Source organism: Verruconatronum alginivorum, assembly GCF_056590205.1.
Genome location: NZ_JBWPVQ010000001.1, coordinates 5,536,175 through 5,593,845 on the forward strand (window position 1 = coordinate 5,536,175; position 57,671 = coordinate 5,593,845).

Below are 57,671 nucleotides of genomic sequence, written 5' to 3' on the forward strand. Positions count from 1 at the left end.
AAAAGGCTTGAAGCAATCGACCGACACCGGGGAATTGGAAGGCTTCTGTGACGAAGCGATCGCCAACAACCCGAAGTCGGTGGAGGATTTCCTCGCCGGAAAGGAAAACGCAGTCAATTTCCTCAAGGGGCAGGTGATGAAGGCCAGCCGCGGGAAAGCGAATCCCCAGGTCGTCGACAAGATTCTCCGGGAAAAACTGGCCCAGAAGTGAAGGCAGACGCTCCACCGAGGGAGGGTATCGGCCAGATGTAAGAGCGTTGGTAACGGCTAGCGTGGCTGACTTTTTGCCTTGCCGCAGTGGGTTGATCATGAGATGAATGCGCGCTTTGCGGCCGAAGCAGGCCGTGAAAGTTTCGAACCGATACGTAATTGATTTATGGCTACATTCAAACCGTTCCGGGGGTATCGTCCGCCCGCCAAGATTGTCAAGGAACTCGCGTCGCGTCCGTATGACGTGCTCAACTCCGAGGAAGCCCGGGAAGAGGCCGGCGAGAATCCCCACAGTTTCCTGCGGGTGGTGAAACCGGAGATCGAGTTGCCCCCTGAAACGGATTTGTATTCGGAAGTCGTTTACGACAAGGCCCGGGCGAACTTTCAGAAATTCATTGAAAAAGGATTCCTGAAGCAGGATGCGAAACGGAACTTTTACGTCTATGCGCAAACCTGGGGCGAGAAGATCCAATATGGGGTCGTTGGGTGCGCCGGGGTCGAGGATTACCTGAAAGAGGTGATCAAGAAACATGAATTGACCCGCAAGGACAAGGAGGAGGACCGGATGAAACACGTCCGGGTATTGAACGCCAACGCCGAACCAGTCTTTTTCACCTACCGTGCGGTCGAGGAAATCGACCGGATCGTCGCCGATGTCACCCGTGCGGCGCCGATTTACGATTTCGTGGCCGACGACGGATTCGGCCATCGCTTCTGGGTGATCGAAGAGGACGAGACCATCGGGAAACTCGAGGCGTTGTTTGAGAAGGTTCCCTGCTTCTACGTGGCCGACGGGCATCACCGGACCGCCGCCGCCGCCTTGGTCGGGGAGGAAAAGAAGAAGAACAATCCCGGTCACACCGGCGACGAGGAATACAATCTCTTCATGGCGGTCCTCTTTCCCGACGACCAGCTTACCATCATCGATTATAATCGGGTGGTGAAGGATTTGAACGGTTTGGAGCCTGCCGCCTTCGTCGACCGGTTGCGGGCGAAATTCGACGTCGAAGAAGTCGGCGCGGAACCGTGCAAGCCGGAGGCGCAGCGAGTGTTCGGAATGTATCTCGAAGGAAAGTGGTTTCGATTGACCGCCCATGCCGAGACTTACGACGAAAACGACCCGATCGGCGCGCTCGACGTGACGATTTTGTCGAAGCACGTGCTCGATGACATTCTCGGCATCCGCGACCTGCGAACCGACAAACGGATCGATTTCGTCGGCGGAATCCGGGGGTTGAAGGAGTTGAGTCGCCGGGTCGACAGCGGAGAGATGAAAGTGGCGTTCGCCCTATTTCCGGTGGCCATGGGGGAATTGATGACAATCGCCGACACCGGCAATATCATGCCGCCGAAGACCACCTGGTTCGAACCGAAGCTGCGGAGCGGGTTGGTCGTCCATACGTTGGATTGAGGCGCGCGGATGGAGGGGAACGGAAAGAAAGATCCGTTCCCGTTTTCCGTTCCCATCGTGGGCGGTTCGAAATACCGGGTTTACCTGGGAGCGATCCTGTGGTTAGATTAGGTCAAACGACTTCCCGATGGAAATAGACGATAACAACGAGAAAGTGGAAAAACCGGCCGTGAAACAGAAACCGGCGATGTCGACGCAGAAAAAGCTTCGCCTCTGGGGTGGCGTGGTGTTGGGGGTGATCATCCTGGTGATCGCGGTTCAGAACCGGCACCCGCTGCCTGTGGAGTTGCTCTTCTGGAGATCGCAGGTCCCGGGGATCATTCTTTTGCCCTTTGTGTTTCTGTTGGGCATGGCGGCCGGTTTTTTCGTGCGAAAGAAGCCGGTCCGTTCACGGGCCTGACCGCGGTTAAAACGACGCACTCCGGTAGCCGATCACATCGAAGATCGGACGAAAAATCCGGAGCGAGGGCCCGAAAGTCTCCCGGAGTGGTCCGATGTGGATCAACCATTGGATGACCGTGGCGAAAATCAGGATACCAAGGCAGGCGCCAAGGACCATCGAACCGTATTTCTCCAATTCGGTGGGAAACGGAACAGTCGGATTGCTGAGGAATTTCAGCGCCAACATTCCCGGGGCCAGAATCGCGATGTAGGCGATCCAATACCCGGTGGAAATCGCCTGCACTTCGGACATGCCGTTATTGGTCAGGAATTCGACGATCGATCCCCATTCCTGCCTGGTGAACTGATAGGCGAAGAAGAGGACGAGGGTGGTCCAGAGCGAACGAAAGAACCCGTCGTTGACCGCTTGTAAAATGGCGATCCAGACCGAGCCGGCCAGGAACGTGCACATGAGAATGAGGCCGATCGTCGGGTTCATGGCGTGGTGGTTCCCGTCGCGCGGATCGCGTCCTGGGCCCAGACAAGGCCGGCAAAGACTTTCTCGCGGGCATCGTCGCGCATGGTTCGCACCCCTTTCTCCTCCAATGCGCGGCGTAGATCGGATTCGTGGCCTTCGCGCTCCAGCCATTCCTTCACCGTATTATCCATGGTCATGTATTCGAAGACCCCGGTCCGACCGACGAAGCCGGACCGAAAGCAAGTGTCGCATCCGGGGCCCGGTTGATACACAGGAATGTGCTGGGCGTCCGCCCCAAGGAATTCCCAGGTTTCTTCGTCGAGTTCCTCGTCCTGGACTTTGCAGTCGGAGCACAAGAGTCGGACCAGACGCTGGGAAATTACCATTTTGAGGGCCGCGGCGAGGCTCGATGTTTCGAGACCGAGGTTACGCAAGTTGGCGAAGACCTGGATGGTATCGCGGGCGTGCATGGTGCTGATGACCAAGTGGCCGCTCAAACTGGCCCGCATGCCGTTGCGGAATGATTCGGGCTCCCGCATTTCCCCAACCAGAATGATGTCGGTGTCCTGGCGCAAAAGGGTGGTGAGGCCGGATTGGAAGGTGATCCCGGTTTTCGGGTTGATTGCGATCTGAGTCGCGTAAGGGAGGGTGTATTCGACCGGATCCTCGATGGTCATGATATTGACCGATGGCCCGGCCAAGCGGGTCAGGATACTGTAGGCGGTGGAAGTTTTGCCGGAACCGGTCGGGCCGGCGATCAGGATGAAGCCTTCGGGGTGTCGCATCGCACGGTTCAGCGCCTTTTGCATGGCCTCGTTCATCCCGAGGGAAGCCATATCCATCGAAGAAGCCGGACGGTTGAGGAAGCGGAGGGCAATTTTCTCGCCGCGGAGGGAAGGGGAGACCGAGACGCGAACATCGAGTTTCAGATTTCCCGCCGGGCTGCGCCATTCGAATCGACCATCCTGGGGTTTAAGTTTGTCGGCCACGTCGAGAGCGGCCCGCACTTTGGCGATCGAGACAAGGCGTTCGCCGGTTTCCCTCGGGTATGAACGGAAGTCGCGGAGGATTCCGTTGACCCGCATCCGGGCCAGGTGGTGGTCCTCGTGAGGTTCGAGGTGAATATCGGTCGCTTCCTGTTCGACCGCCTTTTTGATCAGGGCGTTGAAAAGCCGACTGTCCGTGCGAAGGTCGTTTGGATCTTTGCGGGGCAGCCAGCGAAGGTACCATTTGGCTGAAGCTCCGTTAGGGACGCCCGTTTCCGACGAGGGAGCGGCAAGATCTTCATGCACGCCCGCAGTGCCAGGAATTCCCGCCAACGCGGCCCGTTTTCGAAAACTACGGTAAGAGGCGAAATGGATCGACCATCCGACCGGCCCGGCGACCAGGGAGATGAGGTTCACCCAGGAACGTCGGGAAGGGGGAAGTCTGCTGAAGCGGGAAGCGGTAGCCAACAAGGCGAGCCAGCCGAGGGTTCCGACGAGAATCGGTAAAATGGATTTGGTTTCGAGTGCGGCGGCTATCACGGGAGTAGTCAAACGTAACTCGGAGCATGCACGCGACTTCGGTGAAGTGTCAAGAATTCGAGACTTGGTCGTTAACGACGCATTGCCGAAATCGGTCGGCGTAAAGGCCGACGTCAGACGGCGACTTCTTCAGTCTTGCGTGGGGAAAAGCGGAATTGCAGGCGCAGAGGATCGGTGCCCGGCTTCAATTGCGAGCGGGTTTCCTCCATGACCCGGCGGCAAAACTCTTCGATTTCGCGCTCCTGCTCCGCGATTCGACAGGGAAAGGACTCGACGATGTTCGAGGCGGAATCGGTCGCCACCACCTCGATCTCCCGCTCGAGCCACGCCTTGACCCGTTGAAGGTCGGCTTGGCAATGGGAAGGCAGCTTGCGGTAGAGGCTAAAAAAGCAGATCATACAACTGCCCGGCTTGGTCCGCTGCGGCAGATGGGAGAGGATGTCCAGGACATCGTCGATCGAACTCCTGCAAGCCCCGGCGATCCGTTTCAACGCCGCCTCCGCCTGCACCTGAATGATATCTCCTCGAAGCATCTTATTAAGATTGAGTCTCAATAAGCTGCGAGGTTCCGTTCGAAATGCAAACAAAAACGCCGGAAGAAAGCCTTAACGGCGTTTTCGCGCGAAGCGCTTGGGCTTCAGCCAGTCCCCACCCTTGATCTAAAACCGGTTGAAGCCGGAACTCCAACAGGGAAGACGCTCGACTGCGGGGAGTTAATTGGCCAGATCAAAGAGCCCTGTTTGGGAGTGCCGGGCTATTTCGGCTCGAAGTCACCGCACCAGTCTTCCGCTTTCGTCGCGGGAAAGGTGGAACGGAACTCCGTTTTCTCGTCGACCTGGAAGACGAGGGTTTGCGGCGCGTGGCGACGGCATTCGCCTTCGGAATTGCTTTCGGCGTTCCAGTAAACGCATTTTCCGCAGGCCGCCGTTTTGGTCGATGTTCCAATCATTTTTTCCTCCGTGGTTGAATATGAAAATACCTTCCTGGATCTATGATAACCCCACTCGGGGGCGGATGGCAAATGACGAGGCCGGTCGGCCGTACAAGGAAAAGATCTCCAAGGTTGACGGCATATCGAATAACCGTTTTCGTGAAATGCTTTTCGATCGACCATTCCTGCCATGAAATCGATTCTTCCCCTTTCCCTTGGTGTGAACGCGGCCCTGGTTCTCACCGTCGCCATTTTAATCGTCAAGCCCCTGCCGGAATCGCGCGCGCCCGAGGAGGCGCTGCGGCCAGAGGCGCTCATCGAGAACGGCGAGGGGGTGGCGGAGAAGGCTCCCGCGCCAGCGGATTCGCCCTGGGACGCCGAGTTGATCGAGCCTTTGACCACGGCTTCCCGCAAAAAGCGTGGGGAAGTGTCGGATTTGGGGGAGATGCGGCACGAGGACCAGATCGCCGCTCTGGTGGCCGCCGGATGGCCGCGGGAACAGGCGGAGAGTTTCGCCTTGGGATACGTGATGCGACAACTCCTGCTGCAATCGCAGAATTTCCAAGGGAACGCCGAATATTGGCAACAACCGGCGATGATGGATCTCGATTGGGAGGAACAGCGGAAAATGGTGGAAATCCAGCATCGGATGGGAGAGGTCGTGGAAGAGATCCTTGGATTCGATCCCAATGGATGGTTTGGAGGCGGCGCGGTGCCGATTCCCCGGGACAAGGCGCGGGCGGCGGCCTTGATCCAGCAGGACTACCAGATGATGCAACATAAAATCCAGCAGGGGACCGGCGGGATTTTGTTGCCGGAAGATCGAAAGGCGATGGCGATGCTCGACGAGGAGCGCCGTCGGGATTTGGAGGCCCTGCTTACGGCGGAGGAATTGTTCGAATACGAGGTGCGTCGCTCTCCGGTCGCCATGGGGCTTCGGCATCAATTGCAGCACATGGAGCCGACCGAGGAGGAATTTCGAACCATTTTCGCTGTTCGCCGGGAGGGGCAGCAGCCCGGGTATCAGACGGAGGAGGAGCGCCGGGCCGCCGCGGAAGTTCGAGAGCGGCAGAACGAACAATTGCGGGAACTTTTGGGCGAGGACCGATTCCGGATTTTCGAGCGAACCCAGGATTGGAGTTACGGTCAGTTGGTCAATGTGACCCGGCGTCTCGATCTTCCCCGCGAAACTGTCGACGAAGTGTTTGCCATTAAAGAGCGGTTCGAAGGGGAACGTCAGACGGCGGCCGGACGGGATTTGCCGCGGGAAGAGCGCGACGCCGCCCGCAAAGAGTTGGCCGCGGCGACGGAAGCGGAGGTTCGGGAGTTGCTGGGCGACGACGGATTCGACCTGTATCGGCAGCACGGCGGGCATTGGCTGCACAACCTGCGACACTGAGCGATTGAGTGGGGTCGGCCGCGGAAAGCGGACGAACGGGACGCCATTTCGGACCTTTTTATTCCGTAATAACTGCTTGACGGAGGGAAGGCTTACTCTACGTTATTTCCTTCACCGAAATCAACAGGAGAGATTAACCCTTGAGAGAAGATTACTTACAGTCCGCCCGGGAGGTCATTCCCGATGCCAACATTTTGGTCAACGTGGTTTCGCGTCGTGTCAAACAGCTGAAGACCACGCATCGCCCGCTGGTGGAGTCGCTGGAGAAGCTTTCTCCGGAAGACATCGCTCTCCGCGAGATCATCGAGGGGAAGATCACCTACGATTTGGCGAAGGAGTGACATCCGATGGGGATGTCGGCGGAAGTGTCACGGGCAAGTCGCTCTGATTGAACGGTGGCCGCGAAAAAAGACAGTTCCGCCCGTCTGAAGGAGGTCCGCAATTCCAAGGTCTTCCGCGATTTTTTCGTCGACGACCGATTCGAGGCCGGAATCGTTTTGACCGGCACCGAGGTGAAATCGATCCGGGCCGGCCGGGCTCAAATCAACGAGGCTTTTGGTCGGGTCGACAAGGGCGAGATCTTCCTTTACCACGTGCATATCAGCGAGTATGCCTTCGGTAACATCCACAATCACAATCCCTACCGTCCGCGCAAGCTTCTGCTCCATCGGCGGGAGATCGCCAAAATTACCGCGGAGGTCCAGGCGGGCGGGTTGGCCATCGTTCCTCTCCGGATCTTTTTTAAACAAGGTTTGGTCAAAGTGGAGATAGGCCTCTGCCGGAGCAAAAAGCTCTACGACAAGCGGGAGGATTTGAAAAAGAAGGCCCACGAACAGGAGATGCAGAGGGCCTTGAAAAGCGCGCAGCGGCGCGGATGATCCCGGCTGCTGATTGTCTCCCACCTCAACTCATTTCGAACAACCAATATGGCGATCGCATCTTCCGGTTCCCGGGAATCCTCCCTTCAACACTCTCCTATGTCCCATTCCGTTTTTCGTGCCCGCGTGCCGGCCAGCACCTCCAACTGCGGCCCCGGTTTCGACACCCTCGGCCTGGCATTTGATCTCTACAACGAAGTCACGGTGCGGAAGCAGGAAGGCGAGGGGATTTCCTACGCTGGCAGCAATCATCGGGTTCAGGCCCGTGAAGAGGCTATGATCGCCGAAGTGGCGGCCGCTTTTTTCGACACGACCGGTTTGGCCCGTTTCGGTTTCTCGTTCGACATTCAAGGAGAAGTTCCGCTCGCCCGCGGCCTCGGGTCCAGCGTGACCGTGCGGGCCGGAGTGATCGGCGCCTTGAATGCGGCTTGCGGATCCTCCCCTTTGTCGAAGGGAGAGATTGTGGAGATCGTCAGCGAATTGGAGGGGCATCCCGACAACGCCGTCGCGGCCGTATTGGGCGGGTTTTGCGTTGCCCGAACCGATCCGGCGACCGGTCGCTACGTCGATTCGGTGCGGTTCAAAGTCCCGGCGGATTTGGTCTTCGTGGTGCTTTCCCCCGACCTGGAGATCGCCACCCGCGAATCCCGCCGCTCGCTGCCTGCTTCGCTTCCATTTCCCGATGTGGTGAAGAGCCTCAACAGTCTCGCGTTTTTGGTTTCGGTTTTCGCCACGGGGGATTACGAAAAACTCCGGGGCGCGGTGACCGATTTTGTGCACCAGCCTTACCGCCTTCCACATATTCCGGCGGCCGAATCGTCGATCGCCGCCGGGATCGCCGCAGGCGCTTACACCGGATGGCTCAGCGGAAGCGGATCGAGCATTTTGTGCGTTTGCCGGGAAGACCGATCCGACCAGGTCGCGCGGGCGATGGGAGACGTTTTCTCAACCGATGAGATCCCGTTCCATATTCGTCCTTTACGTTGCGACAATGAAGGCTTGCGGATCGAACAGGAGAGTTGAGCCCATCTTACCCTTGACCACCCGGGTCGTCCAAAAGGACGCTCCCGGTTGTGAATGTGGCAAAAAGCAATATTCTGGATGGTACAGAGGGATTCAATTCCAGGAATGGCATGAAAAAGCAAATGAACGGTTCGACCAGTGAAGATTACGACTTTCTGCGATTGCGAAAGACTTACGGCCTGACTCAATCCGATTTAGGGGACCTGCTGAAAGTTTCGAAGAATTACATTTGTCAAATCGAGACCCGGCGGAAGGTGCCGAGTGAAACCTTGGTTGCCTTGGCCAAGCGGATTGAAGACGAATTGCAGCATGCCTCGACCTCCCGTGAGGGAGGGAATGGAAGGGGGGGCGGTGCGTCGCGAAACGAGGCGTTTCGCTACTTGGAAAAAGTCTGGGCGGCCGCCGCCGATGACCGCGACTTGCAAGGATACATCGTCACGCGGTTGAAATTGGTTTTTCCCTTGGACGCCCCACCGTTTTCCGGTTCGGCGGAGGAAGAATAGTTGCCGGCGGCCGGAGCGGCGGTCAAGCTGTCCGGTTTTCCGATCCCTCTTCCTTCCGTCATGTTGCATATCATTCTCTTCGAACCGGAAATCCCGCAGAACACCGGAAATATCGGGCGGTTGTGCGCGATTACCCGTTGTCGACTCCATTTGATTCATCCGCTCGGTTTCACCATCACCGACCGCCATCTTAAACGAAGCGGGATGGATTACTGGCATTCGCTCGACGTCCATCACCATGCGGATTGGCGGGCCTTTAAGGAAAGCGGCGTGGGGCCGGATCGTATTTGGCTTTTCACTACGAAAGGAGCCCGCGATTTTTGGGATGTGGAATATCGGGACGGAGACGGGTTGTTGTTTGGCAAGGAGACCGCCGGATGCCCGGAGTGGCTCCACCAGGAAATGGGCAATGACGCTCGACTGACGATTCCCCGTTACAATACGGAACTGCGCTCGCTCAACCTCTCGACCAGTGTCGGGATCGCCGCTTACGAAGCCCTTCGCCAACTCCGCGTCGGGCCGAAATAAAGTCGCCCCCGCCCTTCGGAGGCTTTCGAATTTCACGGTCATCGGTTTTGGGCTTCTCATTGTTGGGCGGCTCCTTTTAAATAAAAAATGGGTGATCACTCGCGTCGGGCCAGCCACCTCCGGGAAGGTCCGTTTTCGCTGGGGCACCCTTCGGTTTTCCGTTCGGAAAGGACAGAACAGCATGCACGAGCCATCCAATCTCCAAACGATCAAGCAACACCTGGAAAACAGGAACTGGCGGAAGCTGAGCGAGTACGTCGAAGATTGGCCCGATCCTGAAGTCGCCGATCTTTTGTTGCATTTGGAGAAGCCGGAGCGGGTGTTGTTCTTCCGGTCCCTGCCGAGGCGGCGAGCGGCCAACGTATTCGCCCACTTGGAACACGAAAACCAGGATGGATTCCTGCAGGAACTCAGCGACGAGGACACCCGGCACCTGTTGGCCCACCTGAGTCCCGACGACCGGACCGCCCTGCTGGAGGAATTGCCGGGCGAGGTGACGCAAAAGCTGATGCGTTTGTTGTCGCCCGAGGATTTGGCGGAGGCCCGGCAGTTGCTCGGGTATCCGGAGGAGAGCGTTGGCCGACTGATGACTCCGGACTACATCGTCGTCCGCGCCGAAATGACGATCGAAGAGGCCTTGGCTCATATTCGGAAGACCGGCAAAGACCGGGAGACGTTCAACATCATTTATGTGACCGACGACTCGGGGAGACTCCTCGACGCGCTCCGGTTGCGACGGTTCATCATGGCCGACCCCAAAGAAAAAGTGGCGTCGGTCATGGATAATACGTTCATCAGCCTGTCGGCCTTCGACGACCGGGAAAAGGCGGTGCAAGTGATCCAGCGGTACGATTTGTTCGCGATTCCGGTGGTCGACTCGCAAGGAATTCTGATCGGAATCGTGACGGTGGACGACGTTCTCGACGTGGCTCAGGAAGAGGCGACCGAGGACTTTCACTTGAGTGCGGCGGTGGCTCCGTTGGAAATGCCTTACAGCGCCGCCATGCCCGGGTTCCTCTACCGGAAGCGGGTGGGGTGGTTGACCATCCTGATTTTCGTGAACCTGATTTCGGCGCAGATAATCGCCAACTACGAGGAATATATCCAACAATTCTTCGTGTTGGCTTTTTTCATGCCGTTGTTGATCGCCAGCGGTGGAAACGCCGGAGCTCAATCGGCCACGCTAATGGTCCGGGCGTTGGCGACGGGCGATTTGAACCTGACCCGGTGGCGTCGGGCATTCTCGAAGGAATTGCTGGTCGGATTATTCCTGGGAGCTACCACCGGAATCCTCACTTATGCCTTGGGAACTTTCCGCGGGGGCTTCGAGATAGGGTTGGTGGTTGGTTTGGCGATGGTTTCGATCGTGATTGTGGCCAATCTTATCGGGGTCCTCCTGCCGTTCACCCTGGCCCGGTTCAAGTTCGACCCGGCGGTGGCGAGCAGTCCGCTGATCACTTCGATGATGGATGCGATCGGATTATTCATTTATTTTGGAATCGCGACCATGATCCTGACCTTGTAAGTCCTCCGGCCGGGGGATCGGAGTCACTGAGGAAGAGTCGTTTGGGGAAATGAGGAATCGTCCTTATTGTTGCCGACGGGCAGAAAAGGTAGACTGCGGTCGATGAAATCACTCCCACCTATCGAGTCTCTGGACCTGGCCAAAGAGAGGGCGGTGAACCCCGAATCCATCGCCCGCCTTCGCGAACTCGATCCCGAAGACGATCGATTGTTGGGTGACTTGATCTCAATGTATCTGGACGAGTGCGCCGAACAAATTGCGACGGTGGGAACGGCTCTCACGGCGGGTAATGCCTCCGATCTGGAACGGGCCGCCCATAGTGTGAAAGGCGGGAGCAGCAATTTCGGAGCCCGTCGACTGGTGAATCTCGCGTTTCGCGTCGAGCAAGCCGGCAAACGAAACGACCTCCACGAAGCGCGGGGCCTCCTGCCCGAGCTCATAGAGGCTTTCGAAGAAGTCCGCGAAGAACTCAGCCGCTACCGCTGAACCAGTTGATAGCCGCAAAGAAGCGCGAGATTCTCTTAGGCGCGAGAAGGCACAAAAGGCGCAAACGGCCTCTCATGAGTTATCTCATGCTTTTTGCGTATTTTGTGCTTTTTCGCGGCTATTCGGACCTCAGCGGGCCGCCTGGAGCGCGGGTCGGAAGGCCGGCAAACGGAGTGCGTCGTCGCAAATTTGCAATAATTGGTCGACCCGGTGGGCGCAGGTGTGACGTTCCTCAATAGTCCGCCATCCCGCTTGTGCCAGCGAGGTCGCGAAATCCGGTTCGTTTAGAACGGTCCAGAGATGCTCTTTCATTTGTCGGCCATCCCGGGCGACCAGGAAATCGTCTTTGTTGAACAGATTTTCGCGGTCCTCCCACGGCGCGGAAATCACTGGGATACCGCAAGCCAATCCCTCAAATAGACGGATCGTTGGAATGCCCGGAAGATTCTCGATGTAGGGACGCCGCGGAATATGGACGGTGGCGCAGAAGCGCGCGAATACGTCGGGTGTGCGGAAGTAGGGCAACCATCCTCCATACTCGATTCCGGCACTGTCAAGGGCGCGGCGAGCCCGTTCGGGAAACCGACTCCCGTAAGCCCGGGCGCGGACACCGGTGGCCGCGACCGGTTCGAGGAAAAACTCCCGGAGTTCGGCGGATCGCTCCTTTTCGCTCCAATTGCCAAGCCAGACTAAATCTCCTTCCAGGGATTCGCGGGCGCGGGGATAAAAGATACGCGTATCCGCCGCTTCGTGCCAAGTCCAGGCTTGGCGGGCCCATCCTCGTTCCAGGTAGATTTCCCGGATCGCATCGCCGCCCGCCAAGACTCCGTCGTAGTGCCGCAGATCGCACAACGCCAGGCTTTCGGGATCCGTGTGCGAGCGGTGGTAAGTGTCATGGAACAGAAGGCGGAAGGTGGCATGGTGCGAACGGTAGTCGCCGATGCGGGCGATCAACTCCCGCTCGTTGAGTTCGTGGACGATCGCCAAATCGGCGCCGGCCAACACCCGGCCCAGATCGAGGGTCCCGGGATGGTAGGCGACGTGCATCAGGCCGGAATCGATCTCCTCAAAGGGCGCGATGGCGGCTTCGGGTCCGGCGGCATCGTCACGGGTCGGTTCGTAAACGATCACCTCATGGCCCCTTTCCTGTAATTCGCGGGCATATCCGCGGAGGAAATGGGCGTTGCCGTGGCTCCAGTCAGAGAGGAGGGATTGATAGAAAAGAATGATTCTCATGGATGATTAATGGATGACGGGCAAAATTAGCGCCCATGTCCCGGATCCAGGGAGGATTTGCGGGACCCCCGCACAAAGCCGGTTTGATGCCAGTTTGGGGAATCCTACAGAATTTGTCGGAACTCATTCGATTTTAGCGGCGTTTGCGTCCCTGGCGCTCTCTCCGTATGCGGCCTGGCCGAAGTGGTCCCGCGAAATGCACTGCGGAATTGACCTCCGCCGTGCAATATATAGCGATTCTCGAAAATCCCCTAAATCCCGTCGATGAATCTCGGTTTCCAATATACTTCTCCCGGGGGACTCCCGTTCTGTGAAGACCGCATAAATGCGGGACTCCAACCTGACAAGCCGTTCAAGGTTGGAGTCCTGGCTTCAGCCGGTCTTCGCGCTAGCCCTCCCAGCGCAATTTCAGAAAACTTTTGAGAATCGCTCTAACAGGCGATCGACCTCTTGTCGCGATCGTCTCAATGTCGCGGGGTTGGTGGGAGCACGAAGAACGAACGTCGGTCTCCCAGGTCTGCGGGCCGCGAGACCATGTTCGGTCGGGCGGCGGAGCCAACTCGACTACGGCGGGGTCAGACCAACCGGTTCTCCGTGGCGACGGTGGAATACCAGTCGGCGGAGAGTTTGGGGGTGCGCCGTTGGGTGGTGTAATCGACGTGGACGATGCCGAAGCGGCGGGTGTATCCATCCTGCCATTCGTAGTTGTCCATGAATGACCAGAGGAAATAGCCATTGACCGGAACACCGTCGCCGATCGCGCGGTGGAGTTCGCGGAGATAGTTTCGGACGAAATCGCGGCGGTGGAGATCGTGGACTTCTCCGTCGACCACCGGTTCGTCGTCGTAACCGCAGCCGTTTTCCGTGATGTAAATCTCCCGGGCGCCGTAGACTTCCGCCGCGAGGCGGGGCCCCCAATAGAGCGCTTGGGGAACGATGTTCAGCCAAGTGCAGGTGGTCCGGGGATAATCGGTCGGAAGCTTCAATTGCTCCCAGGCCGACCCTCCTTTCCCGGCGCGCACGAAGGCGCCGGTGTAGATGTTCAACCCGAGAAAGTCGGTCGGTTGGCCGATCGATTCGAGGTCGCCGTCGCGGATTTCCGGCCGGTCGGAGCCGCTTCGGTCCAAGAACTCAGTGGAATAGGCCCCGGTCATGACGGGGGCCAGAATGTGGCCGTTGCGGCAGCCGAACCAGGCGCGGGCTGCGGCGATATCGGATTCGGTTTCAGTGACCGGAATGGCGACGTCGGCGTTGTCGGTTAGGCCGACCCGGGCTCCCGGGCCGCCGAATTCGCGGACGGCGCGGACCGCCGCCCCGTGGCAAAGGAGGGCGTGATGGTTGATTTGGTTGAGGACTTTGGTCGATTCCTGGGCGCCGGGGGCTTTGCGGCTTCGCGGACCGTAGGCGAGTTCCGTGAAGCAGCGGATCTCGTTCAAGGTGATCCAGTTTTTGACCCGGTCTCCCAAGGCCTTGACGACGGTGTCCGCATACGTGGAAAAGGCTTCGACCACCAATCGGTTTCTCCAACCGCCCCGGTCTTCGAGGGCTTGGGGCAAATCCCAGTGGAAGAGAGTCACCCATGGAGTCAATCCGTGGACGAGGGCGGAATCGATCAGCCGGTTGTAAAAATCGAGACCGGCTTGGTTGAGAGGTCCGTCGCCCGCTGGATAAATACGGGGCCAGGCGATGGAAAGGCGGTAATGGCGCAGGCCGAGTTTTTTTAACAGCGCGAAGTCGTCTTCGTAGCGATGGTAATGATCACAAGCGACATCGAGGGTGTCGCCGTTCAGAACCTTGCCCGGGAGACGAGCGAACCGGTCCCAGATCGACTCGCCTTTGCCGTCAGTGAACGCCGCCCCTTCGATCTGGGCGGCGGCAGTGGCGGTACCCCAGACGAAACCATTGGAGAAGGAGAGTGGTTTGGGCTTCATCGGAGGGTAACGGTCACGGGCGTCGATTCGCCGGCGTGAGTGAAGGTTTGGGTGGCAACGACCCGATTGCCCTGTTTCACGACCAACTCATATTCGCCGTGGAATCCGCGGGCCTGCCACCGGCCGGTCCGGTCGCTGGCCCCGGATTCGTTCGTGTGCCAGGTTTCCTGCACCAATTCCCGCAGTACGCGGCCATTGGGTTTTTCGGTCCAATCCTGGCGATACAGGGCGGCATCCGGACGCCAGTGGGCTCCTTCCCAAAAGCCCCAGAACTGAACGCCGACCACGGTGGGATGACTGTAGGCGGCGATCAGAAAATCGCGGGTATAGTCGGCTTGCATTTGCTCATCGGTGGTGGTGATATCGAATTCGGTGATCCGGACCGCCAGCCCGAGTTCCCGTTGGTAGTGGTCGAGGGTTTGGAGGAGATTTTCCGGGGGCGTGGCATTTTCGCCAATGTGCCCCTGGAGGCCGAGGCCGTTGATGTCGGCTCCATTGTCACGGAGGAAACGGGCGGTGTTGACGAAATGGGCGACATGGGGGGCGTCGGCGACGATGTTGTGGTTCCCCCAGTCGTTCAGGAAAAGGGGGACGTCGGGGAGATTGCGTCGGGCCGCCTTGAACCAGTCGACCATGATTTTATCGCCGAACATATCCATCAGCAGATGGTTGTTATAGGGCTCGTTGATCACGTCCCATTCCGAAATGTAATCCCGGGTGGCGGTGGTGATCTCGTCGATGTGTTGGAGGACCAACTGGGGAATCTCCTTTTCACGCGGCGTGCCGCGCAGTCCGGTGATCGCGGTCGGCAGGAAGCGGGGTCCGGGCCAGACCAGGACGTGGCCCCGGATGGTGAGATCGTTTTCTTGCATCCACCGGAGAGCGGCGAAGGTTCGGTCCTGACGGTCGCCTCCACGTTCGCCGGCCCAAAAGGGCCACTTCAAATCGTTCTCCGGGCTGCCGGCGTTGAAAAGTTTCAAGACATGGCGGCGGTACGGTTCGGCGTTGGGGCCGTCGCCGAGGAGGAGGCTCGGGTTGATGGCGGTGCCGATTTCGAAGGCGGAACGGGTTTGGCGAAGCTCGATTTGGGCGTTGGAAACAGGGTTTCCTTGCGCGTCGACGATCCGGACGTCGAGATCACCTTTGCGGTAACGCTCGATCCGTTCGAGTGCGGCCTTCCGCCAAGGTGCGTTCGGCTCTCGGCCGAGGTAACTGGGGCGGGTCGCGGGAAGGTCGGCCAACGAGAGTCGTTTTCCGTAATAAACCGTCTCGATGTCGGCGATTTCGACTGTCTGTTCGGAGAAACCGAAACCGAAGGCGACCTCGGCCCGGCCGGGGCCGTAGTCACCGGGGAAGCGGGCGGGAAGGTAGAACGTTTCCCAGTCGCGGCCGATGGAGAAATTGCGATTGGCCGCTTTGGCGTAGGAACCGCCGCTTTGTTGCACGACCACCCGAAGTTGGGCCGAGCCGGTTTCATGGGTGGTGTGGGTGGCGCGGGCGGTGAAGCGGACCAATGCCAAGTCGTCGCGGGTGACCGCGACCGCAGTCGGCGCGGTCCAGGCGATACCCCAGGACGGGGAGGTGTCTTTGAGGGTCGCGATGGTCCAGGAGCCGCGGTTGTTCGGTCCCCCCCGAGGATTGTGGGAAAGCTTGTAGCGGGAGGAATCCCCACTGGCGACGAAACGACTTCCGGCGTTCTCCCCGACCAGGGGTTGGCCAGGCGGCACTTTCTGACCCGCGTGCACGGAGCCGAAAAAGAGAATGGGAAGGATAAAGGCGAAGAGGGATGAGAGACGGATTGGAATAAGCATGGAAGAATCTTCAAAAACGGCCGGAAGCGGGTCGACAATATCACTGCATGACCCGTTAAGCAAACCGGATGAGTGGTCCGGACCGTTTTGTTGTCCGTAGGGCTTCAGCTGGCCGATTTGTTGGAGTTCCGCCTTCAGGCGGTCCCCCCCTCTCAAGAGGGGATCAGCGTACAGGAAGTTCCCCCCTCGCGCCGGGGGACCGCTCGCCAGAGCGGTGGGGTGTGTAGCGGAGCCGATTCGGCGAACGCCAACCCTTTTCGGACGGGGTCTATCTAATATCTCAACCTTTTTTTCGCATAATCCGCTGAATCATTCAGGTTAGGGCGCGGTCCGCCTGCGGACCGTGGGGCCTTCGCGCCATTGGCCGTCGGTGAGGACGGTTTTGGGCATTTCGGGTATGCCTCGTTCGTTGTTGTAAATTTGTTCGACGAGGAGATCGACGGCGGCGCAGCCGAGACGGGACGTTTTTTGGTCGATTCCGGCGACGTCGCCTCGTTCCGGGGTCCAGTCGAGATGGATGTAGCCGATGTCCTCGGGCATTCGCAGGTTCATGTTGCGCAACCAATCGAAAACCCGGCCATCGGTGGTGATAATGACGTCGGGGCGCTCCTCCCCGATCCATGTCCGGAAGCGCTCTTCGGAAAATCGATCGCTCAGGAGGGGCTTGACCGGGGCCAAGGTCTCATGGGTCACCTGAAAGACATAGAAGCCGGCGAGCCAGACGTTTTTGACGCGGTCGGAAACTTCTTTGGCCATGGCGAGGCCCGGGCGGGTGTAGCCGCGGTCGAGAGCCTGTTGCATCGCTTCGGAGATGGTGAGGAACTGGTTGTTGCTGACCCGGTGGGCGGCGAAACTGGTGAACGTGTGGGCGATGGCCACGGTGGAAAACCGGCTCCAGTCGAGATCGAAACGATATCCGGGGGAAGGAAGGGGGGCGATGATCACCCCTGGAATTCCCCGTGACTCGAGGATCTGAGTGAGGCGACCGCCGGACGCGTTCACTTCGCCGTGCCAATGGGTTTCCACCCGGTAACCGAGTTGTTCGGCCCGTTTCTGGATGCCCTCGAAACATTGGACGAAGGTTGGGAAACGTTTCCATCCGTCCCGTTCGGGGAAGCAGGTGAGAAAGCAGAGGGTCGGTTGGCTGATTTGGGGTTGGCTCCCCCGAAGGCTGGTCATCAAGGCGGAAACCATTGGGTTCGGCCGGTAGCCAAGGCGTTCGGCGGTTTCGCGCACCCGTTCGCGCATCTCGTTGGAGATACGGTTGCTGCCGCGAAGGGCCATGGAGACCGTGGCTTTGGAAACACCCAATTCGGCGGCGATGGTTGCGAGAGTCGGATTCATGATTGCTGAGTGCCAGTCAGATAAACATGAAAGCGACGGGCGGATGGGGCAAGTCCTACCGAACGCCAGTGAGTGGAGGTCGGCGCTCCGCTCCTTTGGTGGAGCGGAGCTGCGGTTCTGAGGCGAAAATTCGTCGGATCACTCGGTGATCCGACGACGGAGACTGGAGTGTCGCTTTCTCTTTTACGGCTCCATCAACTGGACCCGGAGGCGCATGAATTGGCGGGGGGCATCGGTCGAGATCGCTTCAACGGTTACGCTTTGGAGAATGCCTTCTCCGGTGCGATCCGTTTCGGTCACAAACTCTCCGCCGCTGTTCCATTGAATCAAGTCTTCCGAAACTTCGACGAGATAAACCAAGTCGGAGGCGTCGGTCCGTTCGGTGTAGGTGAGGGAAAAGACTCCGCCGACATGGTCGAGGCTGATCAGATCCTGCCCGCGAACCGGTGTTTTGGCCGGAAGGTCGTAGGCGTATTTCATCAGGTTTGTGATCCCGTCGCCCGCGGGTGTGGCGAGCAATCCGCTGATGGCTTCGTTGTCCCATTCTTCGGGGAGAAACTCGGAGGTTTTCCAATCGCTGAAGGAGACGCCCGCCGGAGCGCTGGACGGAGTCATGGTGACCTGCAGTCGAGGAGCGGCGGTGGTTCCGGGACGGAAGAAGGCGTAGCGGAGGACGCCGAGGTCGAGGTTGCCGTCGTCGTAGGAGAGGCGGAGGACCGCGTATTCCCCGGGTTGGGCACCGTGGTCGTACAGGTGGTTGAGGAAGTCGGCGAGGTCGAATTGGACTCCCGCGGTGGTGAATTCCGCCTGCGAAGTGGGAGTCGACGGCGTGACCAGGTTATTATGGAGCTTCACGGTCGCCGGAATGTTGGCGCCGGGAGCGTCGTCGGTTTCACCGGCGTGCCAATGGGCGGAAGAGAGGATCCGGTCGCTTTGATAACCGACTCCCCAGAGATCGACGTTGGCCGCACCGGGGTCGCGGGTCCGGTCGTCGCGGGTGATGGTGAGAATGGCATCGCGGATCTCGGCACCGGTCGGACGGGCGGGCAATTCGAAAAGGAGGAAGGTTGCGTTGGTGGCCCGTTCGGCTTCACCGCCATTGGTGCCGACGATGGCATCGGCGAACCAGCGGAATTCCCCGTCGGCCCGGCGCTTGCCGATCGCATTGGCGACGGCCGTGCCGGATGCGTTTTGTCCGGCGGTGGCGGCGATCGCGAGAATTTGGCCGCGCAGGACGGGGGTGTTGGTCCAGCTGAATTCGTGGAAATCCCAAACGGCGTTCTCTGTCTGGCGATGGCGGGCGCCGAGCCCGAACCGGTTGCCGGAGGGAGGCGAGGAAATGACGCCGCTTACTTCGGCTTCCCGTTGGTTCCCATCGAGCAAATAGGCCGAAAAATTTAAATCACCCTCGGAGGAGTAACGTCCCTCGAAGTGGAGGAAATAGGTACCGCCCGCGGCGAAAACCGGAGGTTGGGCGAGCGAGGCGAGATCGGTGCGGGCGATTTCGGCGCCGTCCATCCCTTGGCGAACCACCAGGCTCCCGCCGGCAGGGGAAGTTGGAAGCCATTGGAAGGTGTAGAAGGCGGAATCGTCGGTGGCGTCGAAATCCTGGAGATCGGAGTTGCCGAACAGGACCATGCCGACTCGATTGGCCGATTCGTTGGCGTCGAGACTGTTGACGGTCAATCTGGCGCGGAGGAAGAAGTCGGTGCCGGCGGAGAAATTGCCGACCCGGGTGGTGAGGAGGGCGTTTTCGAACTCCGTGCCGGAGGGGGGCAAACGTAAGGCGTTGGTTTCGAGTGACCATTGGTCGGGGAGGTTGCGGCGGAAATCGCTGCCGTCGTGCAGGCCGGCACCGGAGCCGAAGTTCCGGGCGAACGGGGCGAGCACAACTGGATCAGGCACGATTTCGCCGGGTTCGTCGCCGAGAGTGAGGTGGAGATTGTGAAAGTCGAACAGGGGGTCCGCTTGAGAGTCCTGTTCCCGTTGGGAGCGGGAGCCGAAGCCGAAAAGATTACCCTGGTAGGGAGCCGCGATGTTGGCGGAAATGGTTTGGGAATGATTCTCGGGATCGGTGAAAGTGAAGCTCAAACGAAGACCGCCGCTTTCGTCGTAGACTCCTTCGGCTTTCAGGCGGAACGGCACGGAGGTGTTCACGCCGGTGTTCGGGTTGCCGTATTTGCCGGGATGAAGGCCATTCCATCCGGCGTGGGCGAGTTCGGCGCCATTGAACCCTTGGCGGATCTGGATAAAGGAATTGCCGGATGTCGCTTCGGGAAACCAGACCAAACTGTAGAAGTCGGTGTCGAGGTTGCTTTCGAACGGTTGGTTGAACGGAACATGGGGGCCGGCGAGGACCACGAGGCCGGCCCGGGCTCCACCGAGTTGGACGAAATTGGCGAGGGTGAGATCGGCTTCAACAGTGAAATCCTGCCGATCGAGATAATCGGAGACTTCGGCGAGGGCCGTGCTTGAGACATAGGAGGAACTCCCTGGGGTGTGGCGGAGGGCGTCGCCTTGGAGGGACCAGTTCGCCGGACGGTTGCGGAGGAGTTCCGAACCGTCGGATTGGGCACCGGCGGTGCCGAAGTCGAGGGGGAAGTCGGTTGAGGCCAACGGGGTGTAATTCTCCTGCCAACCATGGAAATCGGTCCCTTGAGCGGCAAGATTTTCACCGGTGTTATCGATGGCGAGGTGGCCGATCTTCATCCCGAGGTTGGGAGAGACATGGCCGAGGGCCATGAAGTGGTTCAGTGCGTCGGAGGAGGAACCGCCAGTGCGGAAGGCGAAGGTGTCGACGGTTTGACCGTTGAGCTGGTAACTGAGGCGGTCGGCCTCGGTCGCGGTCCGGCTGGTCGCGGGGGCTAGATAGATCCGGAATTTGTCCCCATCGGTCCGGTCGATGACATACCAAAGGTTGTACCACATGCCGTTTCGCAAGGTGGTCAGGTCGAAGAAATTACCTCCGTCGCGCAGGCTGAACCGGTGGAGATTGGGATCGGAGTGCGGGTTGACGATCGTTTGGACGCGGTAGGCGCCGAACGGGGTGTCCTGGCCGGCGTCGGGGTTGAAGGCGAGGCCGAATTGCGCTCCGCCGCTCCATCCGGCGTTGAACGGCCCGGCTCGGAACTGAATGAAGAAGGTCGCTTGCTCACCCGGTTGGATCGCGGTGCCTGCGGGCAAGGGGCGGGAGGCGCCCCGGAAGACGTCGGTCCAGCCGTAGCCGAGGAAGCGATGGGGGCCGTCGGCTTGAATCTCGGCGAAGCCGGTATTGCCGTGGGCGAACCACGGTGCGGCGACGTTGCGGACCTGTCCGGTCGAATAGGTGGTGAAATCGTCGACCAAGGTGAAATCGGCTTGGGCGGCGGGGAGAGCGAGGGTGGCGGCGGTCGCGGAGACAAAAAGAAGCGACCGAATCTGACGAAGAGTCGGGATGTTCATGGCGATGCGGGTGGGTTGTCGGGATGAGGGATTAGTAATTCAAGCGGACGTTCAATTCGCGAACGCGCCCCTTTTCGAAAGAGTCGACGTGGCCGTCGACAAAAACGGCGTTCATCCGGCCATTGTGGCGGAAGCGGAAATGGCCCGGGCTGCCGCCGTCGGTGTCGGGACCGCTGTCGATGTAGTTATCTCCGTTGTCGGGAGAGCCGTCGCCCCGCATGGGGTTGATGCTCCAGTAATTCGAGTGGGAACCGCCGTGCGCCTGCTGGGTGGCGTCGCCAAAAAGAATCACTTGGGTCGGGCGGACCACCATCTCGGGGCTCCAGCGCGGACGGCTGGAGTTTTCCAGCAGATCGGGCATGAGCCTCGGATGGGCCGAATAGGAGGGACGGTTTCCATCATTCGATTCGATGGTGCGGGAAGGGCAAACGATGACGTCGGAGTTGCGCCAGAAATCGGCCGACTCCGGATTCGTGCCACCCAGATATTCGCGCATTTCCTGCGGCCATGGCCGGACCGGCGCGGGTGAAAGACTCGCCGGCAGGAAACCATGGTCGTTGGCGTAGATGTGGGCGGCGAGACCGATCTGGCGCAAGTTGCTCCGGCAGCGGGTGTCCCGGGCCGAGTCGCGCACCCGTCCGACGGTCGGGATCAGGATGGCCGCGAGGATGCCAATGATGGCGATGACGGTCAGCAGTTCGATCAAGGTGAACCCCCGGTTCGGGGAGGAATGATTGGGAATTGATTTCATGGGCGGATCTAAGTTTTAGTTGATGTGAATATCGTCTCCCGCCACCGGCGACGGCGCAATAATACCGGCGTTAAACTCGTTAAACTCCAGCGACATCCGCCCAAGCCCAATGAGCCTTCCGTCGCTTCTTCCCGGGTCCGACCGGTGTGGGTGGGTTTCGTTCCGTTCGCGGAATCGACCCCGACGTCCCCCTGCTGGAAATTGGACGTTTCGCGGTGACCTAAGGCCGTGCGATCGGCTCCAATGGGTGATTGAGGATGTTTAACGAGTAAAACTTTCTAGCGATGGATCGACTCGCCGCAGTGAAGAAGACCGGTTTGATTTGCCATTGAAAGCGCAACCCTTTCGTTCGCCGAATACCTGATGAAAACGAACGCACTCCTCCGATATTTTGTCTTGCCCATCTTTTTCGCCGCCGGAATCCATTGTATGGCCTCGGTCTCGGCGACTGATTTCATTTCCGCCGAAACGATCCAGCCGGTGGGCCGGACCGATCTGTTTTCGGTGCAGCGACGATCCGGTTTGGGACCGGCGGGGGATCTGAGCGGCTACCGGATCGAGGTGCAGCGGGAGGCGGTGCGACCGTTCGACGTGGCGATCGGCGGCGGATCGGCGTTCGCGGTGGAAAGGGGAGACGTCGGTCAGGTGGTTTTCTGGGCGCGGACCTTGCAGTCGCCGGACGAGACCGGACAGGGGCATTTCCGCGTGGTGGTTCGAGACCGGGCGAATAGTTGGCCGCGGATTGTTTTGAACCAATTTTCCGCCGACCGGGAATGGCGGGAGTTTTCGGTTCCGTTTCAGTTCAATCAAGCGTATCCGGCCGGAGAGATCCTTGGCTTGCTCGAATTCGGTTTCGGCGCGCAAATTTTGGATGTCGCGGGGGTTCGGTTTATCCAGCATGGGAAAAGCGTCGATGTGGCGGATCTTCCCCGGGCCCGGACCCGCTACGCCGGGGATGAACCGGATGCGCGGTGGCGGAAGGAGGCTTTGGAGCGGATCGAACGGATCCGGACCGGCGACCTGGTGGTGGAAGTTGTTTCGGTCGACGGCGCCCCGGTGGATGGGGCCGAAGTGACGGTGCGAATGGTGAATAGTCAGTTCGATTTCGGCACTTGCTTTCGTGCCTCGCGGATCATGGGAGAGACCGCTGACGATGAAATTTATCGACGGAAAATGACCCAACTCTTCAACGCCGGGAGTCCCGAAAACGAATTGAAATGGCCTTATTGGCGGGACGGCGTTTACGACAACAATCAAACTCTGGCGGCACTTCGCTGGATGAAGGACGAAGGATTGCGGACGCGGGGGCATGTGCTGGTTTGGCCGAGTTGGCGGATGATGCCGCGCGGTCTCGCGGCGTTGCAGGGGACGCCGGAGGAGCATCGGATTGTCGATGAGGTGATGGATCATATCCGCGACATGCTGACGATCACCGACGGGCTGCTCGTCGAATGGGACGTCATCAATGAACCCTACAATCATCATGATCTGATGGATACGTTTGGCCGTGGCATCCTGGTGGATATTTGGAAACAAGCGGAACGGTACGCTCCGGAAATCCCGTTGTATCTCAACGACTGGGGGAATCACGACCAAGTTGCTGACGCCGACCACGTCGCCCATTTCGAGGAGACGGCGCGGTTCTTGATCGAAAACGGGGCCCGGGTCGACGGGCTTGGGTTGCAGGCGCACATGGGCGGATTGCCAACTCCGCCGGAACGGGTTCTGGAGACGCTCGACCGTTACCAACGAAACCTCGGGCTCGATGTCCGCATCACCGAGTTCGACGTTAACACCGAAGATGAGGAGATGCAGGGAGCGTATACCCGCGACTTTTTAATCGCGATGTACAGCCACCCTTCGGTGGTGGGGGTGCAAATCTGGGGTTTCTGGGAAGGGCAAATTTACGTTCCCCGGAAAGCCCTCTACCGCCGCGATTGGTCGGAGAAACCGAATGGGGCGGCCTGGCGCGAACTCGTCACTGAAACCTGGCGCACCCGCGGCGGAGGAACCGTCGGCGACGATGGCCGCTGGCAGATCCGCGGTCATTTCGGAGAGTATCGAGTGGAAGTTCGGCAAGGGGATCGCGTGACCGTCCTATCCATCGATCACTCGGCGGAAAATGCGGGGCGCCCGCACGGGATCACTTTGGAGAAGTAACCGTCGACCGGGCGGGCGAATGAACTTCGGGAGGTTAGCGGCGGATGGCGTAACCCCAGCCGGTCCGGACGACTTCCCCGAAGCGGGCGTCCTCAAAAAAGTGATACGTTCCTGGCTCGACCTCCGCTCCGGCCGAAATGCGGCGCTCGATGGTATGCGATTGCCGCGGGCGCAAGGTGAAGGTGGTTTCGGAATCGTCGCCGGTCAAACCGGGGGGAAGTCGGAGCGCGGTGGTGATCTCCAACGGACGGGTGCCGGGATTGGTGAAGGTGACCTGGACAGTCCGGGTGACTCCCGGTGGGAGCGAAACGACCGGCATCCGAATTTGGAGTTGTTTGGAGGGATGATCGGCAGAGCTGTGGCGACGAATCAGTTCGTGAAAGGCTTGGGCTTTGATGGTCGGAGTGCCGTCGGCTCGGATCAGAGCGGGGATCGGGTCGGCTCCGTTGGATGATTCGGCGAAAGCGTGGTGAAAAACCAGGCCGAGGCTGCCTTGCGATAACACGGTTTCATAGGCCTGGAATAGGCGATTGGCCTGTTCCTCGTCGGATTGCTCCGCGTCGAATCCGGGGTCGAAGGAGATGACGACCGGCTGACGATTTTCCTTTCGCGCCCCGAGGGCCAAGGCGAGGACGGCGTCTTTGAGGGAATCGAGCGAATCCTCGGGAGCCAAATGCAGCGATTGGGTCAGGGGTGCATCGTTGTCGTCGTCCGCGAGTTCGTAAAGCCCGACCCGGTCGCCGAGACGTTCGAGGATGGCTTCGGCCTCGGATCGGCTCATAGCGAGGGAGAGCATGGTCTTGAGGCCGCTATCGCGAATGGTGTCGAGGGCGGTTTCGAGAGACTGAATGGCGGAATCGGAAGTGATCGAAGAGTCAACATCGGTGAGCCGGATCCATTCGAGCCCGAGGGCGTTGGTGATTCGGAGGTTTCGCTGGAAATCGTCGAGGGAGGCATCTCCGGTGCCGGGGAGAGGAAGGTTGGCTCCGAACCGGACGCCGGGAACGCCAAAACTGACGTGGAGTTCGTCTGCGGTTTGCCGTTGCTCCCGATATCCGGCGAAGGCAACGAAAGCTTGGTCGACCTCCGCGGGCGTCCGGGGCTTGGCGGGGAGAATGCGGTAAACCCCGGCGGTCGAAGCGACGAGCAACCAATCCGACTCGCGCTGGAAAACCTGTTCTCCAGCCACCTGGTTCCGCGGAAGAATCGCCTGGCTGCCGTTTGCCCCGTCCGTTTGCCAGGCAAACCAACTGGAGCGACCGTCGAGGGACGTATCGATTGGCTCGATACTTCCGTTTCGGCGGACGGTGGCCGCACCTTCGGGAGCGGTCACGATCTTGGCCAAGCCGAGGCGGGACTCTCCGGATGCGGATTCATCGATATTGATTTCGATATCAGTGATGCCGGAAGTGTAGAGATGGTAACGGATCTCGATCGCCGGGGCTCCTTCCGGGTTGGAAACGGAACGGAACCGAAGTTCACTTTTCACCACGCCGTGGGATTCGCCGGTTGGTTCGAATCGGATCGAGGAAAGCTCGCCGGATGGAGCGGTGTTTTCCGGCGAAGGTCTTGTCCAAGCCACGTCGAAAAGATCGGTCCGGGTTTCGGCGGTCCACTCAACGGTTTGGGGGAGTCCGCTGGGAAACGATCGAGTGACTTGGACGGGCGAGGGGGGCTGACCAGCGCTTCCGCCGATGGTTTGAAAAGTATAGGTGCGCGATTCCCCCGGGCGAAGTTGGGCGTCGATCCATCCCTTCGCTGGTTGCGAGTTGTGGGCGGGAGCGAGTTGGACCGGCAAGTAATGAGCTTCGACGGTGCCGCCGGTCACGGAGTGGGAGACGGCGAGAATCCGCCCATCGTGATCGGCCAATTCAGCCGGGAGCGGGAACGAAAGGCTTTCGCGGATCGCGAACGGATGGTTGTTGGAAATCCGCAGCGATTCCACGGCGGCTCCGAGCCCGGTTCCAGTGGATACGATGAGAAGGCAGATCAGGAAGCGAGTGAAGTGGCAATTCATAGCGACCGAGTCTGCCACCGCCCCAGGGAAGAATAAACAAAAAAACGGGCGGTGGCTGTCGGTTCGTGATGAAAGGGCTCCCTCCGAACTTATTCCAAAACTTCGATCGAGGGACGCCAGGTGCCGGGCTTGCGCCAGAGGCGGGAAAGGAGGAGTTCCCGTTCGTAAAGGAATTCGCGAGGGAGACGATTGTAAAGGCTCATGAAGAGATTGCTCTGGAGCTGCGCCTCATGCTTCCAATGTTCGCGGTTGATCGACATCAGTTCCTGAAAATCCTTGAACGAGACGTCTTCCAACCCCCGCCAATCGATGTCCTGGTAACGCGGCATCCAGCCGAGCGGGCTTTCGATCGCGTAGCGTTTGGAATGGGCGCGTTCGACGACCCATTTCAGGACGCGCATGTTCTGGCCAAACCCGGGCCAGAGGAAGTTGCCCTCTTCGTCGGTCCGGAACCAGTTTACGATGAAGATCCGGGGGGGATTGGGAAGGTTGGCCCCGACATCGAGCCAATGGTCGAAATAATCGGCCATGTGGTATCCGCAAAACGGCAACATCGCCATCGGGTCGCGGCGGACTTTGCCGACCTCGCCGACGGCGGCGGCGGTGGTTTCCGAGCCGAGGGTGGAGGCCATGTAGACGCCGTGCGGCCAATTGAAGGTTTGGAAAACGAGCGGGACGGTGCCGCTCCGCCGTCCGCCGAAAATGAAGGCGCTGATCCGGACCCCTTCCGGCTTTTCCCAATCGGGGTCGATGGTCGGACATTGGGAGGCGGGGGCGGTGAAGCGGGCGTTCGGGTGGGCGGCGGTCCGGCCGCAATCGGGAGTCCAGGGCTCGCCCCGCCAATCGGTCAGTTTTTCCGGCGGTTTTTTGGTCATCCCTTCCCACCAGACGTCGCCGTCGGGGGTGAGGGCGACATTGGTGAAAATGGTGTTCCGGCTGATCGTGGCCATCGCGTTCGGATTGGTTTTGGCCGAAGTGCCGGGGGCGACTCCGAAGAAACCGGCTTCCGGATTAATCGCGTAAAGGTGGCCGTTGGAGCCCGGTTTGATCCAGGCGATGTCGTCGCCGACGGTGGTGATTTTCCAATCGGAAAATTCCGGCGGGGGTACGATCATCGCGAAGTTGGTTTTGCCGCAGGCGCTGGGGAAAGCGGCGGCGAGGTAGGTTTTCTCGCCTTCGGGGGATTCCGCGCCGAGGATGAGCATGTGCTCGGCCATCCACCCTTCGTCGCGGGCCATGCAGGAGGCGATCCGGAGGGCGAGGCACTTTTTGCCGAGCAAGGCATTGCCGCCGTAACCGCTGCCGAACGACCAGATCGCCCGTTCCTCGGGGAAATGAACGATGTATTTCTGGTTGGCATTGCAGGGCCAGGGAACATCTTTTTCACCGGGTTGGAGTGGTTTGCCGACGGAATGAACACACGGGATAAACGGTTTATCGCCGAGGACTTCGAGAACCCGATCGCCGATGCGGGTGGTGATCCGCATGTTGCAGACGACATAGGGGGAGTCCGAGATTTCGACCCCGATTTGGGCGATTGGGGAGCCGAGCGGGCCCATGCTGAACGGAATGACGTACATGGTCCGGCCGGCCATGCAACCGTCGAAAAGTTTTCGCAACGTCGCCTTCATTTCGCGCGGATCGGCCCAATTGTTGGTGGGGCCGGCGTCGGCTTCGCGCGAGCTGCAGATGAACGTCCGGTCCTCGACGCGGGCGACGTCGTTCGGATCGGAACGACACAGGAAACTGCCGGGGCGTTTTTCGGGATTGAGGCGAATGAACGATCCTTGTTCGACCATTTGGTCGCAGAGGCGGTCGTATTCCTCCTCGGAGCCGTCGCACCAATGCACGGATGCGGGGCGGCAGAGGGCCGTCATTTCCTCGACCCACCGATGGAGGGCCTGGTTGCTGGTCGGATGAACTCGAGTCTGAGTGCTCATGAATGTGTGCTGCGATGATGTGACGACGCAAACGGCAACGGCGGAAGCCGGGACAGGCTATGGGCCGAGGGTTGTGCGGAACCGGGCGTCGGCGGGTGTTTGCTCTCCGTGCCCGGCACGATTCCGACGATGGGGAAAAGACCGGGGAATGGCAAACCTAAAGAAGGAGGATTTGCCAACTCGAAGGCGACTCGAGTCGAACGACAAGAAGGTTACGCGGGGCCTGCTGCGGTCGGCGGGGGAGGGCGCTTCCGGCTGCGGAAGATCAATCCGATGCTGCCTACCAGAAAGAGGATCACCAGGGCGAGGGCGATCCAGGGCAAAAAGAGGGCCAAGCCGGCCGTCGCGACGGAACCACCCGCTTCGGCGGTGGAAACAACCGGATTGCCCAACCCCCCGGTGGTTAGAGTGGAGGCGCCCCGGGCCAATACGCTGACTCCCTGGACGGCCCCGGCGGTTCCACCCCCGGCGACGATCGCCACGGCCCATTTAAGCAACGGGTCGAGATCGGTCACCACGCCCCCCATGGCCAGAGAACCGGCCACTACCGCCGCCGGAGTGGCGATCGAATCGAGCAGGTTGTCGATCCAGGGAATATAATATCCTCCAATCTCCAGAGCCGTGGCGATGGCGAACGCCATCATCGCCGGATAGGAAGCGATCCACTCCAATTCGTGGGCCAAGGTGAGTTGTCCCGCGTTCGCGCCAATGCTCATGACCAGCAACGGCACAAATACACGGAATCCGCAGGCCGCGGCCAGACCGACTCCGATGACGACGCTCGATACAAGATCCATTCAGTATCTATGTATAACGTCTTTTGGACATCCGGCGAGACGCAAACGCGAAAATGGGACCGGGTTCGTCCGGCGAAACCGGTTCGGCAAGGGGAGCGCAGCCGGTTTTATGAACGCATGATGTCGGCGGGGGCACGACCGCGGGCCAACAGGTCGGCCATTTTTTTCATCGCGGGCTCGCTGGTTTTGAAAAACTTCCGGTAACCGGCGCAGAGATAATTCAAGCCGGGTTGTCCGTCGGAAGTCCGGAGAAACCGATGCTTCGGACAACCGCCATTGCAGGCGAAAAGATAGCGGCAGTTGCGGCAGGCGTCGGGCAACGTATCCGTTTTGTCCTGACCGAATTTTCGCTGTTTCGTCGAAGCGATCATATCGGTGAGATCGCCCTCCATGATGTTGCCGAGCCGGTAGTCAGGATAAACATAATGGTCGCAGGAGAACACGTCTCCATTGGATTCCATCGCGACGCCATGGCCGCAGGTCGGGGCGAAGATGCAAATCCCCGGAGGACCTCCGACCCAGGTCGAGAGGGTGACGTCGAAGGTTTGGACGAACACCTTTCCGACGTCGTGGCGCACCCATTCCCGGAAAATCGTCGAAAGGAAATTCCCGTAATCCTCCGGTCGGACGCTCCAGGGAGTGACCCGGTCGGATTCGTCTTCCCCCGTTTCCAGGTTCGGCGGAGCGGCCAGGGTGGCGCAGGATTCATCGTTCCGTTCGACCACCGGGATGAATTGGAGATAACGGCTGCCGAGTTTTTTCAAGTAACTGTAAACCAGCAACGGCCATTTGGAGGTCTGCCGGTTGACCACCGTCAACGTGTTGAATTCGACCCGATGCTTTTGCAGAATTTCAACCCCGCGGACCACGCGGTCCGATGAAGGGTCGCCCTTCTTGTCTTTCCGGTAGGTGTCGTGGAGGTTGGGAGGACCGTCGACGCTGATTCCGACCAGGAATTGATGGTGGTGGAGGAAGGCCCCCCATTCGTCGTCGAGCAAGGTGCCGTTGGTTTGGAGAGCGTTGCCGATGCGCCGCCCGTCGGCGTAGTGTTGTTGGAGTTCGATCACCCGCCGGAAAAATTTTAGTCCGAGCATCGTCGGTTCTCCCCCTTGCCACGTGAAAACGACTTCCTCCGTCGGCTGACTTTCAATGTATCCCCGAATGTAACGGTCGAGCACCTCATCCGTCATCCGGAAGGCGTGACCGGAAGGAAACATCGTCTGCTTTTCGAGGTAAAAACAATAATGGCAGTTGAGATTACACAAGGGGCCGACCGGTTTGGTCATCACGTGGAACGGGTAATCAGAGCGCTTCATGATCTCCTCGTGTAGGCCATGAACCCCCGGTTGTCAAATGGCGTTGTTAGTAGCTCAAGTTATTCTTTCTGAACAACTTGAGTTCTTGATTGACGCTACGCATCCGTTGCCGAAGATTCGGCATGGATTGATTGAAAATCGCTTCAGAGCGAGAGAAGGTGCGGCTTTTCCGCCAGCAACCGGGTCCGGATTTTTTGGTGGATTGATTCGGGATCGAGACCGTGCGCCTGACGGAGGGATTCGACGGACGAGCCGTGTTCGATGAAGCGGTCGGGCCAGCCGATGCGTTCCACCGGGGTGCGGAGACCGGCTTCGGCCAGGCTTTCCAGAACGGCGCTGCCGAATCCGCCCGGCAACGTATGATCTTCCATCGTGACCAGCAGGGAAACCTGTTCGCCCTGTTCGTGGAGAAGCCGGGTGTCGAGTGGTTTGATGAAGCGGGCGTCGACGACGGCGACGCTGACTCCCTCTTCCTCTTCCAGCCGGGCGGCGATCGCCAAGGCATCACGGACCATGGGGCCGAGAGCCCAGATCGCGATATCGGTCCCGGACTTCAGGAGTTCGGCTTGGCCGATGGCGAGTTTCCGCGGTGATTCCTTGATGCCGGTGCCTTCGGCGGAACCGCGCGGGTAACGGATGAAAGTCGGAGAAGGCGTATGGAGGGAGGTGTGCAGCATGTCGACCAATTCGTCTTCGTTGCGCGGCTGCATGATGGTGGCGTTCGGGATGCAGCGGAGGAAGGCGATGTCGAAAAGACCATGGTGGGTCGGACCGTCGTTGGGGGAGAGGCCAGCCCGGTCCATCGCGAAAGTCACCGGAAGATTCTGTAAGCAGATGTCGTGGAGGATCGGGTCGAATCCACGTTGCAGGAAGGTGCTGTAAATGGCGCAGACCGGGTGAAATCCTTTGGTTGCCATGCCACCGGCAAAAAGGACGGCATGCTCCTCGGCGATACCGACGTCGAAAAATTGTCCGGGCACTTCCTGTTCCAGTTTGGATAATCCGGTGCCGGAGGGCATGGCGGCGGTTATTCCGATGATCTTCGGATCTTTGGCCGCGAAGCCGACCATCGCATCGCCGAAGACATCCTGGTAAGCGGGGGCGGGGGTGGTCTTGGGCGGTTTGCTCTTACCGGTGGCGATGTCAAACGGGCTGGTCCCGTGGAACTTTTCGGGATGTTCGATGGCGACGTCGTAACCTTTTCCCTTGGTCGTGATGACATGAAGGAAGACCGGTTCGTCGGCTTGTTTGGCGAATTCGAGGTTCTTGGTGACCAAATCGATGTCATGTCCGTCGATCGGACCGAGGTAACGGACCCCGTATTTTTCAAACAGACTGGCCGGGGCGACGATGTTTTTGGCGCTGTGTTTGGCGGCGGATCCCATGCGCAGGAGGGAATCGCCGCCCGGAACGCGTCGCAGGAACGATTCGACGTCCTCGTGCAGGCGGTTGTAAACCGGATTGGTGATCAGTTCGGTGAGGTATTTGGAGAGGGCGCCGACGTTGCGGGCGATCGACCATTCGTTGTCGTTGAGCACGACGATCAACCGCCGGGCGCAGGCGGTGATGTTGTTGAGGGCCTCCATGGAGATGCCGCAGGTGAGGGCGGCGTCTCCGATGACCGCCACCACATGTTCGTCACTGCCGCGAAGGTCGCGGGCGGCGGCCATTCCCAAAGCGGCGGAAAGGGCGGTGCCGGCGTGGCCGGCGCCCCAACTGTCGTGGGGGCTTTCGGCTTGAGTCAAAAATCCGCTGAACCCGCCCGTCTTCCGGATGTTGCGAAACGCCTCGCCCGAGCGGCCGGTGAGGAGCTTGTGCACGTAACCTTGGTGGGAAACGTCGAAGACGAATTGATCCGTCGGGGTGGAAAAGACCCGATGAAGCGCGATGGTCAGTTCGACCACTCCGAGGTTGGGCCCGACGTGACCGCCATTGACGGAGGTGACATGGAGAATTTCTTCGCGGATCTCTCCGGCGAGCCGGGAAAGTTGCTTGGGGTGCAGTTTTTTAACGTCATCCGGGCAGCGGATGTCGTCGAGAAGTCGCGAAGCGGGATTGGGTAATGAATGATCGGCCATAGGATACGGTGCCAAGCGGAATGTGACGAATGGAGTGAAGGCGCCCGGTCAGGCGGGGTCGGAATCGAGGGGCAAGAGCGAATCTCCGGCAGCGGTCTTTTTCAGTTGCTCGATTTTTAACTCGGCCTCATTCAACCGTTTGCCGCAAATTTTCAGGAGGTCGCTTCCTTCTTCATACTTGCGCAGTAGATCGTCGAGAGGGATTTCCCCCTCTTCCATTGCCTCGACAATCTCCTCCAAACGTTGGAGGGCTTCCTCGAAATTCGGGGTCTTTTCCCCCAGGTCCGTCACATCTTGCACAGGGAAACAATGCCAGAGGGTTTGCCGATTTCAACTTTAACTTTCTCAACGACCCCGCCGACGGTTCATTCCGAAGTTGTCGGGGGAGTGTTTGCCGGATCAATATTCGTGGGTGAGGGTGGCGCGGGTCCCTCCTTCGGGGCGGCCTTCGACCTTCAGTTGACCGGAGAGATTGCGCAGGCAATGGCGGGCTACGGTCAAACCCATGCCGGTCCCGACGGTGCGCTTGGAGCTGGTGAACGGTTCGAAGAGGCTGTCTTTCAGGCTGGGATCGATTCCCTTGCCGAAATCGTCGACCGTCACTTGCAGAAGGTGTTTACCGTCGGTTTCGACCGTGGTTCCAGTCAAGATGATCCGGCGTTCGCCGATTACGCCGTCACCGTAGCTCTCCCAGGCGTTGATGAGGACGCGGGCGATGGCGTCCTCCATCACCTCCGGATTCGTTTGCACTTGCCGGTCTTCGTCGGCGACGATTTCCACGGGATCGTTGATTTGATATTCGTGCTGGTAGCGAGCGACGGCCCCGGTGAGAAGCTCTTTTAAACCGATGCGGGAGAGCGGGAGCTGGGTTTCCACCGCGACGTAACTGACCTGTTTGACGAGTTCGACGATCCGCATGACGGCCCGGTCGAGCATGACCGCGTTTTTCTGGACCATCGCGGGTTGGTCGTAGAAGGTCTTGATCAGATCGACGTAGCCGACGGTGACGCCGAGGAGGTTGTTGAGATTATGGGCCAGGCCGCGGGTGATGGCGCCGATGGTGGCGACCCGCCGGGCCTCGCCGAGACGTTTTTGCAACTCGATGTTTTGGCGGTTGATCGCGAGGAATCGGAGTTGGGTTCGGATCCGGGCCAAAGTTTCGTCCAAATCGATCGGTTTGGTGATGTAGTCGACCGCGCCGCTTTCCAGTCCTTCCAGTCGCCCTTCTTTGCTGGAGCGGGCCGAGATGAAAATGACGGGGATCGATTTCGATTCTTCGGACTGTTTGAGGCGCTGGCAGACTTCGATGCCATCCATCCCGGGCATCATCACGTCGAGGAGAATGACGTCGGGAATCTCCCGTTCCACTTCCGCCAAACATTCCGGCCCGCTTTGGGCGGTCCGGACATCCATGTTCTCCCGCTCGAGCATTCGCTTGAGCAGGTGAACGTTGATCGGTTGGTCGTCGACCACCAAAATCTTTGGCTTTTGATTCACGGTTGGATTTTAAATAAACAGTGAGTCCGCTTCGGGGCGTGGCGAGTCGAACCCGCCGCGTTACGGAGTCCACTGCTGCTGAAAGGCCTTGACGGTGTTTTTCATCAAAAGGGCAACCGTCATCGGCCCTACGCCTCCCGGGACGGGAGTGATTTGTCCGGCGATTTCGGACACGCTTGAAAAATGGACGTCGCCGACGAGGCGGTAGCCGGATTTGCGGGAAGCGTCCGGGATGCGGTTGACTCCGACGTCGATCACTACGGCACCCGGTTTGATCATGTCGGCAGTGACGAATTCGGGTTTGCCTATGGCGGCCACGACGACGTCGGCCTGGCGGACCAGTTCGGCCAGATTGGTGGTGCGGGAGTGGCAGACGGTGACCGTGGCATTCGCGGTCTCATTCTTCTGCATGGCGAGCAAGGCGAATGGTTTACCCACGATGAGGCTGCGGCCGATCACCACGACGTGTTTGCCGTTCAGGGAAATTCCGCTGCGGACGAGGAGTTCGAGGATGCCTTGCGGGGTGCAGGCGGTGAAACCGCTCGAATCCTCCTGGCAAAGTTTCCCGAGATTGACGGTGTGAAATCCGTCGACGTCCTTCTCGGGCAACACCCGGCGGAAAGTCGCGGTTTCGTCGATGTGGGCGGGAAGGGGGGATTGGACGAGAATTCCGTGGACGGAATTGTCCTGGTTGAGTTGGTCGATGAAGGCGAACAACTCGTCCTGGGTGATTGAATCCGGGAAAACCGACATCTTGCTTTCGATCCCGATGCTGGCCGCGGTTTTCTCCTTCTTCCTGACATAGGAGACGGAGGCTGGGTCGTCGCCGACCCGCACGAAGGCCACGCACGGGCGGGCGGGGAGGGAGGCGACCTCGCGGGTCAGTTCGGCGATGATTTCTCCGGCAATCCGGTTTCCGTCGATGAGAATGCTCACGCTGAATGTATTCCTTCCTGGGTTTTATTTGCGGTGCATCCGTTCGACCCGAATGACGAAGTCGCGCCGGCCCTCCAGCGGTTCGGCCCGGCCGTAGACCTCAAATTGGTGACCGTAAAGCCGATCCATCGGGGTCGTAATGAGGAGCTTGGACAAGTCGACGTAAGCGATCCGGTTGCCCGATTGATCCACAATTTGGTGGGGATACGGTTGAGTTCGTCCGAAAAGGGAACGGGTGGGGCTGAGGTAGCCTTCAAAGGCCCGGAGGGTGCCCGGTGTCGGGGTGCCGGCCCGTTCGGGGATCCGGGGCCGCGGTTGGGAAGCGTCGGCGACCGGGACGTCGCGGACCTCTGATTGTTCGGTGCGCGCGCGGTCGCCGTCGGTGCGCGAGCCCTCACGCTCGGTGGAGCGAGGGGCTGCGTCGGCCCCGGGGCGGACGTAGCCGGTAACGGGCTTGCGGAAGCTCACTTCGGCCCAGTTTCCGTCGACCCGGCCGACTTCGAAAACGTCGCGTCGTTCGGCATGGGCGAGGATGTTCCGCGGATTTTCTGACGGCGAAACATAGATCGGGGAGCCGGAGGTGATGGTCAGATCTTTCCGCACCTGCGAAAGGCGGACGTGGCCCCGGAAATTATCCTGAAAAGCGATCGCTTCCCATCCTTTTTCTTTCTGCTCGGCGGTCAGTTCGACCTCCTCGGCCGGAGGCACCCGGGGGCTGTTCGCCGGAAGAGTCCCGATCACCGGGGAGTTGGAGTCCGGGCGGAGGTGGACCGAAAGGCCGCTTCTTTCGGCCACGCCGGAGGAAGCCGAAAGCCCGAGCAAGAGGATTGAATAAAATAAAGTTCTCATAGCTTTTCAGTTATCAGTGGTTCAAGTAAGTCAGGGGTTCACGCTGCTTCAACCAAAATCACTCGTCCGGAGGCGCCGGTTCGCTCTCTTTGCCAAGAACTTTACGGAGGACCCGGCCCATTTCCTCGGAACGGTAGGGTTTGGAGAGGACTCCGTAAAAGCCTTTATTCAGGTAAAACTCCTGGGAATCGTCGGTGCTGTAGCCACTCGAGACGATCGCCCGGACGTCGGGGTCGAGTTCCCGCAGTTTTTGCAGGGTTTCCTCCCCGCCCATCCCACCGATGATGGTCAAGTCGAGAATCACGGCGTCGTAGGGCCGGTCGACTTTCAAATAACGCCGGTAGAGGGCGACCGCTTCTTCGCCGTTGCGGGCGATGTCGAACTGGTAGTCGAGGCGATGCAACATGCCCGCCGCGAGGGCGGCGATGTCTTCGTCGTCATCCATGAAGAGGATCCGGCCAGTGCCGAATTTCAGGCTGGGAATCCGGCGGCTCTCTTCCGCGACGCCCTCGGAGGATTTGGGCAGGTAGACGAAGAAGGTTGTGCCGACGGCCACTTTCGAGGTGACGGTGATTTGTCCTTCGTGGAGACGGACGATCGCAGCGACGGTGGAAAGGCCGAGGCCGGTGCCAGTCTCCTTGGTGGTGAAAAACGGTTCGAAGATCCGGCTGAGGTTCTCCGGGGGAATTCCCCTTCCTGTATCCTTGACGGCGATACGGACGTAATCCCCGGGAGGAAGGCCGGTGGTGTCCTCTCCGCTCAACACGAGGTTCTCGCCGCTGATGGTAAGCTTACCGCCGGCGTCGCCTATTCCTTGAATGGCGTTGATGATGAGATTTTGGAACACCTGGCTCATGCGGGCCGCATCGATCGCGACCGGATGGAGATCGGAAGGGATTTCGACGGTGGCGACGACTTTCGAGCCCGCGGAGGAAAGCCGGAGGCAATCCTGGATCAATTTCCCAAGGTGTTGCGGCTTGCGTTCGCCCTCCCTTCCGCGGGCGAAGGTGAGGAGTTGGCGGGTCAAATTCCGGGCGGATAGACAGGCTTTTTCGCTGTTGTCGAGCAGGTCCCAGTTTCTCGTCTCGCGGGCCAGTGAAAGACCGCCGACGATCGTGGTGAGGAGGTTGTTGAAATCGTGCGCCACTCCCCCCGCCAGCAAGCCGAGCGATTCCATCCGATTGCTTTTGGCGAGTTCCTCGGGCGTAAGCGACATTTCGACCGGGTCTCGGAAGACGAGCACCGCGCCGAGAATCTTTTCGCGAGAATCGCGGAGGGGGAGGCAGGAAAGGACGATTTCGCGGGGATCGGTTCCGGCTTGTTCCAGCAGGAAATCCCGGCTGAAGAGAATCGGCCGGCCGGAAGCGAGGACTTGATCGGCCAGGTTTTGCTTCAGTTCGCGGTCGAAGGAGCGGACTAAGGGAAGCGCCTCGGTGAGGGTCCGTCCGATCACATCCTGGGCCGTGAAGTGGCCAAGGGTGGCCGCTTTTTGATTGCAGAAAATAACGGTGGCGTGGGCGTCGGTGAGAACGACTGCTTCATTGACCGCGTGAAGGGCGGCGTAGAGCGCCGCCGGTTGGGCGGGTTCGTCCCAGGTGACGGCGCCGGAGTCATCCTGGTCGGATTGCAAACCGATGACCCGGAGTAATTCCCCCCGGCGGTTGGTGATCCGGACGATGCGGGCGTGGAGATTGACAAATTGTCCGTCCTTGCCCCGGATCCGCAATTCTTTGGAAAAGGAGGCCGGGGAATCGCCCGGACCGAAAACCGCCGCGAAATCCTCGGCCGATTGTCCTCCCTTCAATAGTCGCCATAAATGGTCCGGACCTTCGCGCGGATTCGTTTCGGTGAATCCGAGTTTTTCCCGCCAGGCGGGCGAGAGATAGGCGGTCCGATGGCGAAGATCGAAATCGAAGAATCCGAGTTTTCCCCGTTCGACCAGGGTGAGGAAGCGATCTTCGTTCTGCAGGGTTTCTTCTTCAATCTCCTTGCGCTCCTGAATGTTCAGATGAAACCCGGTGGCCCGGGCCAGTCGGCCGGATTCGTCGAACGTTTGAACTCCGACGCTTTGGATCCAAAGGTAGCGGCCCGATTTGTGGCGCAGGCGAAATTCGATCGAAAACGGCAGGCGACCATCGGGCGGACCCTGTTCCGTGTGATCCGGGGTCGCCTCGGAATCTTCGGGGTGGACCAACTTGATCAACGTCTGGTGGTTGTCCGCGAGTTCGTGGGGTTGGTAGCCGAGCATCCGTTTCCAGGAAGGAGAATACCGGCAGGGGCCGTCCGGGAATTCCAATGCGAAAAATCCGATGTGATCGGCATCCTCGAGAAGGTCGACCGGGGCGGAGGCGGATGCCGCTACGTTGCCTGCCGGCGTTTCCCCGACAGCGGACTCGGCGGCCGACAGAGGAGAACCCGGATCGGCGGCGTTTCGCTCGACCAAACAAAAATAACCGCCCGCGGAGTCGCCCATCGATAAAATCTTCTCCAAACGGACCGTCACCGGGAAGGTTTCCGGTTCTTCTCCGTCGGGGAGGAGCGGCAGGGCGATCGGGTCGCTCAGGGCGGCTTCGCGGAGGAGATCCCATTGGAAAAGCCGGTCCTCCTCGGTCTCCGCCACCACTTCCATTTCAAAAAGCGCGGGGAAAAAGCGGCCGTCGAGCGGAGATTCGTCGGACGCGCCCCACCAGTCGCGAGCCGTTGAATTCGCTCCCGTGATCCTGCCGTCCGGTGAAATGACCAATACTCCTTTCAATTTGCCGCCGTTGTCCGAAGAGGTCGATCCTATCGGTGAGTTGAAAATGATCGGAGTCGTCGAATGATCAAAGCAAAACGGATGATCGTAGCCAAAATGGGCGGGCGGGACCGGCGGGCGCGAGACGGACGGATGGGCCAGTGGCGTTCGATTTTCGATTTATGACTTGCGCTGACCGCCGCTCTTTAGGGAACATCTCGTCGCCCTGGCAGACCTAACGGGATGACTCGCACGACACTCTCCGCGACCGACAGATGAACTCCGACAAAGACAACGAAAAGAGAAAGGCGGACCAAAGCCGCTTGATCATTTATTTGGTGATGGCGATCTTTATCGTTCTGCCATTTATCTTGCTCTACATCAGGCATTTTTAAGAATACATCCCCTGACGCCGAGGTGAACCGGGCCATGTGATGAACAAGAATCTCCTGACGATACGCATCCTTTTCATGTTATTGTGCGGGGCGGGGGCGTGGCTCGTCACTTACACGATTGAGGATTGGGATGACATCCGCTGGCTGACAACGACGTTCGGCCTGTTGCTGGGGGCGTTCGTTATTTTGGTCGATATTTTCCTCAAAGGGTTTTCGTTGCGGGGTTTGTCGGCGGTGACGTTCGGGCTCGCGGTCGGAGCGCTGGTGGCTTATTTGATTTCGAGTTCCCCGTTGTTCGAAGCCGGCGACGCGGAAGTGATTCATCTTTCCCGGTTGGCGTTGTTCGTGATTTGCAGTTATCTCGGCGCGGTGATCGCGTTGCGGGGCAAGGACGAGTTCAACCTGGTGATTCCGTATGTGCGGTTCGTCCCGCATGGGGTCGATGTCCCGTTGGTGGTGGTCGATACGAGTGCTTTGATCGACGGCCGAATCGTCAAAATCTGCGAAAGCCAGTTTTTGAGTTCCGCCCTGGTGATCCCGCGGTTTGTCCTGGACGAGCTGCAGAAAATCGCGGATTCGAACGATCCGGTGCGGAAGGCGAAAGGACGGCGGGGCCTGGTGGCGTTGAACCGGTTGAAAGCGTTGCCGCACGTCGATCTCCGAATCGAGGAAAGCGGAGTGGGGAAACAACAGGAAGTCGACGCGAAGTTGATTTTCGTGGCCAGCTCCCTGAAGGCTAAGCTCCTGACGATGGATTATAATTTGGCGAAACTGGCCGAGTTCCACGGAGTCGTTTGGCTCAACATCAACCACCTTATCCGGGCATTGGCCCCGGAACTGGTTCCCGGCGAAATACTGGTGGTGGAGTTGGTGAAACGCGGGAAGGAGGCAGGGCAGGGGGTCGGCTTTTTATCCGATGGATCGATGGTCGTGGTGGCCGACGCGGCCGATCATATCGGCCAGGAAGTCGTGGTGGAGATCAGTAGCGTCATCCCGTCCGGGGCCGGAAAAATGGTTTTCGGAAACTACGCCGGAAACAACTGATTTCTCGCACCGGCGAGACCGAGGCGGGCCCAAGTGACACGATGGTCTCACAGGCGACAGCCGTCGGTGGTGTCGACTTCGGGAGACTCGCAATTCGGTCGGGCGACCACGCCGGGATACGGCTCCGATGCGAACGGTTGGGAACCGTGGGCGAGCAGGTGCCGGTCGCAAACGGAAAACAATTCCTCCTCGGTCCGGGTGCGTCGCATGTCATGCAAAAAGGCTCCCTCCGGGTCGACGCTTTGTCCGATGAAATTCAGGTATTTCTTCATCTTGCTGACCTGGGCCCGTTCCGGGATCGATTCCGTTCGGGTGGCTTCGTAGAGCCGGCCGATGTAGGAGCGGACATCGGCCAAGGTCGGTTGGAAAACCGGATGACCGAGCAGATGTTCGCGGATTTGGCGGAAAATCCAGGGATTGCGGATGGCGGACCGACCGACCATCAAGCCGAAGCAACCGGTTTCTTCGGCCACGGTTTTCGCTTTGGCGGCGGAAGTGATGTTGCCATTGGCTTGCACGGGGCAATGGACCCGGGCGACCGCCCGGGCGATGAAGTCGTAATGAACGTCGCCCCGATACCCTTCCTTGACGGTTCTTCCGTGAAGGCTGAGCAGATCGACCTGGTGTTTGTTGATCAAATCGAGAATGGCGTCGAAGTCGTCGGTTTCTTCGAACCCGATTCGCATTTTCACGGTGAAGCGCCCGGGAATGGCTTCGCGCAAACGCCCGAGGAGGAGGTCGATTTTGGCGACGTCGCGCAGCAAGCCTCCCCCGGCGTTTTTCTTGTAAATCTTCGGAGCGGGGCACCCCATGTTGAGGTCGATCCCGGCCACCGGATATTCGCCGAGTTCGCGGGCGGTGGCGGTGAGTCGTTCCGGACAATCGCCGATCATTTGGGCGAAAACCGGCCGGCCGGTTGGGTTTTCGGTGATGGAGGAGAGAATATGCTTCTCCAGCCGCGAATGGGCATGGACCCGGAAATATTCGGTGAAAAAGTAGTCGGGCGCCCCGTAATGGCCGATCACTTCCATGAAGGGCAAATCGGTGACGTCTTGCATCGGGGCGAGCGAGGTAACCGGCAGGTCCGGCAGGATCGGCGCGGGCAAAGGCCGCGCGGAGAGAGTGGAGGTCGTCATGCCGAAAGAATCACAACGGATCGTCGTCGGAGGCTTCGCTTTCCTGCTGCTTGAGGATTTTCTCGAGGACTTCGGACATATCCTCGACCGTGTCCATGACTTCGCGGGCGACCAGGATCGGTTTCCTTTGTTGCAAGGCGAGCACCATGCTGTCGCTCGGCCGGGCGTCGACTTCGAGCAGTTTGGTGCCCAGCTCGTTTTTCATCGAAAGAAGCAGACGGGCGAAGTAGGTGCCGTCGCGGACGTCGTTGATTACGACCCGGTTTACTTCGACGCCGAGGCCGGTGAAGATGCTGCCGACGAGGTCATGGGTGAGCGGGCGCTCTTTCTTGACGGAGTTGATGGTCATGGAGATGGCGGCGCCAATGTTGTGATCCACGTAAATCACAAACGTCTTCTCGGTGTTGCCGAGAAAAATCGCACAACCATTGGCTGTGGGCATCACTCCTTTGACCCCCACCTCGATCACATCGTTTTTCATTCGAATATCGTACTCCAAAACCGACCCCGACCGCAAGAGGATGTTGCATTTCTATAGTATTTCAAGGCGTTGCGGAAAATTCGTCCGATCGTCGTCCATTGACGTCGGTCGATCCTGTGTCAATTTGGACGAATCGAGACGATGGAAAAACGAACGTCAATCCGTTCGATTTGCGGCCTTTGGGTGAGCCCCGAAGGAGAGGTCCACCTTTCCCTCGCCGCCCCGGAAGGGAGACGGGTGGAAAGCCGGGAATCATTTTCGCCGTTTTGTTGGGCGGATCCGGCGCTGGCCGGTGACCGAGTGCCGACCGGAGTCGAGGTTGTAACGGCTCGCGGGCCGGGGCGTTTCCGCAATCTTCTCCGATTCGGGGACCTGAGGGCGTTTCGGGATTTCGTGGGAGAAGCCGGGGTGGGGAAAGGGATCGACTATCTCCGGTCGATGGAAAGCCAGTTTCTGATCGCTTCCGGGGAACGCCAATTCGCCGAACTCCGCTTCACCGATCTGCGGAGGTGTCAATGCGACATCGAAACCGCCTGTTCCGCCGCCGGGAAATTCAGTCATCCGCGGCGTCCGGGGGACCGGGTATTGGCGATCGGGCTCGGTTTTGGCGACCGCCAAACGATCTTGACCCTGCGGGAGGAGAGCGACGAAGGCGAACGGGAGTTGTTGCGCGAATTTTCCAGAACCCTGCGCGAGGAGGATCCAGACACGATCGAAGGTCACAACATCTTCCGCTTCGATCTGGAATACCTGCGGGTGCGGTGTCGTCGGTTGGGACTCGAATGCGATTGGGGGAGATTCGGGCAACCGGCGCGTTTTCGGAACGGACGGTTTAAAGTGGCGGAGCGCTGGATCGAATATCCGCGGTGCGACATTCCGGGACGACTGGTTTTCGATACCTATTTGATGGTGATGCTCTACGATCTCACCGCCCGGCAAATGGCTTCCTACGGATTGAAAGAAGTAGCGATCCATCTGGGGATCAGCGGAGAAGACTCCGGCTTCGAGCGCACGTATCTGAAAGGATGCGACATCGCGACCGCCTTTTACGACGACCGGGAGAGATTTCTGTCCTATCTGGCGGACGACCTGCGGGAAACGCGGGGAATCGCGGACCTTCTGTTGCCCACTTATTTCGCCCAGGCGAGCGCCTTTCCCATGACGATGCAGGAGGCGGCCCTCCGCGGATCGAGCGGCAAGGTCGACTTACTCTTGCTGGAGGAGTATTACCGGGCCGGCGAGGCGCTGCCGGAAGGAGCACCGGTGGAATCCTTTGAAGGAGGATTTACCCGATCGTTCGAGCGCGGGGTGTTCCGGGAGGTCTGGCATTTCGATGTCGCGTCGCTGTATCCGAGCCTTCTGCTCAACTTCGATCGGAATCCGGCCAACGATTCGTTGGGGGCGTTCATTCCGTTGTTGCGGAAATTGCGGGAGTACCGTTTGCGATATAAAAAACTGGCTCTTGAAGCCGCGACGGAGGAATTGCGCACGGAATACGAAGCAAGGCAAAGCAGCTATAAAATCCTGATCAATTCATTTTATGGATACCTGGGATTCTCGGGCGCCCGCTTCGCCGACGGCGACCTGGCGGCGGCCGTCACCCGGGAAGGGCGGGAACTTCTCCGACGGCTGATTGAGCGTTTTCAAGCCTTGGGATGCCTGGTTCTGGAAGCTGATACTGATGGGATTTATCTAAGCGCTCAAGGGAAGTTCACCACCCCCGAAACGTTGCTGGCCGAGGTGAAAAAAGAGCTGCCGACCGGGATCGATCTTGAGTTCGACGGTCGCTATGAGTCGATGTTCTGTTACAAAGCGAAGAACTACGCGATCTACGACGGACGAAAAATCCTGCTGCGTGGATCGGCGTTGCGCTCGCGGGGAATGGAGCCGTATTTGCGGAACCTGACCGGACATTTGATCCGATGGTTGCTTGGCCTTGAAAGCGAGCCGCCCCGCGAGCGGGTCGAGACCTACCGCCGTCAGATCGCCTGGCAAAAACTCGACGTGAAGGAATTGGCGAGGTCGGAAAACCTGAGCCAAAATCCGGAAACCTACCGGGCGGCGGTGGAAGGCGACGGGCTGAAAAACCGCCGGGCTCCGATGGAAGCGGCCCTTCGTCAAAAGCCGCTTCCGCGAATGGGCGACCGGATCACTTACTACATCGCCCGTTCCCGGACTGGTGGCTCTCGCGACTGGGAACGAGCCCGTTTATTGGAAGAGTACGATTCGGAAAACGCCCCTTACGATTCCGATTTTTATATTCGCAAACTCGACGATTGGACGAAGCGTTACGAAGAATTCATCGCCCCCCCGGCTTCACCGAAACCCGTCCAACAAGAACTCTTTTAGTCAGGCAAACCGAGCGCGTATTCATTCGACGGTGACGACGGTTATTCGCCGGGCGAGTCAATCGGTCACCTCGCAGCAGCGGAGGATCGACTCGATCAGGCGCTCGGCTTCGCCGGATTTGGGAATGAAGGCGGTGGCTCCGGCTTTTAACATTGCTTCGGCGGTGATTTCGTCGTCTTGCACGGAAAGTCCGATGATGCAGATGTCGGGCCAGCGATTCTTGAGTTCGCGCGCGGTCTCGATCCCATTCATCCGAGGCATGTTGATATCCAGCAGGATGACATCGGGTTGGTCGCGCTCCACTGCTTCGATTGCTTCGACCCCATCGGAGCATTCTCCCACGACCACGATCCGCGGATGGCCTTCCAGAATATTCGCGATTCCTTGGCGGACAAGGGCATGGTCGTCGACCAACAGGACCCGGGCCCGACTCTCGGTGGTGAGGGCGTTGCGGGCTTTTTTGTGGGAGTGGGCGGGGCGGAAGGAGGCGAGTTCCCCGGCGGTCGGACTCGGCGCGGCGGCGATGGAAAGCGGAATGGAAACCTCGGCCCGGGTCCCTTCGTTCGGTCCGGATTCGAGGGTTACCGCGCCCCCCAGGGCACCGATCCTTTCGCGAATGCTGAACAAGCCGATTCCGCCACCGTTGACCGATCTGCCGGTACGGTCGACTTCGAATCCGGAACCTTCGTCTCGGACCACCAACCGAAGGTGGTCATTTTCGAGGTCCAATTCGATCACGGCATGCCGGACGTTCGAGTGTTTGACGACATTGAACAGAAACTCGCGGGCGCATTCGAAGAGGAGGGCACGGATATCGTCGTGTAAGGTGGGCGCGATCTCACGCGCGTCGTAGGCGATCTCGAGTCCGTGCCGCTCCTTCATCATCGAGACCAGCCATTTCAAGGCCGCCACCAACCCGTTTTCATACAGTGCGGGTGGTCGCAGTTCACGGGTGAGGTCGCGGGCGGCGTCCACGGCTTCGCCCACCCATTCATTGGCTTTTCGCAGTTCCTCGCCTCCGGGGCCTTCGGCGATACAGTTCGACGCCCGGGCGAGTTGCATGCGCGCGGCCATGAGTAGTTGCTGGAGGTGGTCGTGGAGGAGGGCGGCGAGCCGTTTGCGTTCGCGTTGCTCGGCGGAACCGAGTTCGGCGGCGAGATGGCGGAGCCGGCGGGTTTGGTCGGCGAGTTCGGCGGTGCGGATTTTGACCCGTTCTTCGAGGGATCGACTGAGTTCGCGGTGTTCCCGTTCGCTCTTGCGAAGGGCGGCTTCGGATTGGTGGCGTTCGATCAAATCGGCGGCCTGGCGGCCGAGAAGGTCGAGGAGGACGAGTTCGTTTTCCGTCGGTTGATGCGGTTTTTCCCAATGGGTGGAAATAACGCCCAACACTTCGCCGGACCGGGAAACGAGAGGAGTCGACTGGACGGAACGGGCACCGTGTTTCAGCATGATCGCACGGGTTTCCGGTTGGCTGAATAAGGTGCTTTTTTTGACGTCCGGAACGATGGTTCGTTCGCCGGTTTTCAAGCTCTCGGCGCAGGTCGTTTGGGAGTCGCGGTCGAGTCGGTTGAAGTAATCGAGGAACTCGCGGGCGAAGCCATGCTGTGCGGCGATGACCAAGTCGCCGGTTTCGAGGTCCCGCATCTGGAGATTGCCGCGTTCGGCTCCGACGGTGGCGATCGCCGCGCCGAGGATTTCGTCGAGGAGGGTGCGGATATCCCCTTCGGGAATGAGGCGAGCGCTGATTTCCTGGAGGCGGCGCCGCTGGGCCAATTCGTTTTCGAGAGCCTCCCGGGCAAGCCGCCAGGCCGTCTGATCGCGCATCACTTTGGAGAATCCGATCAATTTTCCCGAAGCGTCGCGCAAGGCGGTGGTGACCCCGCTCGCGTAGAACCGTTTCCCCCCTTTGGCCAGCATCCAGCGCGTGTTGTCGCTGCGACCGGTCTGGGTGGCTTCCCGAAGTTCCCGTTCCGGGATGCCGGCGTCGCGGTCCTGCGGGGGGAACAATTCGGCGCAATCCATGCCGAGGAATTCCTGTTCTCCGTAACCGAGCACCCGTTCGCATCCCTGGTTCCAGGAGTTGACGCGCCCTTCGGGATCGACGCTGAAAATAGCGTAGTCCTGGACTTGGGTGGTCAACGCCCGGTACCGGCTCTCGCTTTCGCGGAGTGCTTCTTCGGCCCGTTTTCGACCGGTGATGTCGACGAAGGTGATCACCACCCCTTCGATCCGGTCTTCCGTGCTCCGATACGGGAGGACCCGGGTCAGATACCAGCGATTATCTTCGCTGCGGACTTCGCGCTCGACCGGGGCGAGTCGTTCGAGTACCCGGCGGGCGTCGTCGGCCAACTCATTGTAGCCGAGGCGATGGGTGAGATCGGATAACGGGCGGCCGCGATCGGCGGGGCGAATGTTGAACAAATCGCTCACACTCGGAGTGAAGCGGAGGATGCGGAAACTGCGGTCGAGGAAAAGGGTGGCGATATTGGTCGCGGAGAGGAGGTTGTGCAGGTCGCTGGAGAGGTGGCTCAGTTCTTCGACCTTGTGTCGACTCTCCTGGCTGACTGTGGTCAATTCCTCGTTCATCGATTGGAGCTCCTCTTTGGTCGTCTCCAATTCTTCCAGGGTCGAGCGAAGCTCTTCGTTGGAGGAGTGAAGTTCCTCATTGGAAGCCCGCATTCCCTCCTGGGTTGTTTCGTATTCCTCGATGATCGTTTGCAGGCGTTGCCGGGTCAATTCGAGCTCGGATCGCAATCCTTCGTCGGTTGATTGGGGATCGGAGGAGCCTGGGCCGGCCGGTTGTTCCTGGATCTCTTGCTCTTCGAAAACGAGAAGCAGGAAACCGGGATGTCCCGGATCGGAGGTCGGGTGGGCGGTCAACACAACCTGGCGGGAGCCGTCTTCCGAGGGAATCCGCGCCGGCCGCGATGAAGTGGGGCATGAACGTTGGCGGGCAGAAAGGATCAGGGAACGGAGTTCGATCCGGAGGTCTTCGCGAACGAGTTTAAGGACATTGCTGGTCATTTCCCCTCCTGGTTGCCGGAGAAATTTACCGACGTGCGGGGAGAGATGGACGATATTGTCCTCCGCATCGATCAGGAGACTCGGGGGGGCGGTGAGTTCGAGCAATTTGCGATGGATCGAACGAAAGGAGGCCGGAGTCCTGGCCTTGGTCGAATCCGCCACAGGCGGTTCCGGGCGGGGAGGGGCGGGAAGAATCGGGATATTCGGTTCGACCGCTGCGGCGTCGCGTTTGACGTAGAGGCAATTCTTTTTGTCCGTCAGGCGAAAGAGTTCCGATCGCTCGATCGTTTCGGAGGTGCCGAGAAAGAGGTAACCTCGGGGATTGAGGGCGTAGTGGAAAAGCTCGACCACGTCGGTCTGGACCTGCCGTTGGAGGTAGATGAGGAGGTTGCGGCAAGCGATGAGATCGAGGCGGAAGAAGGGAGGGTCGGAGAGCAGGTTGTGGGAAGCGAAAACGATCAGATCCCGGACTTCGCGCCGGACGCGGAAGCCACCGCTTTCGCGAATGAAAAAACGGTGGAGGCGTTCCGAGGAGACGCTGCTTTCGAGCGTTTCCGGAAAGAAACCTTCGCGCGCACGCCGCAGGGAGGGATCGTGGAGATCACTGGCGAAAATCTGAATCTTGGGTGGGGAGGCATGGCGGGCCGCTTCTTCGAGAAAAAGAATGGCCAACGAATAAGCTTCTTCCCCGGTGGCGCAGCCGACCGACCAGATTCGTATTCGTCCGTCGGATCCTTTGCTTTCAAAGAGGTCAGGCAGAACATTGGCGGCGAGGGCCTGGAAGGCGGCGGGATCCCGGAAAAACTCGGTGACGTTGATCAGGAATTCTTCTGCCAAAGCGGCGATTTCAGCCGGGTTTTCCCGAAGGAGATCGACGTAGGCATCCAACGACTCCACGCGGTGCAACTGCATTCTGCGGCAAATGCGTCGGAGGAGTGTCGATTGCTTGTAGTGGGAGAAATCGCGCCCGGTGTGGGCTCGAATTCTCGAAAAGATCTTTTGTAAGTCTTTTTTCCGGGTCTCCGCGAGCGGGTGATCCTCTTCTTCAGAGGCGACAGCCGGTTTCGTGCCGGTGAATTTCAGGATCCGGTCGAAAATCTGATCGAGAGGCGCGACGAAATCGACCATACCGGTCGCGATCGCGCTTTGAGGCATGCCGTCGAACTCCGCTTCGTTCGGATCTTGCACGATTGTCAGTCCGCCGCGTCCTTTGATCTGTTTGATTCCAAGGGCTCCGTCGGATCCGGAACCGGTCAGGATCACTCCGATGGCCTGGGACCTGTGATGATCGGCGAGGGTCCGGAAGAAGTGATCGATGGGGGCTCGTTCGCTCCGATTGCTTTCCACCGGGCGCAAATGAAGATGATCGGTGATAGCTGCGACGTTCTGGCCGGGAGGGATGATGTATACGGTGTCGGCCTGAAGTTGAAGACCGTCGGTGCCTTGGCAAACCGGAATCGGACAGCGGGTTTTGAGGATTTCGGGTAGGTGGGTTTCGTAATCGGGGGGCAAATGGATCGTGACCACGAAGGCGAGACCGCTCTTGCGCGGAGCTTCGGCGAACAGAGTCTTCAGGGCTTTCAAGCCCCCGGCCGAGGTGCCGATGCCGACGACTACAAGAGAAGATTGCGCCTCGACGGTATCCGGCGCGACCAGGGGCGTGGAGTTCGTCTTCGCTTTCGCGGTCGACTTCGACTCGTTTCCTTTTTTTGTCATCGGCAATTCCAGCGGGTTGTCCGGAGACAGGCCGGAAGCGGTGCCCGAATGGGGGGCATTGTTCCGGTAACGGCTCACAAGGTCAAGGGAAGATCTGAAGAATTTGGGGCGGGGAGTCAATCGAAGGCGAGGCGACGCGGTCGATGGACGGCAGGATTCTATCCCTCCCTGTGGGGCGGCGGTTTTGTTTGGTTTCGTTCATTTGGCCCGCGGGCCGGACTTTGGCTCCTTGGAGGGAGGACTGGAGCGCGAATCATCCGTCCCGCAATTGGGGTGGTTGTCCAAGTCCCACGTGATAAGGCGGGATCCTTTGCTGAAATTGAAATAGGCGTAAGCCCAGTCGAAAAGCGTCATGATCCGATTCCTGAAACCGGCCAGGTACATGATGTGGAGGAAGATCCACAGGAGCCAGGCGAAGAAGCCCCGGAAACGGGCGACCCGGACGTCGGCCACCGCGGAATTTCGTCCGATGGTCGCCATCATCCCTTTGTTCCAATAACGAAACGCGACTGGCTTTTTGCCGTCCAACATCAACCGGATGTTCCGGGCCGCGTGTCTCCCTTGTTGAATTGCCACCGGACTGACTCCCGGGAGAACGGAACCGTCGGGATTCTCAAAGTGAGCCATATCCCCGATCACTTGCACTTCCGGATGGTCGGCGATCGTCAGATCCGAGCCGACCGGAATCCGGCCCATCCGATCAAGTTCCAAACCGAGGGTGCTCGTGAGGGAAGAAGCGGCGACGCCGGCCGCCCAAATCACCGAGCGGGCCTGGATCGTCTCTCCGCCGAGCGTCACCTGCTCGGCATCGATCCGGGTCGCGAAAGCACCAGTCCGCACGTCTACTCCGAGCCGCTTCAACGCTTCGCGGGCGTATTGGGAGAGGTCCGAATGGAGGCCCGGGAGCAGGCGTTCGCCCCCTTCCGCCAGAATGATCCGAGCTTCCGGCGGAGCGATTTCGCGGAAATCTTTGGCAAGGGTATACCGGGCCATCTCGGCGATCGCTCCGGCCATCTCCACGCCGGTCGGTCCTCCTCCAATGATCACGAACGTCATCAGAGCCCGCCGCTCTTCCAAGTCATCGCAGCGTTCGGCCAATTCGAAGGCGGAGAGGACCCGTTTGCGAATTTCAATGGCGTCCTCCAGGCTTTTTAAACCCGGCGCCGGACCGACCCACTCGTCATGGCCAAAGTAAGAGGTTCGGGCGCCGGCGGCGAGGATCAGGTAATCGTAAGGGAGTTGGGCGTCATTGGTGAGCCGGAGACATTTCTCGGCGAGGCAAACGCGGGAGACTTCGGAGAGCAGAACCTGGACGTTCGGGAACTTCCGGAACATCGGCCGAATGGGCACGGCGATGTTGGACGGAGAAAGGGCGGCGGTGGCAACTTGATAAAGGAGGGGTTGGAAGAGATGATGGTTTCGCCGGTCGACGATCGTCAGATCGACGTTTTCCTTGCGCAGGCGTTTGGCGGCGTTCAATCCACCGAAACCGGCTCCGACGATGACGACGCGCGGTCGATTCTCTGTATTCGCACTCATAGGACGATCGGATCCTAGCGAACTTCCGTCACTTGCGCAAGCAGTCGGGGTCGGGAAGGCCGTTGGACCTCGCCGTCAGACAAGAGAAAATCAATCTCCTTTGTCGTTGGGTTCGAGCAGATGGGGGCGAAGAAAGGAGAGGGCGAGGTAAATCCCAACGCCGATGCAAATTCCGGCGTCGGCGACGTTGAAGGCGGGCCAGGTGAAAGTTCCGAAATGGAAATCGAGGAAATCGACCACGTACCCATGGAGGGCGCGGTCAACCAGGTTGCCGGCGATACCTCCCACCAACAACCCGAAACTGATCTGGACGGCCGTGAGTTCGAGATTCAAGTAACGGCGGAAAACAAAGATCGCCCCCAGAGCCAGCAGGGCCAGCAGGGCGAGCCAGAAACTCATCCCTTGGAATATACCCCACGCTGCCCCGGTGTTGCCGAGGTGGACGATATGGAAAAAATTCGGAATAACGACGATGGAATCGGGCGGAAAATAGGCCCCGAGAGGGAGGGTGTGAAGTATCCAGGCTTTGGTTACCTGGTCGAGCAGGAAGACGGTCGCAGCCAGGACGAGAAGCCACTTGTAACGAAGGATGCGGGTGAGTCTGGAATAAATTCTCACTTGGACAGGGCTTCGGGCCAATGCGAAATTCGAGTAATCGAGTCGGTGCATGCTCAGGTGGATTAGGGGACCGGTCGGGGGTGGCGACAAGCGTGGTACGTGGCCCGGGAACGACGGGAAGTCGCCGCCCCGGGCTCGCCTCCGGTTTGAGTTATTCGTCGGAATCGTCGTCCATGAAGGGAACCGATTCGTCGGACGTGTCGCCGAAGGCGCCGCCTCGGTAGGCGCTCTTTCGATTGGTCCGTTCGTATTCGACTTGTCCTTCTACGGAATATTTGGCGAACGGTACCGCGAGGAGACGCTCCTTCTTGATCGGTTTACCGGTGATTTCGCAGATTCCGTAAGTTCCTTTCTTGATCCGGCGGATCGCGTCCTCGATTTCATACAGGGCGTCCTGCTCGGAAGAAACGAGGCTGAGGGCGAAATCGCGATCGAAAGTATCGGTGCCCGCGTCGGCCATGTGTTGGCTGTAGGAGGAGAGATCGCCGGTGTCGTCCTTGGAGGAACGCTTGAGGGTGTCGCGGGTGTGGAGGTCGAGTCCGGAGACGACGTGCTCGCGCAACTCCACCAGCAATTTGTAGTAGCGGGAGAATTTGGCGGGAATCTCGCTTTCCTCGTCTTTCTTCGGGCCGGTCGCCGGATTGTAGCCGAGGATGTCGGCCAGGGAGGCGGCTCCGAGAACACGGTTTTCCTGTTTCACCTCATCGGTGATTTCCTTCTTTTGTTTGCCTTGGGCGGCGACCGGAGCGGCGCCGTTGGTCGCTTCCTTCTGGGTCTCTTCGGATTTGCTTTTGGCGACCTCGATCGCTTCGTCCAAGGTGAAGGCGATCGGTCGGGCCGGTTTCGCTTTGGCCGGGGCCTTTTTGCGGGAAGCGGCGGCCTTGCTTTGGATCAGTTTTTGCGCGACATCCGATTTTTTCGAGGCCGGGGCGGTCGATTCTTTGGAGGCGGCTTTGTCGGCCGCTTTTTCCTTGGTGGTGCGCGCGTCTTCGGCTTTGCGGGCGGCGACCGGTTTACCGGCAATTTTCTCCGCCGACAAGGTTTTGGTCTTTGCGGCGGTGCCGTTTTTTGTCGTCTTGGATGCTGTCTTACTCGTTGTCGTATTTTTCTTAGGCATCAATTTTTCTCTCTTCTCCCTGGTTGCGGCCGTGGTTTTATCAACTGCTTTGGCCGTGGTTTTGTTGATAGGTTTTGCGGCGGGCGTTTTTTTCGCCGCCGCTTTCGTTGAAATTCTGGAGGGCTTGGCGGAGGGGGATTTTCCCCCAGCCGACCTCGCGTTGGTCACTGATTCACGCTGCTTTGTTTCCTTCTTTCTGGCGGGGGCCTTTGCGGTCGCCTTCTTTGCGTTCGGTTTTGACATGTTCGGTGAGATATGACCATCGGTCTGGTCGGGGTTATAGCGCTTCGGAGCATCGAGGGCAAACCTCAACACCTTCGGCGACGGTAGAAAGAGAAGCAACCCAGCGCCAGCAACGGGGGCAACGGTCCCCGTCGGCATGCCGGGCGGCGACCGCCGGGCGTCCGTCGCCTGGGGCCGGTTTGAGTTCGACCTGGGAAACGATGAAAAGCTCCGTCAGGAAATCCTCGTAGCGTTTCAGGAGCGCTACGGTCGAATCGTCGGATCCCCCTTCGATCGCGACCGACGCATCGAGGGATTTCCCGATTTCCTTTTGCTGGCGGCAGGCTTCGAGCTTTTCGTTTACCTCATCGCGGAAATCGAGGAGAGCGCTGATGTCACGGTCGATCTGTGGATCGTTCCACGCGGTCGGCGGCTCGGGCCAATCTTGCAGATGAACGCCCCCGTTCACAAAATCCTTGTCGGCATGGGCGTAGGCCCAGGCTTCGTCGGCGGTGAAGGTGAGGATTGGCGCAAGAAGCCGGACCAGCGTCCGGAAAATCTGGTCGATCGCAGTCTGGGACGACCGGCGAGCGGGTGAACCGGCGGCGAACGTGTAGAGTCGGTCCTTCAGCAAGTCGTGGTAGACCGCGGAGAGGGTGACGGTGCAGAAATGGGTCAATTGCTGGTAGGCCCGGTGAAACTCGAAATCCTCGTAGGCGGCGGTTACCTCCGCGACCAATCGGGAAGTCTGGTGGAGCGCCCAGCGATCGATCGGATCGAGATCGCCGTGGGGCACGGTATGGGCGGCCGGGTCGAAGTCGAAGAGATTCGAAATCTGGAAACGGAGAGTGTTGCGGAGGGTCCGGTAGGAGTCCGCGACATGTTTGAGGATCTCGTCGGAGATCGGAATGTCATTCCGGAAATCGATCGACGCGACCCAGAGACGGATGATGTCCGCGCCGAACTTGTTGACGAAGTAATCGGCGGTCTGCGGTTTGCCGTCGCTTTTGCTGATTTTCTTGCCGTCGGCTCCGACCACGAAGCCGTGGGTGAGGACGCGTTTGTAGGGAGCTTGCCCGGTGACGATCACCGAGGTGAGCAGGGAGGACTGGAACCAGCCGCGATGTTGATCGCTCCCTTCGAGATAGAGGTCGGCCGGCCATTGCAAGCCGGGCCGCTTCTTGAGGACCGCGAGGTGGCTGACCCCGGAATCGATCCAGACATCGAGGGTGTCGGTTCCCTTGCGCAACGGCTTGTCGCGCCATTCGGGGGGAAGTTCGATGCCGGCGAGCAAGGTTTCCGGTTCGTTTTTGAACCAGAACTGGGTTCCTTCGGTTTCGATTTTTTCCGCCAGGCCGCGGACCACGGCGGCGTCGAGCAGCGGATTTCCCTGCTCGTCGTAAAAAACCGGGATGGGCACGCCCCACGAGCGTTGACGGCTGATGCACCAATCCGGACGGCTTTCGACCGTGCCGCGGATCCGGTTTTCCCCCCAGTCGGGGATCCATTTGACTTGGCCGATCGCATCGAGCGCCTTGGGGCGGACCCCGTTCTGATCGAGGCCGACGAACCATTGGTCCATGGCTCGGAAAATAACCGGAGTCTTCGAACGCCAGCAATGTGGATAACTGTGTTGCAGGCGCTTCAACTGGACCAGCTTGCCCCCCTCCTTCAATTTCATGAGGACGGCGTCGTTGGCGGGGCATTTGCCTTTGGTTTCAAGCACGGTCACTCCCACCAAGTCCTTCGGCATCCATTGGTCTTCGACAAATCGACCTTGGTCGTCGAGCGGACAATAGGGCTCCAATCCGTAATTCAGACCGGTCAGGTAGTCGTCGGGGCCGTGGCCGGGAGCGGTGTGGACGCACCCGGTGCCGCTTTCGGTGGTGACATATTCGGCGAGGACGACCGGGCTCGGACGGTCGATGAAAGGATGGCGGGTTTCGGCGTGTTCGAGTTCGCTTCCGCTGATTTTACGGATCACGCGGAAATCCTCCAGCCCGCAATCGGCGGCGAACCGCTCGACCATGTCGGCGGCGACGACGAAAATCTCGTCGCCGGCTTCAACAAAAGCGTATTCGAGGCGGGGATGGACCGCCACGGCGAGGTTCGCCGGAAGGGTCCAGGGGGTCGTGGTCCAGATGACGATGCTCGTCTTGCGCTCTCCGAGGAGGTCGAAGCGGGCGGGATCGGCGAGTTCGAAACGGACCCAGATCGATGGCGAGGTGTGGTCGCGGTATTCGATCTCGGCCTCAGCCAAAGCGGTTTCGCACGGGATCGACCAATAAACCGGCTTCTTGGCGCGGTAAACCAGCCCCTGTTCGACGAATTGGGCGAAGGCCCGGACGATATCGGCCTCGTAGGCCGGATCCATGGTCCGGTATTCTTGTTCCCAGTCGGCCAAGACCCCGAGGCGTTTAAATTGACCGCGTTGTTTTTCGATGTAGCCGCGGGAAAATTCGGCGCAGGCGTCGCGGAGTTCGACGGCGGAAAGCGAGGTCTTTTTCTCCCGAAGTTCGCGGGCGACTTTGTGCTCGATCGGCAATCCGTGGCAGTCCCACCCCGGGATGTAGGGAGTACGGAAGCCGCGCATCGACTTGAAGCGCAGGATGATGTCCTTGGGGATCTTGTTCAGGGCGGTGCCGATGTGGACGTCGCCGTTGGTGAAGGGAGGGCCGTCGTGGAGGATGAAGGCCGGTTTCCCGGAGTTCTTCTCCTGGATCGCCTGGTAAAGGGAGTTTTGCTCCCAATGGGCAATACGCTCAGGTTCGCGGCTCACCAAATTGGCGCGCATCGGAAACTGAGTTTTCGGAAGATTGAGCGTGTCTTTTAAGTCTTTAACCATTTCTGGTTTTACAGTTGGAGAGAGCGAACCTTGAGATTAAAGAGGCGTAAAATACCCAAGTAACCCCCGGTGGCAACTTCTTTAGCCGGTAAAACAACGAATTGCCGCCGGGAAACACCTCAAGAAGAGCTCGTCTCGCATGCGCGATCAGGAGCAGTCGGGGCCCACCCCCGAAGGAAGAGATCCGGTCTGCTGCGTGAGAACCGCATCATTATGCCAGAAGGGAGGCGCTTTTCAATGGGGGTTTTCATGATTCCGACCCGGTTTTTCTCTGAAGACGTTCGTTGTGAGGAGCTTTTGCAACGGTCCCCAAGCCACCTGTTTGAAAGCGGGGAGATTCTAGGAAACAGGGCATCGGGGATCGTCCCGGGAGACGAGTGAAGGAAGGGTCATTTCCCTATCGTTCGAAGGGGAGGTTCCCGGATGGTGGTTCCTCTCGGGAACCGCTATCGTATGGGCGGACCTTTTTACCCCGGATCGATGCGAAAAAGTGACAACGAACAGGCTCCCGACTCGTCATCTATGAACAGTTTTTTTTCTCCGAATTCCGCTCGCCATCGGCGGGCGCCACGGCTCTTTTCCGTCCTCTTGACGGCGCTTTTTCTGGTTTTCGCTGCGCAAGGTCCATTGCGCGCGACCACCTTCAATGTGGCCGATGGCGATGTCGCGGGACTGATCGACGCCTTGGAAACGGCCGCCCCTGGAGACAAGATCAACCTCGCGTCGAACGGTTCCTACATTTTGACGACGGTCCATAACCAAAAGGAAGGTCCGAACGGCCTTCCGGTGATTGATCGCCAGATCACCCTGGAAGGAAATGGGGCGACTATCCGGCGTGATGAGGAGGCTCCGCCTCTACGAATCTTTTATTTGGAAGGGGTCGGTCCTGACACTCGGATTCGCAATCTCACGATCGAGGGCGGGTCCGCCGGATCCTTCAACGGCGGAGGGATTTTCAACCGCGACAGCAGTCCGACCATTGAAGGCTGCGTCTTTCACGGGAACCGGGCGGAAAACGGCGGGGGGATGTTCAATACGGAAAACAGTCGGCCTGTGATCATCGATACCGTGTTTTCAAACAACTCCGCCTGGGAAGATGGGGGCGGGATTTACAATGATCAGAGCGCCCCGGCGATCACGGATTGCACCTTCGATTCCAACGAGGCCTATTTCGAAGGAGGCGGGGGCGGAATTTACAATTGGCAAAGCTCGCCGACGATTTCGAACACCGTTTTCCGCAAGAACCAAGCCGAGTTTCCCGGCGGCGGAATTGCGAATATGGCGAGCAGCCCGATCATCATGAACTGTTTGTTCGAGGAGAACTTTGCCAGCAACCGCGGAGCCGGGATTGCCAATTTCAACGGCAGCGCCCCCATCATCGCCTTTTCCACTTTTCGGGAAAACGAGGTCAACGACGAAGGATCGGGAATTTATAACAACGCCAGCAGCCCGATCGTCGTCGATTCCCTCTTTGTCGACAATCGCGGGGACGAAGGGCCCGGCATGGCCAATGTCAACGGGAGCTCCCCGGTCGTCATCGATTCGGTCTTCATCGGCAACCAGGCGAACGTCGGGGGCGCGATGTATAACGTTGGAGGAAGCAATCCGACCGTCTCAAATGGTGTTTTCCTCGGGAATAGCGCCTGGGAGGATGGTGGGGCGGTTTATAACCGGGACAGTAATCCCATGTTCAGCGATTGCACCTTCGAGAACAACGAGGCGATTCTCAGCAGCTGGGGGGGCGGGGGCATGGCCAATCACGGAGGGGCGCCGACCATCGTGAACAGCCATTTTCGGACGAATACCACCGGAGGGAAAGGCGGGGGCATTTGGAACGTCGGCAGTAGTCCTTTGATTTTGAACACGCAGTTCGAGGAAAACGATGCGACCGGATCCGGTGGCGGGATCGCCAACTACGAAGGCAGCCACCCGGTTATCCTGGAGAGTTCGTTCGAACGCAACCAAACCATGGATACGGGTGGCGGCGTATTCAGCCATCCAGATAGCTCGAGTGCGATCGGATCATCCCTCTTTTGTGAAAACCAGCCCGACCAATTGGTGGGGCCGTGGCATGATCTCGGATTCAATCGCTTCAGCGACGATTGCGGTGAAACGGATCCGTTCACTCATTGGGCGCAAGCCCTTCCCGTCGGCGAGCGGGGGGCGGGCGACGATCCCGGCGGGTTTGGGATCGCCAATCTGTTACGCTACGGTTTCGGCATGACTCCCCAGAACCCCGAGCGTCATCGCCTTCCCCAAATTGAAATGATGACCGTCGACATAAACGGAACTCCTGAATCCCGGCTCGCGTTAACCTATTTCCGTCGCCTCGGCGATCCGGCCCTCCAGTTTCAAGTGGAGTTCTCGACCGATCTGGTCGAGTGGGAAACCTTGACCGGCGAGGAGCAACTGATCGGTCAGACCGCCGAGAGCGCCAAGATCCGTTTCATCGATCCCTCTCCGATGTCCACCCACGAAAAACGATTCCTCCGCCTCCGGGTCGAGCGGGAATAAAGGATGGGAAAAGGAGGACTGAGAGTCCCGTCCGTCTAGGCGAAAGGTCGAAAAACCCCGTCGACAACCAGAGCTTTCCCGGCAGCGACGGTCAAGTGCGGCAGGACGATCCCGGTGTTTCCTTTCCCCGCCGGGATCCGGCGGGGACCCGATTGATGGAGCCGTTTTTGCCATCTTCCGGACAATCCCTGACCCGATCGGGTCACGGATTGTCCGGGACTGTCAGAGTTGGGTGCCTGGCCCTCCACTCGACGTATCGCTAAGGCACGATGTCGGGGGGGGCGGATAAATCCGGTGGGCGCAACCGCAATTCAGGGCCTTCCCTGTAATCGAGCGCGGCAGGAAGAGCTCGGTTTGTTTACTTTCCCCGCCGGGACCCGCTGGGGACGCGCGTCATGGAGCCGTTTTGCCATCTTTCGGACAATCCGTGACCCGATCGGGTCACGGATTGTCCGGGACGTCGGAGTCGGAGAGCTGGCATCCACTCGACGTATCGCTAAGGCACGATGTTGGGGGGGCGGATAAATGCCATCCTTTCCGGTGGGCGCAACCGC

Annotated in this window: 43 protein-coding genes (1 of these 43 cut by a window edge); 16 read left to right on the forward strand and 27 right to left on the reverse strand. The window is 59.4% G+C overall.

Annotated elements, in window-relative coordinates:
- The 3 genes from gatB to ACWUI2_RS20405 form a co-directional block, all read left to right on the forward strand.
- Positions 1 to 211, forward strand: partial view of an Asp-tRNA(Asn)/Glu-tRNA(Gln) amidotransferase subunit GatB gene (gene gatB / locus ACWUI2_RS20395; protein WP_486984688.1) — the 3' end only. It extends 1,238 nt beyond the left edge of the window; only the last 211 of its 1,449 coding nucleotides appear in the window; its start codon lies beyond the left edge, outside the window; its stop codon occupies positions 209 to 211.
- 165 nt (positions 212 to 376) lie between these two features.
- Positions 377 to 1,621 (forward strand): DUF1015 domain-containing protein, encoded by a 1,245-nt coding sequence (locus ACWUI2_RS20400; protein ID WP_486984689.1) that lies wholly within the window; start codon positions 377 to 379, stop codon positions 1,619 to 1,621.
- Between the two features lie 127 nt (positions 1,622 to 1,748).
- Positions 1,749 to 2,021, forward strand: coding sequence for a LapA family protein (locus ACWUI2_RS20405; RefSeq protein WP_486984690.1), 273 nt, complete (start codon positions 1,749 to 1,751; stop codon positions 2,019 to 2,021).
- 6 nt (positions 2,022 to 2,027) lie between these two features.
- Here the strand turns inward: ACWUI2_RS20405 and ACWUI2_RS20410 are convergent, their stop codons facing one another.
- The 4 genes from ACWUI2_RS20410 to ACWUI2_RS20425 all read right to left on the reverse strand — a co-directional run bounded on the left by ACWUI2_RS20410 (position 2,028) and on the right by ACWUI2_RS20425 (position 4,955).
- Positions 2,028 to 2,501, reverse strand: coding sequence for a hypothetical protein (locus ACWUI2_RS20410; protein WP_486984691.1), 474 nt, complete (start codon positions 2,499 to 2,501; stop codon positions 2,028 to 2,030).
- Positions 2,498 to 4,018: a GspE/PulE family protein gene (locus ACWUI2_RS20415; protein ID WP_486984692.1), complete on the reverse strand. Its 1,521-nt coding sequence runs from the start codon at positions 4,016 to 4,018 to the stop codon at positions 2,498 to 2,500. Before ACWUI2_RS20415 ends, ACWUI2_RS20410 begins: the two co-directional genes overlap by 4 nt.
- A gap of 101 nt (positions 4,019 to 4,119) precedes the next feature.
- Positions 4,120 to 4,539, reverse strand: coding sequence for a hypothetical protein (locus tag ACWUI2_RS20420; RefSeq protein WP_486984693.1), 420 nt, complete (start codon positions 4,537 to 4,539; stop codon positions 4,120 to 4,122).
- Positions 4,540 to 4,760: 221 nt separating this feature from the next.
- On the reverse strand, positions 4,761 to 4,955 hold the full coding sequence (locus ACWUI2_RS20425) for a hypothetical protein (RefSeq protein WP_486984694.1): 195 nt from the start codon (positions 4,953 to 4,955) through the stop codon (positions 4,761 to 4,763).
- A gap of 172 nt (positions 4,956 to 5,127) precedes the next feature.
- Here ACWUI2_RS20425 and ACWUI2_RS20430 point away from each other — a divergent pair, with 172 nt between their 5' ends.
- The 8 genes from ACWUI2_RS20430 (at position 5,128) to ACWUI2_RS20465 (ending at position 11,279) form a co-directional block, all read left to right on the forward strand.
- Positions 5,128 to 6,336, forward strand: a complete 1,209-nt coding sequence (locus ACWUI2_RS20430; protein WP_486984695.1) for a hypothetical protein — start codon at positions 5,128 to 5,130, stop codon at positions 6,334 to 6,336.
- A gap of 140 nt (positions 6,337 to 6,476) precedes the next feature.
- Positions 6,477 to 6,677, forward strand: a complete 201-nt coding sequence (locus tag ACWUI2_RS20435) for a DNA-directed RNA polymerase subunit omega (protein ID WP_486984696.1) — start codon at positions 6,477 to 6,479, stop codon at positions 6,675 to 6,677.
- Between the two features lie 54 nt (positions 6,678 to 6,731).
- On the forward strand, positions 6,732 to 7,214 hold the full coding sequence (gene smpB, locus ACWUI2_RS20440; RefSeq protein ID WP_486984697.1) for an SsrA-binding protein SmpB: 483 nt from the start codon (positions 6,732 to 6,734) through the stop codon (positions 7,212 to 7,214).
- 99 nt (positions 7,215 to 7,313) lie between these two features.
- Positions 7,314 to 8,237 (forward strand): homoserine kinase, encoded by a 924-nt coding sequence (gene thrB, locus ACWUI2_RS20445; protein ID WP_486984698.1) that lies wholly within the window; start codon positions 7,314 to 7,316, stop codon positions 8,235 to 8,237.
- 110 nt (positions 8,238 to 8,347) lie between these two features.
- On the forward strand, positions 8,348 to 8,740 hold the full coding sequence (locus ACWUI2_RS20450) for a helix-turn-helix domain-containing protein (protein ID WP_486984699.1): 393 nt from the start codon (positions 8,348 to 8,350) through the stop codon (positions 8,738 to 8,740).
- Positions 8,741 to 8,800: 60 nt separating this feature from the next.
- A complete protein-coding gene (locus ACWUI2_RS20455; RefSeq protein ID WP_486984700.1) occupies positions 8,801 to 9,268 on the forward strand; it encodes a tRNA (cytidine(34)-2'-O)-methyltransferase in 468 nt (155 codons plus the stop codon).
- Between the two features lie 181 nt (positions 9,269 to 9,449).
- Positions 9,450 to 10,793, forward strand: a complete 1,344-nt coding sequence (mgtE, locus tag ACWUI2_RS20460; protein ID WP_486984701.1) for a magnesium transporter — start codon at positions 9,450 to 9,452, stop codon at positions 10,791 to 10,793.
- A 102-nt stretch (positions 10,794 to 10,895) separates the two neighbouring features.
- Positions 10,896 to 11,279, forward strand: a complete 384-nt coding sequence (locus ACWUI2_RS20465; protein WP_486984702.1) for an Hpt domain-containing protein — start codon at positions 10,896 to 10,898, stop codon at positions 11,277 to 11,279.
- Positions 11,280 to 11,408: 129 nt separating this feature from the next.
- Here ACWUI2_RS20465 and ACWUI2_RS20470 read toward each other — a convergent pair whose 3' ends face one another.
- The 6 genes from ACWUI2_RS20470 to ACWUI2_RS20495 all read right to left on the reverse strand — a co-directional run bounded on the left by ACWUI2_RS20470 (position 11,409) and on the right by ACWUI2_RS20495 (position 21,793).
- Positions 11,409 to 12,515, reverse strand: a complete 1,107-nt coding sequence (locus ACWUI2_RS20470) for a CgeB family protein (protein WP_486984703.1) — start codon at positions 12,513 to 12,515, stop codon at positions 11,409 to 11,411.
- Positions 12,516 to 13,090: 575 nt separating this feature from the next.
- Entirely contained in the window at positions 13,091 to 14,446 is a 1,356-nt protein-coding gene (locus ACWUI2_RS20475; RefSeq protein WP_486984704.1) for a GH1 family beta-glucosidase, read from the reverse strand.
- The gene (locus ACWUI2_RS20480) at positions 14,443 to 16,257 is read right to left on the reverse strand and encodes an endo-1,4-beta-xylanase (RefSeq protein WP_486984705.1); all 1,815 of its coding nucleotides are present in this window, start codon (positions 16,255 to 16,257) and stop codon (positions 14,443 to 14,445) included. Before ACWUI2_RS20480 ends, ACWUI2_RS20475 begins: the two co-directional genes overlap by 4 nt.
- A gap of 318 nt (positions 16,258 to 16,575) precedes the next feature.
- Positions 16,576 to 17,601, reverse strand: a complete 1,026-nt coding sequence (locus ACWUI2_RS20485; protein ID WP_486984706.1) for a LacI family DNA-binding transcriptional regulator — start codon at positions 17,599 to 17,601, stop codon at positions 16,576 to 16,578.
- A gap of 183 nt (positions 17,602 to 17,784) precedes the next feature.
- On the reverse strand, positions 17,785 to 21,042 hold the full coding sequence (locus ACWUI2_RS20490) for a hypothetical protein (RefSeq protein ID WP_486984707.1): 3,258 nt from the start codon (positions 21,040 to 21,042) through the stop codon (positions 17,785 to 17,787).
- A gap of 31 nt (positions 21,043 to 21,073) precedes the next feature.
- Entirely contained in the window at positions 21,074 to 21,793 is a 720-nt protein-coding gene (locus ACWUI2_RS20495; protein WP_486984708.1) for a DUF1559 family PulG-like putative transporter, read from the reverse strand.
- A gap of 363 nt (positions 21,794 to 22,156) precedes the next feature.
- On the opposite strand from ACWUI2_RS20495, the gene ACWUI2_RS20500 reads away from it, so the two are divergent.
- A complete protein-coding gene (locus ACWUI2_RS20500; protein ID WP_486984709.1) occupies positions 22,157 to 23,953 on the forward strand; it encodes an endo-1,4-beta-xylanase in 1,797 nt (598 codons plus the stop codon).
- Positions 23,954 to 23,987: 34 nt separating this feature from the next.
- On the opposite strand, the gene ACWUI2_RS20505 is transcribed toward ACWUI2_RS20500, so the two are convergent.
- The 10 genes from ACWUI2_RS20505 to ACWUI2_RS20550 form a co-directional block, all read right to left on the reverse strand.
- Entirely contained in the window at positions 23,988 to 25,970 is a 1,983-nt protein-coding gene (locus ACWUI2_RS20505) for a COG1470 family protein (protein WP_486984710.1), read from the reverse strand.
- A gap of 89 nt (positions 25,971 to 26,059) precedes the next feature.
- The gene (locus tag ACWUI2_RS20510; RefSeq protein ID WP_486984711.1) at positions 26,060 to 27,910 is read right to left on the reverse strand and encodes a phosphoenolpyruvate carboxykinase (GTP); all 1,851 of its coding nucleotides are present in this window, start codon (positions 27,908 to 27,910) and stop codon (positions 26,060 to 26,062) included.
- Between the two features lie 212 nt (positions 27,911 to 28,122).
- Complete coding sequence (locus ACWUI2_RS20515) at positions 28,123 to 28,707, reverse strand: DUF4126 domain-containing protein (protein WP_486984712.1); 585 nt, start codon at positions 28,705 to 28,707, stop codon at positions 28,123 to 28,125.
- A 107-nt stretch (positions 28,708 to 28,814) separates the two neighbouring features.
- Positions 28,815 to 30,023, reverse strand: coding sequence for an anaerobic sulfatase maturase (locus ACWUI2_RS20520; RefSeq protein ID WP_486984713.1), 1,209 nt, complete (start codon positions 30,021 to 30,023; stop codon positions 28,815 to 28,817).
- 143 nt (positions 30,024 to 30,166) lie between these two features.
- Positions 30,167 to 32,101, reverse strand: coding sequence for a 1-deoxy-D-xylulose-5-phosphate synthase (gene dxs, locus ACWUI2_RS20525; RefSeq protein ID WP_486984714.1), 1,935 nt, complete (start codon positions 32,099 to 32,101; stop codon positions 30,167 to 30,169).
- A 48-nt stretch (positions 32,102 to 32,149) separates the two neighbouring features.
- Positions 32,150 to 32,401, reverse strand: coding sequence for an exodeoxyribonuclease VII small subunit (gene xseB / locus ACWUI2_RS20530; RefSeq protein ID WP_486984715.1), 252 nt, complete (start codon positions 32,399 to 32,401; stop codon positions 32,150 to 32,152).
- Between the two features lie 99 nt (positions 32,402 to 32,500).
- Complete coding sequence (locus tag ACWUI2_RS20535; RefSeq protein ID WP_486984716.1) at positions 32,501 to 33,598, reverse strand: hybrid sensor histidine kinase/response regulator; 1,098 nt, start codon at positions 33,596 to 33,598, stop codon at positions 32,501 to 32,503.
- 60 nt (positions 33,599 to 33,658) lie between these two features.
- A complete protein-coding gene (gene folD / locus ACWUI2_RS20540) occupies positions 33,659 to 34,534 on the reverse strand; it encodes a bifunctional methylenetetrahydrofolate dehydrogenase/methenyltetrahydrofolate cyclohydrolase FolD (protein ID WP_486984717.1) in 876 nt (291 codons plus the stop codon).
- A 24-nt stretch (positions 34,535 to 34,558) separates the two neighbouring features.
- Entirely contained in the window at positions 34,559 to 35,383 is an 825-nt protein-coding gene (locus ACWUI2_RS20545) for an SH3 domain-containing protein (RefSeq protein ID WP_486984718.1), read from the reverse strand.
- A 58-nt stretch (positions 35,384 to 35,441) separates the two neighbouring features.
- Complete coding sequence (locus ACWUI2_RS20550) at positions 35,442 to 38,138, reverse strand: PAS domain-containing hybrid sensor histidine kinase/response regulator (RefSeq protein WP_486984719.1); 2,697 nt, start codon at positions 38,136 to 38,138, stop codon at positions 35,442 to 35,444.
- A gap of 413 nt (positions 38,139 to 38,551) precedes the next feature.
- On the opposite strand from ACWUI2_RS20550, the gene ACWUI2_RS20555 reads away from it, so the two are divergent.
- Positions 38,552 to 39,556 (forward strand): PIN/TRAM domain-containing protein, encoded by a 1,005-nt coding sequence (locus ACWUI2_RS20555; RefSeq protein ID WP_486984720.1) that lies wholly within the window; start codon positions 38,552 to 38,554, stop codon positions 39,554 to 39,556.
- A gap of 47 nt (positions 39,557 to 39,603) precedes the next feature.
- Here the strand turns inward: ACWUI2_RS20555 and ACWUI2_RS20560 are convergent, their stop codons facing one another.
- Both ACWUI2_RS20560 and ACWUI2_RS20565 read right to left on the reverse strand, forming a co-directional pair.
- Positions 39,604 to 40,692, reverse strand: a complete 1,089-nt coding sequence (locus ACWUI2_RS20560) for a tRNA-dihydrouridine synthase family protein (RefSeq protein ID WP_486984721.1) — start codon at positions 40,690 to 40,692, stop codon at positions 39,604 to 39,606.
- 10 nt (positions 40,693 to 40,702) lie between these two features.
- Complete coding sequence (locus tag ACWUI2_RS20565) at positions 40,703 to 41,173, reverse strand: bifunctional nuclease family protein (protein WP_486984722.1); 471 nt, start codon at positions 41,171 to 41,173, stop codon at positions 40,703 to 40,705.
- Between the two features lie 141 nt (positions 41,174 to 41,314).
- On the opposite strand from ACWUI2_RS20565, the gene ACWUI2_RS20570 reads away from it, so the two are divergent.
- A complete protein-coding gene (locus ACWUI2_RS20570; protein WP_486984723.1) occupies positions 41,315 to 43,522 on the forward strand; it encodes a DNA polymerase domain-containing protein in 2,208 nt (735 codons plus the stop codon).
- Between the two features lie 57 nt (positions 43,523 to 43,579).
- Here ACWUI2_RS20570 and ACWUI2_RS20575 read toward each other — a convergent pair whose 3' ends face one another.
- The 4 genes from ACWUI2_RS20575 to ACWUI2_RS20590 all read right to left on the reverse strand — a co-directional run bounded on the left by ACWUI2_RS20575 (position 43,580) and on the right by ACWUI2_RS20590 (position 51,458).
- Positions 43,580 to 48,262 (reverse strand): chemotaxis protein CheB, encoded by a 4,683-nt coding sequence (locus ACWUI2_RS20575; protein ID WP_486984724.1) that lies wholly within the window; start codon positions 48,260 to 48,262, stop codon positions 43,580 to 43,582.
- 198 nt (positions 48,263 to 48,460) lie between these two features.
- A complete protein-coding gene (locus tag ACWUI2_RS20580; protein WP_486984725.1) occupies positions 48,461 to 49,801 on the reverse strand; it encodes an NAD(P)/FAD-dependent oxidoreductase in 1,341 nt (446 codons plus the stop codon).
- Positions 49,802 to 49,891: 90 nt separating this feature from the next.
- Complete coding sequence (gene lspA / locus ACWUI2_RS20585) at positions 49,892 to 50,470, reverse strand: signal peptidase II (RefSeq protein ID WP_486984726.1); 579 nt, start codon at positions 50,468 to 50,470, stop codon at positions 49,892 to 49,894.
- A 100-nt stretch (positions 50,471 to 50,570) separates the two neighbouring features.
- Complete coding sequence (locus ACWUI2_RS20590; protein ID WP_486984727.1) at positions 50,571 to 51,458, reverse strand: TraR/DksA family transcriptional regulator; 888 nt, start codon at positions 51,456 to 51,458, stop codon at positions 50,571 to 50,573.
- On the opposite strand from ACWUI2_RS20590, the gene ACWUI2_RS20595 reads away from it, so the two are divergent.
- Positions 51,415 to 51,795 carry a hypothetical protein gene (locus ACWUI2_RS20595; protein WP_486984728.1) on the forward strand — a complete coding sequence of 127 codons (381 nt, stop codon included), beginning with the start codon at positions 51,415 to 51,417 and terminating at the stop codon, positions 51,793 to 51,795. The genes ACWUI2_RS20590 and ACWUI2_RS20595 overlap by 44 nt on opposite strands.
- Before the next feature lie 18 nt (positions 51,796 to 51,813).
- On the opposite strand, the gene ileS is transcribed toward ACWUI2_RS20595, so the two are convergent.
- A complete protein-coding gene (ileS, locus tag ACWUI2_RS20600; RefSeq protein ID WP_486984729.1) occupies positions 51,814 to 54,603 on the reverse strand; it encodes an isoleucine--tRNA ligase in 2,790 nt (929 codons plus the stop codon).
- 522 nt (positions 54,604 to 55,125) lie between these two features.
- Here ileS and ACWUI2_RS20605 point away from each other — a divergent pair.
- Positions 55,126 to 57,117: a right-handed parallel beta-helix repeat-containing protein gene (locus tag ACWUI2_RS20605; RefSeq protein ID WP_486984730.1), complete on the forward strand. Its 1,992-nt coding sequence runs from the start codon at positions 55,126 to 55,128 to the stop codon at positions 57,115 to 57,117.
- The last annotated feature ends 554 nt before the right edge of the window (positions 57,118 to 57,671 follow it).

Coding starts and splice junctions, on each gene's coding strand:
- ACWUI2_RS20400 (WP_486984689.1), top strand. CDS start 377: ATGGCTACATTCAAACCGTTCCGGGGGTATCGTCCGCCCGCCAAGATT.
- ACWUI2_RS20405 (WP_486984690.1), top strand. CDS start 1,749: ATGGAAATAGACGATAACAACGAGAAAGTGGAAAAACCGGCCGTGAAA.
- ACWUI2_RS20410 (WP_486984691.1), bottom strand. CDS start 2,501: ATGAACCCGACGATCGGCCTCATTCTCATGTGCACGTTCCTGGCCGGC.
- ACWUI2_RS20420 (WP_486984693.1), bottom strand. CDS start 4,539: ATGCTTCGAGGAGATATCATTCAGGTGCAGGCGGAGGCGGCGTTGAAA.
- ACWUI2_RS20425 (WP_486984694.1), bottom strand. CDS start 4,955: ATGATTGGAACATCGACCAAAACGGCGGCCTGCGGAAAATGCGTTTAC.
- ACWUI2_RS20430 (WP_486984695.1), top strand. CDS start 5,128: ATGAAATCGATTCTTCCCCTTTCCCTTGGTGTGAACGCGGCCCTGGTT.
- thrB (WP_486984698.1), top strand. CDS start 7,314: ATGTCCCATTCCGTTTTTCGTGCCCGCGTGCCGGCCAGCACCTCCAAC.
- ACWUI2_RS20450 (WP_486984699.1), top strand. CDS start 8,348: ATGAAAAAGCAAATGAACGGTTCGACCAGTGAAGATTACGACTTTCTG.
- ACWUI2_RS20455 (WP_486984700.1), top strand. CDS start 8,801: ATGTTGCATATCATTCTCTTCGAACCGGAAATCCCGCAGAACACCGGA.
- mgtE (WP_486984701.1), top strand. CDS start 9,450: ATGCACGAGCCATCCAATCTCCAAACGATCAAGCAACACCTGGAAAAC.
- ACWUI2_RS20465 (WP_486984702.1), top strand. CDS start 10,896: ATGAAATCACTCCCACCTATCGAGTCTCTGGACCTGGCCAAAGAGAGG.
- ACWUI2_RS20470 (WP_486984703.1), bottom strand. CDS start 12,515: ATGAGAATCATTCTTTTCTATCAATCCCTCCTCTCTGACTGGAGCCAC.
- ACWUI2_RS20475 (WP_486984704.1), bottom strand. CDS start 14,446: ATGAAGCCCAAACCACTCTCCTTCTCCAATGGTTTCGTCTGGGGTACC.
- ACWUI2_RS20480 (WP_486984705.1), bottom strand. CDS start 16,257: ATGCTTATTCCAATCCGTCTCTCATCCCTCTTCGCCTTTATCCTTCCC.
- ACWUI2_RS20485 (WP_486984706.1), bottom strand. CDS start 17,601: ATGAATCCGACTCTCGCAACCATCGCCGCCGAATTGGGTGTTTCCAAA.
- ACWUI2_RS20490 (WP_486984707.1), bottom strand. CDS start 21,042: ATGAACATCCCGACTCTTCGTCAGATTCGGTCGCTTCTTTTTGTCTCC.
- ACWUI2_RS20495 (WP_486984708.1), bottom strand. CDS start 21,793: ATGAAATCAATTCCCAATCATTCCTCCCCGAACCGGGGGTTCACCTTG.
- ACWUI2_RS20500 (WP_486984709.1), top strand. CDS start 22,157: ATGAAAACGAACGCACTCCTCCGATATTTTGTCTTGCCCATCTTTTTC.
- ACWUI2_RS20505 (WP_486984710.1), bottom strand. CDS start 25,970: ATGAATTGCCACTTCACTCGCTTCCTGATCTGCCTTCTCATCGTATCC.
- ACWUI2_RS20510 (WP_486984711.1), bottom strand. CDS start 27,910: ATGAGCACTCAGACTCGAGTTCATCCGACCAGCAACCAGGCCCTCCAT.
- ACWUI2_RS20515 (WP_486984712.1), bottom strand. CDS start 28,707: ATGGATCTTGTATCGAGCGTCGTCATCGGAGTCGGTCTGGCCGCGGCC.
- ACWUI2_RS20520 (WP_486984713.1), bottom strand. CDS start 30,023: ATGAAGCGCTCTGATTACCCGTTCCACGTGATGACCAAACCGGTCGGC.
- dxs (WP_486984714.1), bottom strand. CDS start 32,101: ATGGCCGATCATTCATTACCCAATCCCGCTTCGCGACTTCTCGACGAC.
- ACWUI2_RS20545 (WP_486984718.1), bottom strand. CDS start 35,383: ATGAGAACTTTATTTTATTCAATCCTCTTGCTCGGGCTTTCGGCTTCC.
- ACWUI2_RS20555 (WP_486984720.1), top strand. CDS start 38,552: ATGAACAAGAATCTCCTGACGATACGCATCCTTTTCATGTTATTGTGC.
- ACWUI2_RS20560 (WP_486984721.1), bottom strand. CDS start 40,692: ATGACGACCTCCACTCTCTCCGCGCGGCCTTTGCCCGCGCCGATCCTG.
- ACWUI2_RS20565 (WP_486984722.1), bottom strand. CDS start 41,173: ATGAAAAACGATGTGATCGAGGTGGGGGTCAAAGGAGTGATGCCCACA.
- ACWUI2_RS20570 (WP_486984723.1), top strand. CDS start 41,315: ATGGAAAAACGAACGTCAATCCGTTCGATTTGCGGCCTTTGGGTGAGC.
- ACWUI2_RS20575 (WP_486984724.1), bottom strand. CDS start 48,262: ATGACAAAAAAAGGAAACGAGTCGAAGTCGACCGCGAAAGCGAAGACG.
- ACWUI2_RS20580 (WP_486984725.1), bottom strand. CDS start 49,801: ATGAGTGCGAATACAGAGAATCGACCGCGCGTCGTCATCGTCGGAGCC.
- lspA (WP_486984726.1), bottom strand. CDS start 50,470: ATGCACCGACTCGATTACTCGAATTTCGCATTGGCCCGAAGCCCTGTC.
- ileS (WP_486984729.1), bottom strand. CDS start 54,603: ATGGTTAAAGACTTAAAAGACACGCTCAATCTTCCGAAAACTCAGTTT.
- ACWUI2_RS20605 (WP_486984730.1), top strand. CDS start 55,126: ATGAACAGTTTTTTTTCTCCGAATTCCGCTCGCCATCGGCGGGCGCCA.